Annotated in this window: 39 protein-coding genes and 1 pseudogene (1 of these 40 running past the window's edge); 19 read left to right on the forward strand and 21 right to left on the reverse strand. The window is 65.6% G+C overall.

Annotated features, from left to right (window positions below):
• A protein-coding gene (locus ABJ196_RS06610; RefSeq protein ID WP_347305740.1) for an MMPL family transporter crosses the window boundary here: on the reverse strand, positions 1-662 show its 5' portion. Its footprint begins 1,705 nt before the window's first position; the window shows 662 of its 2,367 coding nt (coding positions 1-662); its start codon is at positions 660-662; the stop codon falls past the left edge of the window.
• Positions 663-824: 162 nt separating this feature from the next.
• On the opposite strand from ABJ196_RS06610, the gene ABJ196_RS06615 reads away from it, so the two are divergent.
• Positions 825-1,478 (forward strand): hypothetical protein, encoded by a 654-nt coding sequence (locus ABJ196_RS06615; protein WP_347305741.1) that lies wholly within the window; start codon positions 825-827, stop codon positions 1,476-1,478.
• Here ABJ196_RS06615 and ABJ196_RS06620 read toward each other — a convergent pair.
• Positions 1,475-2,017 (reverse strand): gamma carbonic anhydrase family protein, encoded by a 543-nt coding sequence (locus tag ABJ196_RS06620; RefSeq protein ID WP_347305742.1) that lies wholly within the window; start codon positions 2,015-2,017, stop codon positions 1,475-1,477. The genes ABJ196_RS06615 and ABJ196_RS06620 overlap by 4 nt on opposite strands.
• A gap of 2 nt (positions 2,018-2,019) precedes the next feature.
• Positions 2,020-2,400 (reverse strand): hypothetical protein, encoded by a 381-nt coding sequence (locus tag ABJ196_RS06625; RefSeq protein WP_347305743.1) that lies wholly within the window; start codon positions 2,398-2,400, stop codon positions 2,020-2,022.
• Positions 2,401-2,436: 36 nt separating this feature from the next.
• Between ABJ196_RS06625 and ABJ196_RS06630 the strand changes: the two genes are divergently transcribed.
• From ABJ196_RS06630 to ABJ196_RS06650, 5 genes are all read left to right on the forward strand, one after another.
• Positions 2,437-3,306 (forward strand): patatin family protein, encoded by an 870-nt coding sequence (locus ABJ196_RS06630; RefSeq protein ID WP_347305744.1) that lies wholly within the window; start codon positions 2,437-2,439, stop codon positions 3,304-3,306.
• Positions 3,307-3,382: 76 nt separating this feature from the next.
• Entirely contained in the window at positions 3,383-4,573 is a 1,191-nt protein-coding gene (locus ABJ196_RS06635) for an acetyl-CoA C-acyltransferase (protein ID WP_347305745.1), read from the forward strand.
• A 14-nt stretch (positions 4,574-4,587) separates the two neighbouring features.
• On the forward strand, positions 4,588-5,664 hold the full coding sequence (locus tag ABJ196_RS06640; RefSeq protein WP_347305746.1) for an enoyl-CoA hydratase/isomerase family protein: 1,077 nt from the start codon (positions 4,588-4,590) through the stop codon (positions 5,662-5,664).
• 21 nt (positions 5,665-5,685) lie between these two features.
• Positions 5,686-6,450 carry an enoyl-CoA hydratase gene (locus ABJ196_RS06645; RefSeq protein WP_347305747.1) on the forward strand — a complete coding sequence of 255 codons (765 nt, stop codon included), beginning with the start codon at positions 5,686-5,688 and terminating at the stop codon, positions 6,448-6,450.
• A gap of 315 nt (positions 6,451-6,765) precedes the next feature.
• A complete protein-coding gene (locus tag ABJ196_RS06650) occupies positions 6,766-7,500 on the forward strand; it encodes a CPBP family intramembrane glutamic endopeptidase (protein WP_347305748.1) in 735 nt (244 codons plus the stop codon).
• Between the two features lie 58 nt (positions 7,501-7,558).
• On the opposite strand, the gene ABJ196_RS06655 is transcribed toward ABJ196_RS06650, so the two are convergent.
• The 3 genes from ABJ196_RS06655 to ABJ196_RS06665 form a co-directional block, all read right to left on the reverse strand.
• Entirely contained in the window at positions 7,559-8,038 is a 480-nt protein-coding gene (locus ABJ196_RS06655; RefSeq protein ID WP_257069248.1) for a MarR family transcriptional regulator, read from the reverse strand.
• A 3-nt stretch (positions 8,039-8,041) separates the two neighbouring features.
• Positions 8,042-9,787 (reverse strand): AMP-binding protein, encoded by a 1,746-nt coding sequence (locus ABJ196_RS06660; RefSeq protein WP_347305749.1) that lies wholly within the window; start codon positions 9,785-9,787, stop codon positions 8,042-8,044.
• A gap of 146 nt (positions 9,788-9,933) precedes the next feature.
• On the reverse strand, positions 9,934-10,512 hold the full coding sequence (locus tag ABJ196_RS06665; protein WP_347305750.1) for a TetR/AcrR family transcriptional regulator: 579 nt from the start codon (positions 10,510-10,512) through the stop codon (positions 9,934-9,936).
• A 159-nt stretch (positions 10,513-10,671) separates the two neighbouring features.
• Between ABJ196_RS06665 and ABJ196_RS06670 the strand changes: the two genes are divergently transcribed.
• On the forward strand, positions 10,672-11,880 hold the full coding sequence (locus ABJ196_RS06670) for an acyl-CoA dehydrogenase family protein (protein WP_347305751.1): 1,209 nt from the start codon (positions 10,672-10,674) through the stop codon (positions 11,878-11,880).
• A 9-nt stretch (positions 11,881-11,889) separates the two neighbouring features.
• On the forward strand, positions 11,890-12,636 hold the full coding sequence (locus ABJ196_RS06675; RefSeq protein ID WP_347305752.1) for an SDR family NAD(P)-dependent oxidoreductase: 747 nt from the start codon (positions 11,890-11,892) through the stop codon (positions 12,634-12,636).
• Positions 12,637-12,978: 342 nt separating this feature from the next.
• Here the strand turns inward: ABJ196_RS06675 and ABJ196_RS06680 are convergent, their stop codons facing one another.
• On the reverse strand, positions 12,979-14,106 hold the full coding sequence (locus tag ABJ196_RS06680; RefSeq protein WP_347305753.1) for an acetoin utilization protein AcuC: 1,128 nt from the start codon (positions 14,104-14,106) through the stop codon (positions 12,979-12,981).
• Positions 14,107-14,115: 9 nt separating this feature from the next.
• Positions 14,116-16,734 carry a GNAT family N-acetyltransferase gene (locus tag ABJ196_RS06685; RefSeq protein ID WP_347305754.1) on the reverse strand — a complete coding sequence of 873 codons (2,619 nt, stop codon included), beginning with the start codon at positions 16,732-16,734 and terminating at the stop codon, positions 14,116-14,118.
• Between the two features lie 179 nt (positions 16,735-16,913).
• On the opposite strand from ABJ196_RS06685, the gene ABJ196_RS06690 reads away from it, so the two are divergent.
• Together ABJ196_RS06690 and mmsB are read left to right on the forward strand one after the other, a co-directional pair.
• Complete coding sequence (locus ABJ196_RS06690; protein WP_347305755.1) at positions 16,914-18,428, forward strand: CoA-acylating methylmalonate-semialdehyde dehydrogenase; 1,515 nt, start codon at positions 16,914-16,916, stop codon at positions 18,426-18,428.
• Between the two features lie 16 nt (positions 18,429-18,444).
• A complete protein-coding gene (mmsB, locus tag ABJ196_RS06695) occupies positions 18,445-19,323 on the forward strand; it encodes a 3-hydroxyisobutyrate dehydrogenase (RefSeq protein ID WP_347305756.1) in 879 nt (292 codons plus the stop codon).
• A 31-nt stretch (positions 19,324-19,354) separates the two neighbouring features.
• Here mmsB and ABJ196_RS06700 read toward each other — a convergent pair whose 3' ends face one another.
• Positions 19,355-19,942: a TetR/AcrR family transcriptional regulator gene (locus ABJ196_RS06700; RefSeq protein WP_257035359.1), complete on the reverse strand. Its 588-nt coding sequence runs from the start codon at positions 19,940-19,942 to the stop codon at positions 19,355-19,357.
• Between the two features lie 60 nt (positions 19,943-20,002).
• Here ABJ196_RS06700 and ABJ196_RS06705 point away from each other — a divergent pair, with 60 nt between their 5' ends.
• Positions 20,003-21,505, forward strand: coding sequence for a GntP family permease (locus tag ABJ196_RS06705; RefSeq protein WP_347305757.1), 1,503 nt, complete (start codon positions 20,003-20,005; stop codon positions 21,503-21,505).
• Positions 21,506-21,523: 18 nt separating this feature from the next.
• On the opposite strand, the gene ABJ196_RS06710 is transcribed toward ABJ196_RS06705, so the two are convergent.
• From ABJ196_RS06710 to pth (ABJ196_RS06720), 3 genes are read right to left on the reverse strand one after another with little or no spacing between them, the layout of a single operon-like run.
• Positions 21,524-23,164, reverse strand: a complete 1,641-nt coding sequence (locus tag ABJ196_RS06710; RefSeq protein ID WP_347305758.1) for a peptide chain release factor 3 — start codon at positions 23,162-23,164, stop codon at positions 21,524-21,526.
• Positions 23,165-23,188: 24 nt separating this feature from the next.
• On the reverse strand, positions 23,189-24,043 hold the full coding sequence (locus tag ABJ196_RS06715; RefSeq protein ID WP_347305759.1) for an SDR family NAD(P)-dependent oxidoreductase: 855 nt from the start codon (positions 24,041-24,043) through the stop codon (positions 23,189-23,191).
• A gap of 40 nt (positions 24,044-24,083) precedes the next feature.
• Complete coding sequence (gene pth / locus ABJ196_RS06720; protein ID WP_347305760.1) at positions 24,084-24,749, reverse strand: aminoacyl-tRNA hydrolase; 666 nt, start codon at positions 24,747-24,749, stop codon at positions 24,084-24,086.
• 30 nt (positions 24,750-24,779) lie between these two features.
• Between pth (ABJ196_RS06720) and ABJ196_RS06725 the strand changes: the two genes are divergently transcribed.
• Positions 24,780-25,769, forward strand: coding sequence for a nitronate monooxygenase (locus ABJ196_RS06725; RefSeq protein ID WP_347305761.1), 990 nt, complete (start codon positions 24,780-24,782; stop codon positions 25,767-25,769).
• Positions 25,770-25,863: 94 nt separating this feature from the next.
• Positions 25,864-27,315: a glyceraldehyde-3-phosphate dehydrogenase gene (locus ABJ196_RS06730; RefSeq protein ID WP_347305762.1), complete on the forward strand. Its 1,452-nt coding sequence runs from the start codon at positions 25,864-25,866 to the stop codon at positions 27,313-27,315.
• 175 nt (positions 27,316-27,490) lie between these two features.
• On the opposite strand, the gene ppk2 is transcribed toward ABJ196_RS06730, so the two are convergent.
• On the reverse strand, positions 27,491-28,384 hold the full coding sequence (gene ppk2 / locus ABJ196_RS06735) for a polyphosphate kinase 2 (protein WP_347305763.1): 894 nt from the start codon (positions 28,382-28,384) through the stop codon (positions 27,491-27,493).
• A 119-nt stretch (positions 28,385-28,503) separates the two neighbouring features.
• Complete coding sequence (locus ABJ196_RS06740; RefSeq protein ID WP_347305764.1) at positions 28,504-29,958, reverse strand: MFS transporter; 1,455 nt, start codon at positions 29,956-29,958, stop codon at positions 28,504-28,506.
• A gap of 167 nt (positions 29,959-30,125) precedes the next feature.
• On the opposite strand from ABJ196_RS06740, the gene ABJ196_RS06745 reads away from it, so the two are divergent.
• Complete coding sequence (locus ABJ196_RS06745; protein ID WP_347305765.1) at positions 30,126-31,277, forward strand: helix-turn-helix domain-containing protein; 1,152 nt, start codon at positions 30,126-30,128, stop codon at positions 31,275-31,277.
• On the opposite strand, the gene ABJ196_RS06750 is transcribed toward ABJ196_RS06745, so the two are convergent.
• The 7 genes from ABJ196_RS06750 to ABJ196_RS06780 form a co-directional block, all read right to left on the reverse strand.
• A complete protein-coding gene (locus ABJ196_RS06750; RefSeq protein ID WP_347305766.1) occupies positions 31,274-32,206 on the reverse strand; it encodes a fumarylacetoacetate hydrolase family protein in 933 nt (310 codons plus the stop codon). The genes ABJ196_RS06745 and ABJ196_RS06750 overlap by 4 nt on opposite strands.
• 21 nt (positions 32,207-32,227) lie before the next feature.
• On the reverse strand, positions 32,228-32,791 hold the full coding sequence (pth, locus tag ABJ196_RS06755; RefSeq protein ID WP_347305767.1) for an aminoacyl-tRNA hydrolase: 564 nt from the start codon (positions 32,789-32,791) through the stop codon (positions 32,228-32,230).
• A gap of 93 nt (positions 32,792-32,884) precedes the next feature.
• Positions 32,885-33,532, reverse strand: a complete 648-nt coding sequence (locus tag ABJ196_RS06760) for a 50S ribosomal protein L25/general stress protein Ctc (RefSeq protein WP_347305768.1) — start codon at positions 33,530-33,532, stop codon at positions 32,885-32,887.
• A 215-nt stretch (positions 33,533-33,747) separates the two neighbouring features.
• Positions 33,748-34,020, reverse strand: a complete 273-nt coding sequence (locus ABJ196_RS06765) for a hypothetical protein (protein ID WP_066487518.1) — start codon at positions 34,018-34,020, stop codon at positions 33,748-33,750.
• 55 nt (positions 34,021-34,075) lie between these two features.
• The gene (locus tag ABJ196_RS06770; RefSeq protein ID WP_257046065.1) at positions 34,076-35,050 is read right to left on the reverse strand and encodes a ribose-phosphate diphosphokinase; all 975 of its coding nucleotides are present in this window, start codon (positions 35,048-35,050) and stop codon (positions 34,076-34,078) included.
• Between the two features lie 47 nt (positions 35,051-35,097).
• Positions 35,098-36,558 (reverse strand): bifunctional UDP-N-acetylglucosamine diphosphorylase/glucosamine-1-phosphate N-acetyltransferase GlmU, encoded by a 1,461-nt coding sequence (gene glmU, locus ABJ196_RS06775; RefSeq protein ID WP_347305769.1) that lies wholly within the window; start codon positions 36,556-36,558, stop codon positions 35,098-35,100.
• A gap of 53 nt (positions 36,559-36,611) precedes the next feature.
• On the reverse strand, positions 36,612-37,844 hold the full coding sequence (locus ABJ196_RS06780) for an MFS transporter (protein ID WP_347305770.1): 1,233 nt from the start codon (positions 37,842-37,844) through the stop codon (positions 36,612-36,614).
• Between the two features lie 49 nt (positions 37,845-37,893).
• Here ABJ196_RS06780 and ABJ196_RS06785 point away from each other — a divergent pair, with 49 nt between their 5' ends.
• The 5 genes and pseudogenes from ABJ196_RS06785 to ABJ196_RS06805 all read left to right on the forward strand — a co-directional run.
• Entirely contained in the window at positions 37,894-39,525 is a 1,632-nt protein-coding gene (locus ABJ196_RS06785; RefSeq protein WP_347305771.1) for a multicopper oxidase domain-containing protein, read from the forward strand.
• Positions 39,526-39,877: 352 nt separating this feature from the next.
• Positions 39,878-41,101, forward strand: a complete 1,224-nt coding sequence (locus ABJ196_RS06790) for an MFS transporter (RefSeq protein WP_347305772.1) — start codon at positions 39,878-39,880, stop codon at positions 41,099-41,101.
• A 519-nt stretch (positions 41,102-41,620) separates the two neighbouring features.
• Positions 41,621-42,229, forward strand: a complete 609-nt coding sequence (locus ABJ196_RS06795) for a TetR/AcrR family transcriptional regulator (protein ID WP_257070610.1) — start codon at positions 41,621-41,623, stop codon at positions 42,227-42,229.
• A gap of 12 nt (positions 42,230-42,241) precedes the next feature.
• The gene (gene mfd / locus ABJ196_RS06800; protein WP_347305776.1) at positions 42,242-45,880 is read left to right on the forward strand and encodes a transcription-repair coupling factor; all 3,639 of its coding nucleotides are present in this window, start codon (positions 42,242-42,244) and stop codon (positions 45,878-45,880) included.
• A 302-nt stretch (positions 45,881-46,182) separates the two neighbouring features.
• Positions 46,183-46,607: pseudogene (locus tag ABJ196_RS06805) on the forward strand (hypothetical protein); the annotation flags it as partial.

A 46,607-nucleotide genomic window follows, 5' to 3' on the forward strand; every position in this document is an offset into this window, starting at 1 on the left:
GCGACGATGAGGCCGAGGATCTCGGAGGTGCCGTTCATCTCGTCCGCGCCGCTGAACGCGTTGCCGCCGTAGGCGACGGTGAGGTCACCCTCGTCAGCGTGTGTGAGGACGTCGGTGACGGCGGTCTTCTCTTCCGCGGGAATATCGGTGATGGCGTCCGCGTCGAAGGTAATCGACAGCGTGCCGGTGCGCTTGTCTTCGCTCAGCGGCGAGACGGCGGCGAGGTTCGCGTCGATCTGCTCCTGCGGCATGCCTTGCGCGGAGAGCTGCTCGGTCATCTGCTTCTGCATGCCGGCGGCCGCCATGACCGGGCTCACGAGCGCGTCGGTGTCGGTGAGCGCGCCGGTGTCCTTGAGATCAGCGATGAGCTCGTCGACTTCGGCGGCGACGTCCGGGTCGGCGAGGGTCTTGCCCTCGGGCGCCTCGATGACGACGTTGGCCGTGGGCGCTTCCATGGACCCGGCGCCCTCGCCGAAGCGCTCGTTCATCTGCTCCATCGTCACGGTGGAGTCCATGTCCGGCATGGAGAAGGAGGGGTTGGGGGACTTCGCGAAGCCGGCCGCCAGGCCGCCCATCGCGATGAGGAGTACCAGCCAGAAGGCTAAGAATGGCCATACTTTACGGTATGACCACGAGCCGACGCGGTAGAGGAATTTCGACATCAGATTCTTTCCATTGGGTAAAAGTTCTTACTCCGCGCAAACATGCAGTGGCACGGAAACGTTGCATACCTTACGCAACTTTGCTGGGGTGCTGCAACCTTTGTGGACCGTGGCACAAACTGGGAATCGGGGCGCGCTCCTGCGTGGGCTAGACTGGCCCGCATGCTCCATGCCGTCCTTTATGCCCTCCTTGACTCCGTGAATGCGCTGCTCATCGGCGTCCTTGTTGCGATTGGCATCATGCTGCCGCGCGGGATGTACCGCAAGATCGCCACGCTCGTCGTGGTCGGAGACTGGCTGGGCGTGCTTGCCGCGACGGCGCTCGTGTTCTTTATCTTCCTTGGCATCAAGGACCAGATCATCGCGGTGCTCGACTCGCCCATCGCGGGCATCGTGCTCATTGTCGTCGGCATACTCCTCGCGCTCGGCGCGTGGCGCTCCAAAGGCGAGTCCAATCCGCTCGTGGAGAAACTCCTGGGCCCGCTGCGCACCCCCTCGCCGCTCACGGCCCTGGTCGGCTTCGCGATGGGCGTTATCCAATCACTCACCTCGGTGCCGTTCTACTACGGCCTCATGCACTTGGCCGCAGGCGATCTTTCGGTGAGCTCGCGGGTGAGCGCAGGCCTGCTCTACGCCTGCCTAGCGCTGAGTCTGCCCACGCTGTGCGGTCTGGGGCTCGCGATGGTGCGCCACTACCCGGACAGTCCAGCCGGGCGCATCTTCGCGACTGCGCGCCGCAACTCGACCCAGGTTGCGCTGTACTCGGGCTACGCGGTTGCAGTCTTCCTTATCATCATGGGCGTGGTCTCGCTCTAGAACCAGACGTCCTCGAGTGCCAGGGACTCGGACTCGGGCGCCTGGCCGCGGGCGGTCTCGACGTAGCGTGCGGCGTGCGGGATAAAGGCGGCGGATTCCTCAGGGCTCAGCTCGCGGCGGACCTTGGCGGGCACGCCCGCGGCGAGCGAGCGCGCCGGGATCTGCTGGCCTTCGAGGACCACGGCGCCTCCTGCGATGAGCGAACCGGTACCAATATGCGAGCGTGAGAGCACGGTGGCCTGCATACCCACGAGCGTTCCGGACTCGACGTGTGCGCCGTGGACCATCGCCATGTGGCCCACGGTCACGTCGTCTTCGAGGACGCAGTCTGCGTCGCGGTCGACGTGGAGCACGCAATTGTCTTGGATATTTGTGCGTGCGCCAATGCGGATGGCGCCGACGTCGGCGCGCAGGACCGTGCCGTAAAAGACGGACGCGTCGGGGCCGATTTCTACGTCGCCGATAATCGTGGCGTTCGGCGCGATAAATGCGCTGCGGTGGATGCGGGGACGGACGCCGTTGAAAGGAAGAATGAGCATGATTACTCCACGGAGATGGCGAGGGTTTCGGACAGTTCGTAGTCGCCCGGCTCGGCGCGCAGGGTCTCGAGGAGTGCGGCGCGCGTGTCTGGGTCGAGCGGGATGGCCCAGCCCTTCTTCGGGTCGCGAACGGGGACTTCGGGGCGTGGGGCGGGGGAGAAGAAGACGCGGGTGGGGGCATCGGCAAGCCAGGCAGGCTCGGCGGCGCGGGCGACCTCGCGTAGCGCTGCGGCGCCGGAAGAGTCGGTGACGACGATGAGCAAGGTCCCGGCGGTGTGGACCTCCAAGTGACCGACCTCGACGACGGGCGCGCCAGCCTCGGGCGTGGCGAGGCGAGGGGCCTTGGGGCCGGTAAGCGAGCGGAGCGCGTCAAGTAATCCCATGTGAACATCGTAAGCAGCCGCGTACAGTAAAACAACGTGATTGATGCAAGAAATACTGCCCTGATTTTTGAAGGCGGCGGCATGCGCAACTCGTACACGGCGGCCTGCGTGGTCAAGCTTATAGAGGAAGACGTGCAGTTCGGCTGGGTGGGCGGCGTGTCCGCAGGGGCCTCGCACGCCGTGAACTATCTCTCGCACGATGCGTGGCGGGCGAAGGAATCCTTCGTGGACTTTGCCCATAACCCCAGCTTCGGCGGGGTGTCCTCGCTGCTGCGCGGCACGGGGTATTTCAACGCGGAGTATATCTATGAGCGCTCCTCGGATAGGGAACTTCCCTTCGACTTCGAAGCATTTCAGGCGAACCCGGCGGAGATGAATCTTGCCACGACGCGCGCAGATACGGGCGAGTCCGTCTACATCACGCGTGCGGACATCCACGAGCAGTCGGACATGAATATGTACGTGCGCGCGTCCTCGACGCTGCCGCTTATCATGCCGTTGCGTTTTATCGACGGCGTGCCCTACGTGGACGGCGCGCTGGGCGAGTCCGGTGGCATCTCCATCGACCAGGCGGAGAAGGCGGGCTACGAGAAGTTCCTTTTCGTGGGCACGCACCCGCGCGGCTACGTTCGACCGCAGGTCACGCGCCGCCGTGCCGTGCGGCGCGTGCTCGGTCGGTACCCCGCGGTCGCGGAGGCGCTCATCCAACGTCCGGACCGGTACAACGCGTCGAAGGACCGGCTGCTGGAGCTGGAAAAGGAAGGCCGCGCGCAGCTGTTCTTCCCGGAGGATATGCAGGTCGCGTCGACAGAAAAGAACGTGGCCAAGCTGCGCGCGAACTTCGACGCGGGGCGCGCGCAGATGTACGCCGAGTGGCCCGCATGGAAGGAATTCCTCACTTCCTAATCTAAAGGGTGGCACAGGTCACGAATGGACTGTACGATTTATTCTAAATTCGTACAGATTCTTTTCGGGAGGCACTGTGACCCTGCAGGATACCGATATCGTCATCGTGGGCGCCGCGCGCACGCCCTTTGGCAAGCTGTTGGGCGGGCTTGCCGCACTGCCCGCCACCGACCTGGGCGCGCATGCCATCCGCGGCGCGCTCGAGCAGGCGCGCGTGGAGCCCGAGGTTGTCGATGCCGTCGTCTTCGGCCAGGTCCTCCAAGCCGGCGCCGGCCAGAACCCTACGAAGCAGGCCGCGCTCGCGGCCGGGATTTCGCCGCGGGCGCATACCACGACGGTGAATAAGATTTGCCTGTCCGGGCTCACGGCCGTCATTGACGCGGCGCGTCTGCTGCGCGCGGGCGAGGCCGAAGTCGTCGTCGCCGGCGGCATGGAATCCATGACGAACGCGCCGCACTTGCTGCCGCGCTCGCGCGCCGGCGTAAAATTCGGCGCGTTTGAGGCGCTCGACCACATGGAACACGACGGCCTGCGCGCCGCGGACCTGGGTATTTCCATGGGCTCGCTGTCCGAGAAATACGCGGACCGCTATCCCGTCACCCGCGAAGAACAGGACCATTGCGCAGCGCTGAGCCACCAGCGCGCGCTCGCCGCGACGCAGGACGGCACGCTCGCCCGCGAAATCGTGCCGCTTACCATCGAGACCCGCAAGGGGGCGGTGACCATCGAGTCCGACGAGGGCATCCGCGAGGGTGTGACGGACGAGTCGTTGGCCAAGCTGCGCCCAGCCTTTGAGAAGGACGGCTCGATTACGGCGGGCAATTCCTCGCCCATTACGGACGGCGCGGCGGCGGTCGTGCTCACCACGGCCGCGCATGCCGCGGCGCAGGGCTGGGAGGTCCTCGCCGCGCTGCGTTCGGTGGGCCAGACCGCTGGCCCCGACTCCTCGCTGCAGCAACAGCCTGCCGATGCCCTCCTCCGCGCCCTTGAGCGCGAGGGCTGGGACGCAGGCTCGCTCGACCACGTGGAAATCAATGAGGCCTTTGCCGCCGTCGTTGTGCACTCCGCGCGCACCCTGGGCCTTGACCCGGACGCGGTCAACCCGCAGGGCGGGGCGATTGCGATGGGTCATCCCATCGGGGCATCGGGAGCGCGCTTGGTCGTGCATGCGGCGCACCAGCTGGCGGCGGGCGCGGGTGCGCGCGCGGGTGTTGCGCTCTGCGGTGGCGGGGGACAGGGCGAGGCCCTGCTGCTCGAGGCGAAATAGAAAGGAACTGTGAGATGTCTGTAGAAATCACTGAGGGCGAGGTTCTCGCTTCCGTGCGCGACGGCGTGGGCACGCTCACGCTCAACCGGCCTAAGGCGCTCAACGCGTTGACCTTGGACATGATTCGTGAGTTCACCCGCGTTCTGCGTGCGTGGGCGGACGATGACGCGGTGCGTCTCGTGCTCGTGCGGGGTGCTGGTCAGCGCGGCCTGTGCGCTGGCGGCGACGTCGCGGCGCTCTACCGCGACGCAGTCGCCGAGGGTGGACCAGGCGACTTCGGCGCCACGTTTTGGCGCGAGGAGTACGAGCTTAACCACTATATTTCGGTCTACCCCAAGCCGTACGTGGCGCTGCAGACGGGCATCGTGCTGGGTGGCGGCATCGGGATCTCGGCGCACGGCAGCCACCGGATCGTCACGGATGACTCGCGCCTGGGCATGCCCGAGGTCGGCATCGGCTACTCGCCGGATGCCGGTGGCTCCTACGTCCTCGCGCGTGCGGCGGATCGGCTGGGCTTCCATCTGGGCTACACCGCGGCCCACGTCGGCGCGGCCGAGGCCATCGACACCGGCTTCGCAGACTACTACGTGCCGCAGGACCAGATTGAGCCGCTCGTGGCGCGGCTGCACGAGACCGCGGACCCGGCCGTCATCGCGGAGTTCACACAGGACGCCGGTCCGGGCTTCGGCGAGGACCGTGCCGAGATGGTCGAGGCCTACGCCGCGCCCACGGCCGAGGCGACGCTCGAGCGACTCGACGCGCTGGCCGCCGCGCACGGCGAGGAGCACTGGGCTGCGAAGGCCGCCAAGCGCATTCGCCGCAACTCGCCGCTGGGCATCCGCGTGACCGAGGAAGGCCTGGAGCGCGCGGCGCAGCACAGCCTCGCGGACGTGCTCACGCAGGAATTCTGGATGTCGCTCAATATGCAGCGCCACCCCGAGTTTGCCGAGGGCATCCGCGCCCAAATCATCGACAAGGACCGCAGCCCGCACTGGAAGTACGCCACGATCGCGGACGTGCCGGGCGACGTGGGCGCCATCTTCGCCCCCATCGACGGCATTGCGCCGCCGGATTTCACCAAGAACGTTTAACGCACGACTGAAGGAGACACCATGGCCATCCTCACCGAGACCCGCGACCGCGTCGCGCTCATTACACTCAACCGTCCCGAGGCGCTCAACGCGCTCAACAAGGCCACGATGGAGGAGGTGACCTCCGCCGTCGCTGAGTTCGACGCGGACGAGAACATCGGGGCTATCGTCATCACGGGCTCCGAGAAGGCCTTCGCCGCCGGCGCCGACATCAAGGAGATGGCGCGGCGCGGCGCGACCGAGATGTACTCGACTAACTGGTTCGCGGATTGGGATATCCTCACCCGCGCGCGCACGCCGATCATCGCGGCCGTCAACGGCTATGCGCTCGGCGGCGGCTGCGAGCTGGCCATGATGTGTGACTTCATCATCGCCGGCGACCGCGCCAAGTTCGGCCAGCCCGAGGTCAACCTCGGCGTTACCCCGGGCATGGGCGGCTCCCAGCGTCTCACGCGCGCCGTGGGCAAAGCCAAGTCCATGGACATGTGCTTGACCGGCCGCATGATGGATGCCGAGGAAGCCGAGCGCTCCGGGCTCGTCTCCCGCGTCGTCCCCGCAGAAGAGCTTCTCGACGAGGCGCTGAAGACCGCCGCGACCATCGCGTCCAAGTCGCTTATCGCGACGACCATGATTAAGGAGCAGGTCAACGCCGCCTACGAGACGACCCTCGCACAGGGCCTCCTCTTCGAGCGCCGCACCTTCCACTCCATCTTCTCCTCCAACGACCAGAAGGAAGGCATGGCCGCCTTCGCCGAGAAGCGCGACGCCAACTTCACGCACTCCTAAAATTCGGTTTGCGCTTGAGCACCCACATGTGGAGGGCTCTACAGCTGTTGCTTCCGCGCGCTGTGGGGCCCTCTTGTGCTCATTTTCGTTTAGTGTCGCTGATAGTGGTGCTCTACGTTCCGCTTCTCGTGGATGCAAAAATAGGGTTTCCTTATGGAAATTGATATTCATATGGGATGATGAACGGGCTTAACAATCACTTCATTCTTTGTCTGCTGTTTGAGCCAACGAGCTTGTGACTGCCTGCGGTGGAGGTCGCTTGTAGCGTGACGAGCCGGCAAGGAGACAACGCCGGAAGGGGACAACCACACCACCATGTTGAACGTCAGCGATCCGAATTTGAAACACGATGCCGGTAGCGACCTCGACCCCAGTCCTCAGCTAGTTCATGTGGTGTGGTCACTTGCAGCGTTGGTGGCGCTGTTGAGCGGGGCAGCAGTCGGAGCGCTGGGATTGGGTTTCATTGCAAAGAAAATAGGAGCTTCTGTTGCGGATTTCGCGGCGGTAGGCGGCGTCCTTCTGGGAACCGTCGCTGGAGCAGCTGTGCTGTACTTCGGGCTTATGCGCTCGTGCGGTTGGGGACTGAGAGAACTCGGTTTTGTCCGCCCTGCGCATTCTTTGTGGCACCTTCTGTGGTGGACGCCGGTCACGATGTTATGCGGCGGTGTGGGAGCAATGCTCATTGGAACGGCAGCGGGATTAGCCCCACAGGACGGGAGCGCAGACCGCGATGGCTTTCATCTGGGCGTTGCCGCTGGGCTGCTCATGATTCTCTGCGGCGCAGTCGTGATACCTGCGATTGAGGAAATCGTCTTTCGACGAATGTTGTTCGACGGTCTCAGAACCAAGCTATCGACGCCCCTGGCTGCGATCCTCGTGACGGTTGCCTTTGCATTGGTCCACGCGCAGCCCGCGGTCATGCTGTATATCGCATTCCTTGGTACGTCTTTGGTCCTGGCGCGATTGTGGTTCCAGAGCCTGTGGGGATCGTTCCTCGTTCATGCAGCGAATAATGCGCTGCTTAGTGCAATGATTCTTGCGTCGCTCTAAGCATTCAACGCGCTTCCACATTCGGCGTGGCTGCTGCTTGGTGCTCGGAGCGCCGAGGTTATTCGACGTCGTCGCCGGCGGCGCGGCGGAAGATCGCGGCGGCATCGACAAGCTTGGCGGCGGCGTCCTGGTCGAGGCTGGCGCAGTAGTCGCTGAGGACGGGGCCGGCGGCGCTGGCGAGCGCGATGCCCTGGTCTGTGATGGTGAGCAACGTCGATCGCTTGTCCTTCTCGTCCGTCACGCGGGCGACGAGGCCTTGGCCTTCGAGACGGCGGACGGTGTGGGTGAGCGAAGCCGGCGGCATGTGGAGACGGGTGCTGATTTTCGACATGGGCAGCGCGCCGGAGCGTGACCACATGAGGAGCGTGAGGAGCTCAAAGTGAGCAAAGCTCACGCCGAACGGCGCGAGCGCGTCCTCCGCGCCCGCGCGCAGGAGGTGCGCGGCGCGGGCGGCGGAGGAAATCGCGGTGAGGCCTAAGGCGGCATCGGAAGCATAGTGCTTCTCCCATTGCCGGCGGCCCTCCGCGATGCTGTCCATGTTCTAGCCCTTCAGGTTTGGGAAGTCCGAATCCGCGAACTCGGTCTGTGCCTTGGTCTCGCCGCCGTCGGCGGAGTGGATTTCGGTCTCGCGCTTGCGCAGATCCACGCGGCGAATTTTACCGGAGATGGTCTTGGGCAGTTCGTAGAACTCCAAGCGACGGATGCGCTTGTAGGGGGCGAGGCCGTCGCGGCAGTGCTTGAGGATGGCCTCAGCGGTCTCGGCCGTGGGCTCGTAGCCCGGGGCGAGTGCAACGTAAGCCTTGGGCACCGCGAGACGGATAGGATCCGGGGAGGGCACGACGGCGACCTCAGCCACGGCGGCGTGCTCGATGACAACGGACTCGAGCTCGAACGGAGAGAGGCGGTAGTCCGAGGCCTTGAAGACGTCGTCGGCGCGGCCGATGTAGAAGATGTAGCCGTCCTCGTCGCGCTCGGCCGTGTCACCGGTGTGGTAGTAGCCGTCGCGGAATACTTCCTCGTTCTTCTCCGGGAAGTTGAAGTAGCCCGGCGTAAGCCCCACGGGGCGCGGGTCGAGCTTGAGACAGATCTCGCCGGTGTCGCCAATCTCGTCCGTGGCAGGGTCGATAAGGACGACCTCGAAGCCCGGCAGCGGACGACCCATGGAACCGGCCTTGACCTTCTGGCCCGGGGTGTTGGCGATCTGGAGGGTGGTTTCCGTCTGGCCAAAACCGTCGCGCACGGAGGTCTTCCATGCCTTCTCGATGGCGTTGATGAGCTCCGGGTTGAGCGGCTCGCCGGCGGCGACGAGCTTCTTCGGAGGGGTCTTCATGCGGTTCAGATCGGCGAGGACGAGCATGCGCCACACGGTCGGTGGGGCGCAGAAGCTGGTCACGCCTTCTTCTTCCATCTTGTCCATGAGGGCTGCGGCGTCAAAGCGCGTGTAGTTGTAGAGGAAAACCGTCGCGCCCGCGATCCACGGCGCAAAGAAATTCGACCATGCGTGCTTGGCCCAGCCGGGTGCCGCGACGTTGAGGTGTACGTCGCCCGGCTCGAGGCCGATCCAGTACATGGTGGTGAGGTGGCCGACAGGATAGGAGGTGTGGGTGTGCTCCACGAGCTTGGCCTTGGACGTTGTGCCGGACGTGAAATAGAGCAGGAGCGTCTCGTCTGCCGGGGTCTCCTGGGTGGGCGTGTAGGTCTCGGAAGCGGAGTAGCTATCGGAATAGCGCAGCGTCGGGTGGCTGGACTGTGCGTCCGGGGCATCGCCGACCTGGATCATGGTGAACTCACCCGTGACGTCCTGGAACTTGGCGGCATCCTCGCCGTTGGCGATGACCCACGAGATATCGGCGCGATCGGTACGGTCCTGGAGGTCAACCGTACCGAGCATTGCGGTGGCGGGGTTGAGGACGAAGCCGGCCTTGATGCAGGCGAGCATGGATTCCCACAGCTCGACCTGGTTGTTGAGCATGAGCATGACGCGGTCGCCGCGCTTGACGCCCTGCTCCGTGAGCCAATTGGCGAGCTGGCTCGAGCGAGCGGAGAGCTCGGCGAAGGTGCGGCGGGTGGACGTACCGTCCTGCTCGCAGATGACGAGGGCCTCGCGGTCCTTCGACTCGGCCTCGGTGCCCAGGTGATCAAACCAATCGAGAGCGAAATTGAAGTGCTCAAAGCGCGGCCATTCGAAGTTCGCGCGCGCGGCTTCGTAATCGGTCTGCATGGAAACAAGCTGGTCGCGGGCGGCGCGGAACTGCTCGGTAACGCTGGGGCTGGAAACAGTAGTCATGATACTCCTCGAGAAGTGTCGGGGGTCCTAGTGGAAAATAATTGTGACCTGTGTCCCAACTCACCATAGTTCGAATTCGAAGTAATGGCTAGGCAATTGTCAAAGTATTTTTTGTTTCCGCAGTACAGCCAATAAAAATAGTCGCGCTAACGCTCGAGAATCCCGTGGAGGACGAGTTGTCCCAACGCGTGATAGGCGGCGGCGGGAGCGAGTGCTTCCGTGTAGGCGCCCTGCTGGATATCGGCCATGGTGCGCTGGATGACCAGCGAGGTAAACGCCACGGATTCAGCGCGGAATTCGCCTGCTGCGACGCCGCGCTCGAGGAGTGTGCGAATGGTCTCCGTCGCGCCGGAGGTGTTGAGTGCGTAGACCTCCTGGGCGACGGGTTCGGTGGCGAGATCGCGCATGAAGGCAGTGCTCGCGGGGGCGAGTGCGCTGGTCATTGCCGTGAAATAGTCCTCCAGTGCGCGGGCGGCGCTTGTCGTGCGGTTCGCCTCGGGGTCTGTGCGGCGGGTGATTTCTTTGAAGAAGCTCACGAGCACGCGGCGGATGATGGCGTCGCGGGTTTTGCCCAGGGCGTAGATAGTGGACTTGGAGCAGTGGTAGCGCTTGGTGGCGTCGTCGATGGTGAAGGACTCGAAACCCTCGGCTAGGAAGTCTGTGAGGAGCGCGGTAAAAAGCTCGCGTTGGCGCGCGGTGAGCGGGCGTGTGGCGTTCTCGGGCATGGGCTAGGTCCTGTCTGTGTTTCGCGGTTTACCTGCGTTAACTCTAGGTTGGGGAACGTGTGGGGGAAAATTTCCACCCAGAGAGCGTGACGTGGACCACGTCGTACTGTACGATTTTAAACGTAATCGTACTATCCCCTCGGACCTAGGGAGCACCCCATGCCACCGATTCTTGATTCTTCCCACCCACTCGGCGCGCACCTCGCCGGCATCAAGTACCCGCACGCGGACATCCTGGGCGTTGCGGATCGACTCTCCGCCGATGAACAATCCAAGCTCTCCACCATCCACGAGTTCCTTCAGACCGAGATTCGCCCCGTGGTGGGCGAGTTCTGGGACCGAGAAGAGCTGCCTTTCGACCTGCTGCCCTCGATGGCCGCGCACGGCCTCGGCGAGATCGAGCTCTCCGGCACCTCACGTCTCTACCGCGGCCTCGTCTACGCCGAGGTCACTCGCGCGGACGTCTCGCTCTCGGCGCTCGTGGGCATTCACAACGAGCTCGTGGTTGGGCTTATCGACAAGCTGGGCTCGGACGCACAGAAGAAGGAATGGCTGCCGGGCCTGCGCCAGTTTGAGAAGGTGGGTTGCTTCGCGCTCACTGAACCGGACCACGGCTCTGATATCGCCGGCGGTTTGGCCACCACCGCGGAGAAGACTGCGGATGGCTGGGTTATCAACGGCGCCAAGCGCTGGATCGGCGCGGGCACGTTCGCGGACTTCTCCATTTGCTTCGCCCGTGACATTGCGGACAACGACATCAAGGCGTTTATCGTCGAGCACAACCGCGAGGGTGTGACGACGCAGAAGATTGCCCGCAAGATGGGCCTGCGCATCATGCAGAACGCGGACATCACCTACGACAATGTCGTCGTCCCGCACGAGAACCTGATCCCGGGCGCGGAGACCTTCGCCAACGTCAACGACTTCCTCTGCTACTCCCGCGCGTGGGTGGGTTGGCAGGGTGCCGGTATCCAGCTCGGCATTTTCGACAAGGCCCGCGAGTACGCCGTCAAGCGCGAGCAGTTCGGCCGCCCCATCGCGAAGTTCCAGCTTGTCCAGGAGCAGCTCGCGCGCATTCTCGGCAATGCAACGGCCTCGCTCGCCATGATGGCGCAGGTCGCCGAGGTCCAGGAAAAGGGCCTACTCGAGATGCCTTTCGCGGCACTTGCCAAGGCGACGACCACGCGCTTGGCCCGCGAGTCTGCCGCGGTCGGCCGCAATATTGGTGGCGGCAACGGCATCCTCACCGAGTATGACTTGTCCAAGCTCATGTCGGACGCGGAGATCCTCTTTACCTACGAGGGCACCTACGACATCAACTCGCTCATCGTCGGCCGCGCCGTCACCGGTGTGTCGGCATTCGTCTAAGGAGAAACTATGCAGCTCGAGAACATTTCTGCCATCGTCACCGGCGGCGCGTCCGGCCTCGGCGCCGCGACGGCTCAGGCGCTTATCCAGCGCGGCGTGCGCGTCACGGCCTTTGATCTTCGTGCCCCGGAGTATGACGGCGTGGAGTTCGCCGAGGTCGACGTCACCGACGCTGCCGCCGTCCGCGAGGCCGTTCAGGCCGCCCAGCATGCCGATGCCCCCTTGCGTCTCGCCATCAACTGCGCCGGCATCTGCCCCTCGGCGCGCATTTTCGGTCGCAAGGGTCCGCACGACCCAGACCTCTTTGCGAAGACCATTAATATCAACGTGATGGGTACGTTCCACGTCATGACTGCGGCGGCCGAGGCCATGGCCGCGACCGAGCCAGTCGACGAGGACGGCCAGCGCGGCGTCATCATTAATACCGCCTCCGTCGCCGCGTTTGAGGGGCAGGTGGGGCAGGCCGCGTACGCTGCGTCCAAGGGTGCGGTCCATGCGCTCTCGATTACGGCTGCGCGCGACCTCGCGTCGCAGGGCATCCGCGTCAACGCGATTGCACCCGGCGTCGTGGCGACACCGATGATGGAGCAGATCACGCCCGAGTTCAAGCAGCAGCTCGAGGCCACCGTGCAGTTCCCCTCGCGACTGGCCAAGCCCGAGGAGTTCGCCCAGCTGGCCATCTCCATGGCGGAGAATAACTATTTAAACGGCGAGACCATCCGTTTGGACGGCGCGCTGCGCATGCCGCCGCGCTAGAGCGTCACGCAGGCAAATCCGGGGCAGGTGCCCCAGGCTTCCCTGCGTTTCGCGCTCTTTCAGACCATGACTTCTCTTCGCCTGCCGTAGTACGCAGAATCCATCGTGGGGCCCGAGGTCGCGGGCCGCGCCGCATGTGCGCCACGAGCGTCAACCGCGCCCCGAAGGACGCGCTGCTGGGATGGATTTTTGAATACGGATTCAACAAAGCGGAGTTTGAGGTCGCAGACCAGAATGCGCGCTCGCGTGCTGCGATGGAAAGCTCGGTGCCCACCTCGACGGCACCCTGGACGATACGGTGCGCTTCAGCATCCTCGCTGCGCAGTGGCGGGGTAGGACGGCCTAGCCGTAGGCGGGAAGCCCCCAGTAGGGGAAGACCGCGCGGGAGGTCTGCACGACGGCGGGCTCGGGGCGCGTGGCGAGGACCTGGCGCGGGTCGAACTCTGTAAAGTCCGGGCGTGCGCTCCCGAAGTCGCCCAGAGTCGCCGAGCCGTGCCAGCCCTTAGGCATAGGCGCGGCCGGGTCGAGGCCCACTCCAGCGACGGCGGCGGTGACGTGCGTCCAGGCGCGGGCGACGGAGTCGAGGTTATATCCGCCGCCGCCGAGAGCGACCCACTTTCCGTCGGCGTATTGGTCGGCCCACGTCGCGACGGAGCGGTAGGCATGCGCCATGGCGTCGATGCTCACCTCGAGGTCGGCGAGCGGATCGGCCGCGTGGGGATCGGCGCCATGCTGAGAGATGAGCAGCTGCGGGCGGAAGCGGCTGAGGAGTGCGGGAATGAGGGAGTGGACGGCGTGGAGCCAGGCGGCATCGGAAGGCGAGCGGGGTAAGGCGATATTGACGGCGGTGCCCTCGGCACCGGGGCCGCCGATGTCGTGCGCGAAGCCGCTGTGGGGGAAGAGGTAGAGGCCGGACTCGTGGACGGAGATAGTGAGTACGCGGGGATCGTCCCAGAAGATGCGCTCGACGCCGTCGCCGTGGTGGGCGTCGAGGTCGAGGTAGGCGACGCGGGTGGCGCCCTGGTCGAGGAGCCACTGGATGGCGACGGCGGCGTCGTTATACATGCAAAAGCCGGACATGGAATCCGCGAACGCGTGGTGAAGGCCGCCGGCGAGGTTGAGCGCGCGCGGGGCGCGGCCTTCCCACACGGCCTGGGTAGCCTGGAGCGAGGCGCCGGCGATCTTCGCGGCGACGGTGGACAGACCGTGGCTGATGGGATTGTCCTCCGTGCCGAGGCCAAAGCGGCGGGCGGGGACTTCGAGGCGCGTGGCGGTGATGTAGTCCGGGGAGTGGACGGCGGTGAGCTCGGCGGTCGTGGCGGCGGCGGGCTCGACGACCTCGAATTCCTCGGTGAGGTGGAAGTAGTCCGCGAGCTCGTGGGCCAGCCGCACGCGGTCCGGGCCCATGGGATGGTCAGGGCCGAGGGAGTAGCGGCGCATTTCCTCGGCGTTGAAGAGCAACGGCTTCACGGCGGTCTCCTAGCGCAGCGCCCGGGCGAGCGGGTCGCGTTGTTCGTCGAGGGGAGCCACGCGCAGGCGCGCGCCGACGACGGCTGTGCTGTCGAGGCCCGCGATGACGGGCGTGAGCTCGCAGTCGACAACTTGGACGAGCTCGTCTTTGAGAGCGGTCAGGCGCATGAGGACGTCTTCGACGCCGTGGAGCTGCGGGGCCTTCGCGCCCTGGTAGCCGGCAAGGAGCGGGGCGGCGCGCAGCTCGCTGAGCATGGTGAGCGCGTCGGTGCGGCGCAGGGGCGGGACGCGCCACGACACGTCGCCGAGGAGATCTGTAGGCAGGCCCGAGATGCCGGCGGAGACCATGGGGCCGAGAACGGGATCCTCGATGGCGCGCAGGGTGAGCGAGGCGCCGGCGGGCACGGTGCGCTGGATGGCGGGAGCGAGGACGCCGGGATCCTCGCCGAGGTGGAGGTCGCGGGTGAGGTGGGTAAGCGTGTCCCAGGCGCGGGTGAGGGACTCGGGGGTGCGGATGTGGCGCAGGACGGTGGGCAGCTCGGAGCGGCCGCGCACGATGGGGGAGGTGCACTTGAGGACGACGTCCCAGCCGTGGGATTCCGCGGCATGGAGGGCCTCGTCGAAGGTGGGCGCCGGCGTCCACGGCACGATGTCGATGCCGAAGGCATCGAGGATGTCCATGCATTCCTCGTCCGTGGCCCAGCGGCCAGTGGGGCAGTCGCGGAGGATGTCGGCGATGATCGCGCGGGCGCCGCGGGCGTCGCCGGGTTCTGCCAGTTGGTCCTCGGGCGTGGGGCGGGCGAGCGTGCGGCGCTTTTCGTTGTGGAGGATGGTGGCGAGCGCCTCGAGCGCGTCCGCGTATGTGGCGAAGACGGGCAGCTGGCCTTGGGTTTCCTCGCCGGTGTGATCCTCGGCCGGAAGGTCGAAGCCCACGAAGGAGGCGATGAGTGGGGTGGCGTGCTCGAGGGCGGGCCCGGCGGCGAGCTCGGTGAGCTGCGCGCGGGCATCCTTCGTGATGAACTCGCCGATTTCCACGACTGCGGTGAGCACCGCATCGACGGCGGGGTCCGCGAGAGCCTGTGCCACGGCGTCGCGAATGCCGGCGACGGGCTCGCCCATGACGGTGGTGCCGCGGACGCGCAGGCCGAAGCGGCCGGCGGCGCCTTCCATCTGGCGAGTGAGCCCCGCCGAATTGGAGATGACCGCGACGCGTGGGCCTTGGGGGACGGGCTGGCGGGCAAGCAGCTGCGCGATGTCGTACATGGCGTCGCGCCGGGTGACGACCATGGCGCCGGTCTGCTCGATGACCTCGTCGAGGGCCGCGATGGGCGCGGCGGGCTGGGTGACGGCGACCTCGTCTGGGGCTGCGGCATAGCGCGCCGAGTGGAGCGCACGCGACGGCAGGAAGACCACGACGTGCTTCTCTAGGGCGAGGCGACGCAGCACGCGGAAGAATTTGCGGGGGTTACCCACCGTGTCGAGGGAGAGCAGACAGACCTGCGTGCGCTCGTCATCGCTCCAGAACTGAATGACGTCGTTGCCCGTGACATCCGCGAAGGAGCCGGCCGCGATGAAGGTGGATAGGCCGACTCCGCGGGCGAGCGCGTGGGAAAGCGTGAGCGTCGCGACGCCCGCGGACTGGGTAAAAAGACCGGTGCGGCCCGCCCGCGGCATCGGCGCGGGTGTCGTGTTGAGCCGCACGTCTGGATCCGTGTTGATGATGCCCAGCGAGGCCGGGCCTAGGGCGCGCAGCCCATGGTCGCGGGCGGCGAGAACGACGGCGCGGGAGGCCTCTCCCGCGAGTCCTGGGTTTTGGCTGCGGGAGACGAGCACGACGCCGGCCGCATGGACCGCGGAGGCCGCGTCCATGAGCGGGCCCGGGTCGGTGCCGGTCGGGGCGACAACGAGGCCGCCGGGGATGGCGGCGTCTGGAGAGGGGGCATCGGAAAGCTGGGCGAGGGAGCTGGTGGGGCCGTGGAAGGTGGCGGGGGCGTCGCCGACGGTAGCCACGTGGGTGGGATTGAGGAGACGGCGGATGGAGCTGGACTCGGCGCGCAGCTCGCGGCGCTCCATGACCTCGCGGGAGGTGGCGTTGGGCTCAATCCGGAAGTCCACGCTGATGTAGCCGTCCGCGAGCTCCGGCTTGGCGGAGTAGCCCGCGCGGATGAAGACCTGCGCCATCTGGCGGTTTTGGGTGAGCATCTCCGCGAAGAAGCGCTCGACGCCGCCTTCGCGGCCGATTTCGGCGAGGTGCTCGAGCAGGATATTGCCCACGCCCTTGCCGTGGTGGGAGTCCTGAACGAGGAAGGACACGTCGCCCACGCGGGCGGGCAGGAGCGACTCGACAATCCCGTAGCCCGCCACGGCCACAATGTCCCCGCGCTCCTCGACGACGAGGGTGACCTTGTCATAGCCGCGCGTGTCGAGCCAGCGGTCCAGGTCCTCGTTGGTGAGCTCGGGGTGGGTGCCGAAGAAGCGCAGATACTTGGAGTGATCGGAGACGCGACCAAAGAACTCCACGAGGCCCGCGCGGTCCGTATCCCGGGCGGCGCGCAGCGTGGCGATGGTGCCGTCGTTCAAGATGACATCCGCGTCCCAGGCTGTATACCTGCTGTTTTCGGGCTTCATGCCGTCCCACTCTAGCCAGTGAATGGCGTTCACCCCAGGGGTTTGGGAGAAATCCCATGACACTGGGGTCACTCTAGGGGTAAACAGTGGTTCATCTCTCGCGAAAGATAGTTTTGTGATGCGAATCTCGTTAGGGTGAAAGGCAACGAAACCCCAATCTGGATGCAAAGGAGTCCGCTATGTACACCATTCACCACTACGTCAACGGTGAGGCCTGGGAGGGCACGACCGGCAACACGCAGCCGGTCCTCAACCCGTCTACCGGCCAGGAGCAGGCCGCAGTGGCGCTGGCGAACACGGCGGACGTCGACCACGTCGTCGCGGAGGCCGAGAAGGCCCAGCCGAAGTGGGCGGCGATGAACCCGCAAAAGCGCGTCCGCGTCATCATGGAATGGATTCGCCTCATCCACGCCAACATGGATGAGTTGGCCCGCACGCTCTCCCTGCAGCACGGCAAGACCTTCGAGGATGCCAAGGGCGACGTCCTGCGCGGCGTCGATGTCCTCGAGTTTGCGCTCGGCGCGCCGCACCAGCTCAAGGGCGAGTACTCCACCGAGGTCGGCACCGGCATCGACACCTACTCCCTGCGTCAGCCGCTCGGCGTCGTCGCGGGTATTACGCCGTTTAACTTCCCAGCCATGATCCCGCTGTGGAAGGCTGGCCCGGCGCTCGCCTCCGGCAACGCGTTTGTCCTCAAGCCCTCCGAGCGCGACCCGGAGGTTCCGGTCCGCCTCGCCGAGCTCTTCATCGAGGCGGGCGGCCCGGCAGGCGTCTTCAACGTCGTCCACGGCGGCAAGGAAGCCGTCGACGCGCTGCTCGACAACCCCACCATCAAGGCCGTCGGCTTCGTGGGCTCCACCCCGATTGCGAACTACATCTACGAGCGTTGCGCGGCCAACGGCAAGCGCGCCCAGTGCTTCGGCGGCGCGAAGAACCACGCCATCGTCCTGCCGGACGCGGACATCGAGGCCACCGCGGATGCCTTGGCCGGTGCCGCCTTCGGCGCGGCCGGCGAGCGCTGCATGGCGCTGTCCGTCGTCGTTCCCGTGGGCAAGGAGACCGCCGATAAGCTCCGCGAGGCGCTCATCCGCAAGATCCCGGACCTCAAGGTCGGACACTGCCTTGACCCGGAGGCGGACTACGGCCCGCTCGTCACCGCGGATGCCCGCGACCGCGTCAATCGCCTCATCGGCGAGGGCGTCGAGGCTGGCGCTGACCTCGTCGTCGACGGCCGCGACATCGACATGTCCGGCAAGGAATTCGAGGGTGAGTCCCTCGCGGGTGGCTTCTACTGCGGGCCCTCCTTCTTCGACAACGTCACCGCAGACATGTCCATCTACACCGAGGAAATCTTTGGCCCGGTCCTCTCCATGGTCCGCGCGGAGACCCTCGAGGAAGCCATCTCCTACCCGAACGACCACATGTACGGCAACGGCGTCGCCATCTTCACCCAGAACGGCGGCGCGGCGCGCGACTTCGTGAAGAACATCAACGTCGGCATGGTGGGCGTCAATGTCCCCATCCCGGTCCCCATCGCTTACCACACCTTCGGCGGCTGGAAGGCCTCCGGTTTCGGCGACCTCAACCAGCACGGCCCGGACGCCTTCCGCTTCTACACCAAGACCAAGACCGTCACCTCGCGCTGGCCGGATGACCAGAACGCTGGCCCGCAGTTCACCATGCCGGTCATGTAAGAAAGGACTGATTTCAATGAGCACCATCGCATTCATCGGCCTAGGCAACATGGGCGGCGGCATGGCCGCCAACCTGGTCAAGGCAGGTCACACGGTCCGCGGCTTCGACGTCGTGGAGGAGGCCTGCGAGCGCGCCGCGGACAACGGCGTGGAGATCATCGCTTCGGCTGAGGAGGCCGCCCAGGGCGCTGACATCGTCATCACCAGCCTGCCCAACGGCGGCCTGGTCAAGCAGGTCCTCGAGCCGATCATCGCGGCCGAGGATACCGCCCCGCTCTTCGTCGATGTCTCCACCATCGCCGTTTCCGAAGCCCGCGAGCTTGCCGATGCCGTCTCCGCCGTCGGCTCCCGCTTCCTCGACGCCCCAGTCTCCGGCGGCATGGCCGGTGCCGCCAACGGCACCTTGGCCTTTATGGTCGGCGGCGAGAAGGAGGACTTCGACAAGGTCAAGCCGGTACTTGAGGCCATGGGCAAGTCCGTGACGCACTGCGGCCAGACCGGCAACGGTCAGGCTGTCAAGGCCTGCAACAACATGATTCTGGCCATCCAGCAGATTGCCCTGTCCGAAGCCCTTGTCCTGGGCGAGCGCCTCGGCCTCGACCACCAGGCCTTCTACGACGTGGTCTCCAACGCGACGGGTAACTCCTGGTCGCTCACCGTCAACGCGCCGGTGCCGGACATCGTGCCGGGCTCGCCGGGCGACAACGACTTCAAGCCGGGCTTCGCCGCAGCGCTCATGCTCAAGGATCTGAAGCTCGCCATGGCCGCGGCGGAGGAGACGAAGACCGATACCGTCCTGGGCAAGATTGCCACCCAGCAGTACACAAAGCTCGTGGACGAAGGCCACGGCGGCCTCGACTTCGGCGCGATTATCAACGACGTGCGCGCGACGTAGTTCATGCTCGCCGGGGCGCGCAGCGTTCCGGCTAGTGCCCGTCCAGCATCTCCTGGAGGACGGGCGCGTAGTACTCGATGAGCGTGTCCGTGTGGAAGGCCTCGAATTCCGTATCCCCGAAGCGGCGCATGAAGCTCACACCCATGAGCAGCGCCACCGCCGACTGCGCCCGCAGCTCCGGCGAGGGACTCGGGTGCGGGGCCTCGTCCCGGATGCGCTGGGCGAGTACTTGCAGCAGGTCTGACTTGATGCGCTTGCCAATCGCGTTGAGGCTCTCCGGCGCACCCGCGGCCACGGAGATGGTCCGCGCCATCGAGTAGGGCGCATTGTGCGGGGCCGTGAGCGTTTCGATGACCGCGGTCCGCCCGAGCTCCCCAAACGGTCCGGCAAACAGCGCGGCCGAAGAAGCCGTGAAATCCACGGTGGCCTCGAAGAGGCTGTCCTTGTTGCCAAAGTGCTTGACCACGAGCGCCACGGACACGCCCGCGGCTTCCGCGATGTCTTTGAGCGAGACCTGCGCGAACGTGTGCTCGCTAAAGAGCACGCGCGAGCATTCCAAAATCCGCTCCCGCGCGCTCGGCTTTACCTCGTTTGGCTCCTGTGCCGGGCCTGTATCCATGTCGCTTATCGTAGCGCCCATCCCGCGGGCGCACGATGCTTTTCTAGGAAGGTTCTTTCGATGGTCATCTCGCTCATAGGCGTGGTCCTCTCGCTCATATTCCTTGTCGTCTTCGCTTATCGCGGCCACTCCGTGGTCGTCGTCGGCCCCGCCGCCGCGCTCATTGCGGTGCTCTTTGCCCGCGAACCGGTCATGGGCACGTACACCCAGATCTTCATGCCGGCGCTCGCTGGGTTCATTGGGAAGTATTTCCCGCTCTTCCTCTTCGGCGCGATCTTTGGCTACCTCATGACCTCGACAGGCCTGGCGCGTTACCTCGCCCGCGGTATCACCGCGCTCTTCGGGCCGAAACGCGCGATGCTCTCCACCGTTATCGCCACCGCGCTGCTTACCTACGGCGGCGTCTCCGCGTGGGTCGTGGCCTTTACCATCGTGCCGATTGCGACCGCGCTCTTTAAAGAAACCGGCATCCCCAAGCGGCTTATGCCCGGCGCCATCGCGCTGGGCACCATCACCTTCGCGCTTGCCGCCTTGCCGGGCTCCCCACAGATCCACAACGCCATTCCGACGAGCTACTTCGGCACGAATACGTACGCCGCGCCGGTGTTCGGCATTCTCTCGGCCCTCTTCATGCTGGTGGCTGGCATGGCTTGGCTCGAGTTCCGCATCAAGCAACTCCAGCGCGGCGGCGAGCGCTTCGACCCGATCGACGCAAAGGGCAACGTCATCCCGACGCCCGAGGGCATCGGCGATACTGGCGACGAAGCCTCCGTCGACATCGGCGGCGAGTCCTTCGACACCAACTCCGGTGGTCACCTGACCACCCACGCGCCGCTGGGCATCAAGGAACTGTCCGTCAAGGTCCAAGGCATGCTGGGGCTGCTGCCCATTCTCGTGGTCATCGTGGTGAACTTCGCGATTGTCTACTTCTTCTCCAAGTCTTGGAGCGCCGACTACCTTGCCGAAGAAAAATACGGCGAGACCTCTCTCACAGCGCTGCTCGGCATCTGGTCGCCGACCATCGCCCTGGCGCTCGCCGTCGTGGTCATCATCGCGATGTTCCCCTCGCGCGTGGGCACCTCGCTCAAAGAACTCTCCGAGGGCGCGAAGAACGCGATCCTCCCGTGTTTTACCACCGCGTCGGAGGTCGGCTATGGCGCGGTTATCGCGGCGCTGGCCGTCTTCGCCGTCATCAAGAACAACATGCTCGGCATCGCGGATAACGCGCTGGTGGTCTCCACCGTGTCCACCGGGGTCATCTCCGGCATCACCGGCTCGTCCTCCGGCGGTCTGTCCATCACGATGGAAACCCTCGGCGAACAGCTCGCGCAACTGGCCACGGAGCAGGGGATCAGCCTCGAGCTTATGCACCGCGTGACGGCCATGGCCTCCGTGAGCTTCGACTCGTTGCCGCACAACGGCGCGGTGCTCACCATGCTCATGGTCTGCGGCATGACTCACCGCCTGTCCTACAAGGACGTGGCCGTCGTGACCATCATCATCCCGCTCGCGACGTTGGCCATCATGCTGGGACTCAACGCCGTGATTCCGGGCTTGTCCTAAAATCTTCTGCGCCGCAGGTTAGTCCGCGACGAGCGGCTCCATCGTGAGGTCTGGGTGTTCCTTCTCCACGAAAGCGAGCTTCCACTTGTCGCCGAACAGCGCGATGAGCTCGCCGTCGGTGCGGGTGAAGATCTCCACTCCGCGCTGGCGGCCGAGTTCCTCGGCGGATTCCGCGTCGGTGCGGCGGGCGACGGAGTAGGGGATGGGCTCGGTGACGGTCTCGACGTTGTACTCGACTTCCATGCGGGCTTGCATGACCTCGAACTGCATGGGGCCGACGGCGGCCATGACAGGCGCGGCGTCGCCGCGGATGTCGTTGCGCAGGATCTGCACGACGCCCTCGGCGGCGAGCTGGTCGAGGCCCTTGCGGAACGCCTTGTAGTCGCCGAGCGACTTGGCGCGCAGGATGCGGAACGCCTCGGGCGCGAACTGGGGCATGGGCTTGAACTGGACCTTGCGGCCGTCGTAGATAGTGTCGCCCGGAGCGAGTGAGCCGGCGTTGACGAGGCCCACGATGTCGCCCGGGTAGGCGGTGTCGATGGTGTCGCGCGTGCGGCCGAAGACGGTGAGCGCATACTTCGTGGAGAAGCTGCGGCCGGATTGGGCGTGGGTGACCTGCATGCCGCGGTCGAACTCGCCGGAGACGACGCGCATGAACGCCAGGTTGTCGCGGTGCTTGCGGTCCATGCCGGCCTGCACCTTGAAGACGACGCCGGAGAAGTCATCGGTGACCTCGCGGACCTCGTCGATGGCGGTGGTGGATGCCGCGATGGCTTTTGGGTCGGATTCGCGGGAGCGCGGGGCTGGGGCGATGGCACAGAGGGTATCGAGAATCTGGTGGACGCCGAAGTTGAGCATGGCAGAGGCGAAGATGAGCGGCGAGGTGACGCACTGCTCGAACAACTCTTGGTCGTGGAGCGCGCCGTCCATGGCGAGCAGCTCGGCTTCCTCCACGGCGGTGTCCCAATCGGAGCCTTCGCGCGCGGCGGCATCGGCAGGCTGGAAGTGCTCCTCCGGGGCGATGGTGGAGCCGCCGGCGGTGCGGATGAAGTGGATGTACTCGTCCGCCTCGCCGTCCGGGTTGATGTGGGCCAGGCCCTTGAAATCACCCGCGATGCCCACCGGCCAGTAGAGCGGAGTGGGCTGGAGCTGGATCTCGTTGACGATCTCGTCCACAAGCTCGAGCGGCTCGCGGCCGACGCGGTCCCACTTGTTGATCACCGTGATGATGGGCAGGCCGCGGGCCTTACAGACGCGGAAGAGCTTGAGGGTCTGGGGCTCGAGGCCCTTGGCGGCATCAATAAGCATGACTGCGGCGTCCACGGCGGTGAGCACGCGGTAGGTATCTTCAGAGAAGTCCGCGTGGCCAGGGGTATCGACGAGATTGATCATGAAGGGTTCCCCTTCATGGTCTTCAGGCGCGTATTCGAACTGGAGGGCCGAGGACGCGACGGAAATACCGCGGTCCTTCTCCATCTCCATCCAGTCAGAGACCGTGGCCTTGCGGTTGCCCTTGCCGTGGACCGCGCCGGCCTCGTTGATGACGTGCGCGTGGAGGGCAAGCGCCTCCGTGAGCGTCGACTTACCGGCGTCCGGGTGGGCGATGACGGCGAAGGTACGGCGACGGGAGGCCTCATGGGCCACGGTGGAAGAACTCATGGCCTCTACCTTAGCGGGAAGGGTTTACCATTCCACATTCAGCTGGCGGCCCAGATCATCAAAGAGACGGCGCGCCACGGAGAGCTTTTTGGCGATGGGACGCTGCAGGCCCGGACGCCGTTTATCGTTGTAATACTCGCCCGGCTCGAAGTGGACACCCGGCGTGCCGAGGAGGAAGAACGCCAAGTTATCGCCGCCGGAAGATGGCTTTCCAAAGAAGCGGTGGGCGAGCTTCGACGCGTAGATCTTTTGCACCGCGCCCGTGCCGGTCTGCGCGAAGTTCGTGGCGAGCACGCCAGGGTGAAAGGCCACGGAGTTGAGGCCTTTACTCGCGAGATATCTCGCGAGTAGGATATCGCCCAGCTTCGCGTTGCCGTAGGCGCGCTCGCGGCTGAAGTTCTGGAAGGTATTGGGGTCCGCGGCATCGAAGTTGCTCATGAGCATGTTTGCTACCGATGCCGTCTGTACCACCGTCGCCGCTTCCTTTCCCAGCTCTGGGTCCGCGGTGAGTTGCTCGCGCAGGAGCGAAGTGAGCAGGAAGGGGGCGACGACGTTGACCTGCCACGTGCGCTCGAAGCCATCTGCGGTGCGGAAGGGGCCGTCAAAGACGCCGCCCGCGTTATCGGCGAGCGCGTCGATGTGGCCCAAGTCCTCGAGCTCCGCGGCGAGGCGGCGGACCTGGCCCAAGGACTCAAAGTCCGCGAGGTGGTAGCGCGCGCCGATCTCGTTCGCGACGGCCCGGGTCTTCTCCGGGTTGCGACCGACGATGACGAGGGTGTGCTTGTCGTTCATGCGCTGCAGCTTGCGGGCCGCGGCGGCGCCGATGCCGTCCGAGGCGCCGGTGATGACAATCGTCTTGGATGCAGTCTGGTCGCTCATGGTTGTCGAGATTACGCGTGCGAACTGCTGCGCGCCGGGCTTAGCGCGAATGGATGTCGTTCTGTGCGGCGTTCAGGCCGCGATCGACGATGAGCCGGGCGCCGCGGGCGGCCGTGGCGATGGCGGTATCGAAGTCGTGGCCGTCGTCGACAGGCCCCAGCACCCAGTCGGGGATGGGCTGCGGCGCGGACTTGGGCGGGCGGCCGATGCCGATGCGCACGCGCAGGTAGTCGCGGGTGCCCAGGTGCTCCGTGAGCGACTTGAGGCCGTTGTGGCCATTCTCGTTGCCGCCAAGCTTGAGACGTAGCTTGTGCGCGGGCAGGTCGAGCTCGTCGTGGCAGACGATGACGTGGTCTGGCGCGACGCCGAGCGCTGTGGCGAGCGGGCCGATGCCCTCGCCCGAGAGGTTCATAAACGTTGTTGCGCGCGCCACGACGACGGGCGTGCCATTGATGTCGATCTGCGCGGCCTCGGCTTTGATGCCGCGCACGGGGGCGAGCATGTCCCCGGCGTCGGCGAGAAGGTCGTCGATGGCCATGTAGCCTACGTTGTGGCGCGTCGCCGCGTAGCGTGCACCCGGGTTGCCGAGTCCCACGATGAGCCATTCGGCCTGCAGGGATGCCGGGTCGAGCGCGGCGGAAGCGGGCGCTTCCCGGGTTGCCGCGCCGCCGAAGAGCGCGCGAATCTTCGAAATAAAACCAACCATGCGTTCCAGTCTCGCACGTAGGATGTCCCCATGAGTAGTCGCGTGATCGATTCCTTCCCGTCACCCGTCATCGTCGCCCCGATGGCCGGCGGCCCCACCACGCCCGCCCTGGTGCGTGCTGCCGATGCCGCCGGCTCCTTCAGCGCCCTTGCACTCGGCACGTCGCCCATGCACGTCGTCGCACAGCAGCTCGACGCTATGGAAGGTGCGCGCTTTGGGCTCAACCTCTTCCACCCGCAGCCGCCGCTCACCAAGGACCAGTGGGCGGCCGCGCAGGCCATCTCGGAGGAAGAGGGCGTTGCGCTCGACCACGTGGATTACACGTTTGGCTGGCACGAAAAGCTCGCCCTCGCGCTGGTGCACGACAACCGTCCCGCCCTCATCTGGTCGATGTTCGGAACCTTCGGCGACGAGGAAATAAAACGCCTCCACGAGGCAGGCATCGAGGCGTGGACGACGGTGACGACGGCGGCCGATGCCCTCGTGGCCGCGCGCCGGGGCGTCGACGTGCTCTGCGTCCAGGGCGCCGACGCAGGCGGGCACCGCGGCACATGGACCATCGAGGAAGAACCGGACTGGCGGCCGCTGCGTGAGCTCGTTGCGGACGTCCACGCGGCGCTCGAGGCCGAGGGCTTTGCCATTCCGCTCATCGCAGCAGGCGGCGTGCGCGACGGCGCGGACGTTGAGGAGGCCCTGAGCTGGCCCGGCGTGGTCAAGGTGAGCTGCGGCTCGGCGTTTCTGCTCGCGGAGGAGGCGGGGACATCGGAAAGCAATCGCGAGCTCATAGCGCGCGGCGGGGAGACGGTCTCGACGCGCGCGCTATCCGGACGCTACGCCCGTGGGCTCGCGACGGACTACACCCGCACGCACCCAGACATGGCGCCCATGTATCCGCATTTGAGCCCGCTGCTCAAGGCGCGACGTGCAGAGAAAGACCCTGCGGTGGCCTATTGTCTCGTAGGCGTGGAGCCCGAGCGACTCGGCGGGGGTAGTGTGGCGGAGATACTTCAGCGTCTTTAGTAAATTGCGTGCCCGATTCGGATATTATGTGTTGTTGCATTAACCCCTTTTGCGCACTCTATGTGACAACCCCATGAGTAAAGGATTGATTGAAGTGACCGGAAACGCCCAGGTTGGCCACGACGACTGGAACGAGCGCATCGAGCGCGCTCAGAAGATGATCCCGCTGCTGCACACGCTGCGCCGCTCCAACGTCGTGACGTCGATCTTCGGCTCGCTGCTCGAGGGTGTCACTGACATCGACATCGTCAAGGCACACCGCTACGCCCGCCGCGTCGCCGGCGAGGAACTCTCCACCGCGCAGACCCTCCCCATTCTCGAGGTCCTCGTCGACCTGAACCTGCCCTCCGTGTCTATCGATCTGGGCCAGCTCGCGCTCGACTTCGCCGATTCCGGCGAGACCGACCTGCGTGCTTTCGTCGAGGCCGCCCTCGCCGACGTCATTGGCAAGGACACCCAGAAGGAGCCGGTCGATGTCGTGCTCTACGGCTTCGGCCGCATCGGCCGCCTGCTCGCCCGCATCCTCATCGCTCGCGAGGCCGCTTACAACGGCGTGCGTCTGCGCGGCATCGTGGTCCGTAAGAAGGGCGACGGCGACATCATCAAGCGCGCCTCCCTCCTGCGCCGCGACTCCGTCCACGGTGCGTTCAACGGCACGATCTCCGTCGACGAGGAGAACGAGGTCATCTGGGCCAACGGCACGAAGATCCAGATGATCTACGCCAACGACCCAGCATCCATCGACTACACCGAGTACGGCATCGACAACGCCATCCTCGTCGATAACACGGGTGTGTGGCGCAACCGCGAGGGGCTCGAGCAGCACCTCCAGTCCAAGGGCATCGCCCGCGTCCTGCTCACCGCTCCGGGCAAGGGCGACCTGAAGAACATCGTCTACGGCATCAACCACGGCGACATCGAGGACACGGACAAGATCCTGTCTGCCGCGTCCTGCACCACGAACGGCATCACTCCGGTGCTCAAGGTCATCAACGATCGCTACGGCGTCGTCCACGGCCACGTCGAGACCGCGCACTCGTTTACCAACGACCAGAACCTCATCGACAACTTCCACAAGGGCCCGCGCCGCGGCCGTGCCGCTGGTCTCAACATGGTGCTTACGGAGACCGGCGCTGCCAAGGCTGTCTCCAAGGCCGTGCCGGAGTTCGAGGGCAAGCTCACCGGTAACGCCATCCGCGTTCCTACCCCGGATGTGTCCATGGCTGTGCTCAACCTCGAGCTCGCCAAGGAGGTCGAGGCGGACGAGGTCAACGACTTCCTGCGCAACGTCTCTCTCCACTCGGACCTGCGCCAGCAGATTTCCTACATCGCTTCCCCGGAGGTCGTCTCCTCGGACTTCGTCGGCTCCACTCACGCGGGCATCGTCGACGGCCTGGCGACCATCGCCTCCGGCAAGCACCTCGTGCTCTACGTGTGGTACGACAACGAGTTCGGTTACTCGAACCAGGTCATCCGCATCGTCGAGGAACTCGCTGGTGCACGCCCCACGGTTCTCCCGACGCGCAAGTCCGCAGCTGAGCTCTAAGCGCTAGACGCACAAGGCCGCCCCGTCGAATTCGCTTCGCGGGGCGGCTCGTTTATCTCCGCGACGTCGAAAGTTGTTTATGCAGTGAAATAGCCGTTTCTCCCGAATAAGACTCCGATTTGTCGAAAAATCGGAGCTAATTCGGGAGAAACGGCTATTTCGGTGGCGTGGGAGGCTAGTCCTTCTTCTTCTTGCCTGACTTCTTAGCGGCCTTCTTAGCCTTCTTCGCGGCGGCGACCTTGTCGCGCTCCAACTCGGCGGCGACGTCGGGGACGTAGGAGAAATCATCGCGCGGCGGACGCTCGTACTCTTCGCCGCTCTCGTCTGGGCGGTCCGGGATTTCGGGAACGTCTTGCGGGACGTGCTGGTACGGGATGGTCTTGAGGATGTGGTTGATGACGTTGATGCGCGAGCGCTTCTTGTCCTCGGACTCCACGGTGTACCACGGCGCGGTGGGCGTGTCCGTGTGGACGAACATCTCGTCCTTCGCGCGGGAGTAGTCCTCCCAACGGGTAATGGACTGGAGATCCATAGGGGAGAGCTTCCAGCGGCGCAGCGGATCGTTGCGGCGCGACTTGAAACGGGCGATCTGCTCCTCGTCGGAGACGGAGAACCAGTACTTGAGCAAGATAATGCCGTCCTCGACGAGCATGCGCTCGAGGACCGGCGCCTGGTGGAGGAAGCGCACGTGCTCCTGCGGGGTGCAGAAGCCCATGACGCGCTCGACGCCGCCGCGGTTGTACCAAGAGCGGTCGAAGATGACGATCTCGCCGGCGGTGGGCAGCTTTTCGATGTAGCGCTGGAAGTACCATTGGCCGGACTCGCGCTCGGTGGGCTTGGGCAGCGCCTCGATGCGGCAGGTGCGGGGGTTCAGGTACTGGGTAATGCGCTTAATAGCGGAACCCTTGCCGGCGGCGTCGCGGCCTTCCATGATGATGACCACGCGGGCGCCGGTCTCGACAACCCACTGCTGCATCTCGACCAGCTCGGCCTGGAGACGCTTGAGTTCGGCCTCGTAGGCTTCCTTGTCGAGTTTGGCGGGCTTGGTGCGCTTAGAATCCTTGCTCATACTTAATAGCTTATTAGCGGAGCTTTAGACATGCGAAAACGCCGCTAGCCCCAGAATGGTGGGGACGAACCCAGTGATCTGACCATTCGGGGCACGCGACGCACAGACGCAGTGTTCCGTTATAGGGTAGCGTGCGCCGACGAGGAGGTCTGCGCTGCGTTTTCCACGGCGGCCTCTTCGGCGGCTTCTGCGGCGACGGCGTCGGCTACGGCGCGGGAGGAGGCGATGGCGCCGAGGAGGGCGGCATCAGCAGCCTCGACGCGGGAGTAGTGGCGGCGGGAGATGATGCAGCTGGAGAGGAACGACAGCACTGCGGTGCCGATGAAGAAGTACATCGGCGAGGTGATATCCCCGGTGAGGTTGATGAGGTAGGACGCGATGAACGGGGCGGAGCCGCCGAAGATGGCGACGGGGAAGTTATAGGCCATGGAGATACCCGTGGCGCGGACCTGTGTGGGAATCATGTCCGTCATTACCGCGTACGGGGTCGAGGAGTAGAGGCCGAAGAGCACGCAGCAGGCCATGAACGGCAGGAAAAGCGACTGCGCCGTGGCGCCCGGGGCCGAGGAGAAGAACCACCAGACTGCCGGCGCGGTGAGCGCGGAGGTGAGGATGAGGAACGGGCGGCGTCCCCACACGTCCGTGATGAGCCCGCCCAGTGGCATCAGGCATGCGCCCGTGGCACCGCCGACGGTGATGAACCAGAAGCGCTCCGTGGCGGTAAAGCCCAGCGTGTTGGTGAGGTACGTCGAGGAGAACGTGAGGACCATGTAGAACATGGAGGCCAGCAGGGAGATGGAGCCAGCCACGAGCAGCAGGTTGCCCTTCCACTTCCACAGGGCGCGCAAAGGGCGCTTTTCCTGGTGGCCGGACTCGGCGATGGCCTCGAACTGGGCGGAATCCTCGAGACGCGAGCGGATGTAGGCCGCGATGAGGCCGAGTGGGCCCGCGACGAGGAACGGAATGCGCCAGCCGTAGGCCTGCATCGCCTCGTCGCCGAGGATGGCCGCGAGGCCGTTTGCGACGATGGATCCGATGAGCAGGCCGGAGACCGCAATCGTCATGAGCAGCGAGGTGGCCAGGCCACGGCGCTTGGCGCCGCCGTACTCCGCAACATAGGAGGTCACGGTGCCGATCTCGCCGCCGGCGGACAGGCCCTGGACGCAGCGGGCGAGGATGAGCAGGGCCGGTGCCGCGAAACCGATGGCGGCGTAGGTGGGCATAAGCCCAATACAGAAGGTGGAGCCGGACATGAGCATCATGACCAGCGCCATGGTGTTCTTGCGGCCGATGCGGTCGCCGAGCGGGCCAAAGACGAATCCGCCGAGCGGACGCATGAAGAACGACAATGCGAAGGTCGCGAAAGAAGACAGCAGTGCGATGGCAGGCGTGGCGGCGGAGAAGAAGGCTTGGCCGACGTAGATGGCGACAAAGCCGTAGACGCCGTAGTCGTACCACTCGATGAGGTGGCCAGCGATGGCACCTAAAAACGCTTTGCGCTTCTGGCGCGGGGTGCGAGTGGGTGCCATGACGTCAGCGGCCTTGTCGAGGCTCGCGGAAGGGGAGGTGGGCATGAGTGTCTCCAAGAAGATCAGGCGTGCGGGGCACGCAGAGGGAAACGGGGCGTGTCGCGGCGGGGCGTCGCGATGCCTACTACTATCACCCGTGATATACGTCATATTCAATGTGGTTCTGTCTAATAGTTCACGTGCGCGTTTGAAGTTTCCTACAATCGAGACGCATGAGTCCGGATAACTCCATTCCCTACGCGACGCTGGCGACCGTCGTGGCGCAGCTGCGCCGCGAGCACGAGGACCTCACGGTGCACGCCGTGGGCGATATCCACGAGGAGCTGCCGGACTACGCGGACGTTCCGCGCTGCGAGCTCGTGGCCTCCGTGGGCGGGATTATCGATGTGGTCCTCGACGTCGTTGCGAGCGGTTCTGCAGCGCAGCTTCCGGCCGTGCCCAGCGTCGCGCTGCGCCGCCTAGGTCAGGGCGTGCAGGTCGATTCGTTGTTGCGCGCTTACCGTCTGGCGCTCACCTCGACGCAGCAGCGGTTTAGCGACATCGCGCGGACGCGTGGGCTTCCGGTCGAGGACTGTCTTACCGCCATGGACGCGATGTGGGAGGTGGGCGAGTGGTTCATGCAGCAGGCTGTGCGCGAATATCGTGCGGCGAGCGTGGGTGAGTCCGTGCGCCGCCGCGTGGCTAAGGCGGAGTTGCTGCGCCTTATCGCCGCGCCGCAGCATTCGGGCTTGGAGATTGCAGCCCGCGCGCGGCGGCTCGGCCTGCCGGATATCGCGTACCGCGTAGCCCTCGGCATGGCCGCGGACCCGGACGAGTGGGTCGCCTACGTGGAGAAGTGGGGCTCGACGCCCGCCGCGATGGCGGTCGCGGCCGAGGTCGGCGATGTTATCGCCGCGCTTATTCCCGCCACGGCCCAGCTTGCCGATGCCCCCGTTCTCGTCGCCGCAGGCCCCTCCACCTCGCTGGCCGAAGCCGGGGAGTCCTGGGCTGGGGCGAGGCGCGTGCTCTCTGCGCTGCCGCCGGGCCGGACGGGGTGGTGGGACGCCGCCGCGTTGTCGTGGCGGCTCGCCGTGCCGGAGGCCCCTGCGGTCACGGCCATCGTGCGGGCGCGCTACGAGACTGTCTTCGCCGAAGCCTCCGAGACCGGCGCGATGCTGCTCGAGTCAGTGTGGGCGTATATGGACGCGGGCCTGAGCTTCAAGCAGGCCGCCGCGGGGCTGTATGTGCACGAGAACACGCTGCGCCACCGTGTCGCGAAGTTCGAAGAGGCCACGGGTCGCAGCCTAACCGAGCCGGATACGCGCATGGAGCTACTCTGGCTGCGCTATGCGCGGGAGCTCGGCGGGGGTTCGTCCGGTGATTAGTGCGCGTCGCAGGAGCAGTCGCCGCCGCAGGCGCAGCCGTCCGAGTTGCCGCTGTGGCTGTGGCCAAGGAGGCCTTCGCCCACGATGGAGGGCATCACCGAGTGGTCGTAGATGGTCTGGTTCGCGATATGGCCCAGGCCTTCGATCTCGATGCGCACGGTCTGGCCGTCCTGGATGAAGGCCTGCGGCTCGCGGGCGAAGCCGACGCCCTCGGGCGTGCCGGTAGCGATGACGTCGCCGGGGTGGAGAGGATAGAGCTGCGAGCAGAACTCGATGAGCCCAGCGACGGAGAAAATGAGATCGTCCGTGTTGTCGTCCTGGCGGACCTCGCCGTCGACGGTCGTGGTCAGGCGCGCGCCGCCGCCCGGCGCCCACTCGTCGGAGGTCGTGAGCCACGGCCCGAAGCCGGCGGTGCGGTAGAAGGACTTGCCGGCGTGGAATTGCGTGGTCGCGCGCTGGAAATCGCGCAGCGTGTAGTCGTTGATGATGGAGTAGCCCGCTACGTAGTCGAGCGCCTCGGCGGCGGTGACGTGGTGGGCGCGGCGGCCGATGACGACGGCGAGCTCGCCCTCGTAGTCGAGCTTGGACTGCCCGAACGGCGGGATGTGCACGTCGTCGTAGGGGCCGGTGAGCGCGTCTGGGAACTTGATAAACAGCGTGGGGACGTCGGGGAACTCGCGACCCATCTCCCGGATATGCTTGGCATAGTTGAGGCCGACGCAGATGATCTTGCCCGGGTGCGGAATAACGGGTGCCAGGTCCTCGGGCGCGAAGGCGACGGGCTCGCCGGACAGCGCGGCCGCCTTGCGCCAGTCCTCGGTGCGCAGGAGCGCGCCCACGTCCTCGTGGTCGAGCTCAATACCGACGTTGTCGCCCTCGACGCGGATGGTCGTCGTGCCGTAAGGGGTGCGCAGCGTAGCAAGTCTCATGGTGGGACAGTGTACTCGTGCCTACGCGGCGCGGAGGAGGGCATCGGCAGCATCAGCGCACACGATGGGGATGTCCTGGGCCTCGCGCTTGGACCACGGCTTGAGCACGAAGCTGGCGGGATCCATGCGGCCCGGTGGGCGGCCGATGCCGATGGACAGGCGCTGGTAATCCTTGGTGCCCAGGGACTTAGTGATGGAGCGCAGGCCGTTGTGGCCGTGGTCCCCGCCGCCCGTACGCAGTCTCACTTGGCCGAAGTCGAGCTCGAGTTCGTCGTGGATGACCACGATGTCCGCGGGGGCCACGCCGAAGTACTGCGCGAGGGCCTTGACTGGCCCGCCGGAGAGGTTCATGAACGAGCGCGGGCGGGCGAGGATCGTCTTGCGCGAGGTGAGCCGCCCGGCGCCGAGCTCCGCGACGAACGTGTTCGTCTTCTTATGGACGCTCAAGCTCGTAGCCATGGGCGTCACGCGGTCGCACAGCTCGTCAATGACGTCGTAGCCGATGTTGTGGCGCGTGCCCGCGTACCGGGCGCCCGGGTTGCCCAGTCCAACAATGAGAAGAGGAGAATCAGTCACGCGTTCCATTCTCGCACGCCCGCGTGGGCGCGGGCGAAGCCACCTGAAAAACGGCGAAACGCCGCGCACCCCATGCGGGGAACGCGGCGAATGAGGCGAGAATTACTCGGACTCGGTGGCTGCGGCATCCTCAGCGGATTCAGCGCCAGCCTCGGCGCCGCCCTCTTCAGCTGCCTCAGCAGCGGCCTCGAGCTCTTCGTCCACCTGCGGGACGGAGACGGAAGCGATGACGGTCTCGGCGTCGGCGACCAGGGTGGTGTTCTCCGGCAGGGTGATGTCGGCGGCGGTGATGACGGAGCCGTCCTCCAGGCCCTCGATGGAGACGACGATTTCTTCCGGAATGTTAAGAACGTCAGCCTCAACCAGGATGACGTCTGCATCCTGGTAGTACTCGGTGCCCGGTGCCGGCTCGCCCTCGACGACGACCGGGACCTCGACCTCAACCTTCTCGCCGCGCTTGATGGCGAGGAGGTCGATGTGGTCGATGTCGAGGGTCAGCACGTTCTGGTCGACGTGCTTGACCATGCTCAGGTGCTGCTCGCCGTCGAGCTCGAGCTCGAGAACAGCGTTGACGCCGTGGTTACGAACCAGAGCGGTGATCTCCAGGCGGTCAACAGAGAAGTGGACCGGGTCGGTGCTGTGGCCGTAGACAACGCCCGGGACCTGGCCGGCGACGCGCAGGCGGCGAGCCGGGCCCTTGCCGAATTCGTTGCGGGCTGTAGCCTTGATGACCGGAGTCTCGTTAGACATAAAATTCTCCTTGCAGTTAATCAGTGTGTGGCGAGGCTCAATGATACGGCGCAAGAACGACGAAAGCCTGCCGATGGACGTCTGGGGAGGAGTCATCGCAGGCTTATATGCTTAGAAGTTCACAATCGCGTCGATAACGGCTTACGGTCATGTGACCGCTCGCCCTCGCCGAGACGGATATATCCTAGCAACGCATCGGCCCGGACACCAAATACTCAGCGCTCGTCCGTCTCGTCCTCTGCCTCCTCCGCAGTGGCCTCCGCAGTGGCCGCGGCAGGGTGCTCAAGTTCAATGAACTCGCGGACCTCGCTGTCGTTCACGACGCCCCAGCCTTCATCGTCGACGAGCACGGACTCTTCCTGGCCGTCTTCCGGCTCCGGCTCCTTAGGCGGGCGCGGTTCCTCGCCCTGGGCGACATGGACGGCGCCATACGCCTCGGCGTCGCGCCCGCGAGCGGTGTGTGAGTACTGCGGTGATAAAGATTGCACAACAAAAATCCCCGCTGGGCCGTGAGGACCGACGGGGAAGGGGCGAGATGCGCGCTTAGTGCGTCTCGAACAGCGTGGTGACGGAGCCGTTCTCGAAGATCTCGTTGATGGTGCGTGCCAGTAGCGGGGCGATGGACAGCACCGTGAGGTTGGACCAGCCCTCGGTGGACTGCGGGAGGGTATCGGTCGTGATGACCTCTTCTGCGCCGCACTCGGACAGACGCTCGCGCGCCGGGTCGGAGAAGACGCCGTGCGTACACGCGATGACGACGGATTTGGCGCCCGCTTCCTTGAGGACGCGGACGGCGCCGGCGATGGTGCCGCCGGTATCGATCATGTCGTCGAGGAGGATGCAGTCCTTGCCCTCGACCTCGCCGACGACGCGGTTGGACACGGTCTGGTTGGCGACCTCGGTGGAGCGGGTCTTGTGGACGAAGGCGAGCGGAGCGTCGCCCAGGTCGTGGGCCCACTTCTCGGCAACCTTGACGCGGCCGGCATCCGGGGAGACGACCACGAGGTTATCCGTGGGGTACTTCGACTTGATGTAGTGGACGAGGATGGGCTGCGCATGCATGTGGTCGACCGGGCCGTCGAAGAAGCCCTGGATCTGGTCCGTGTGTAGATCGACGGAGACGATGCGGTCTGCGCCGGCGGCCTGGAGCAGGTCAGCGACGAGGCGGGCGGAAATCGGCTCGCGGCCGCGGTGCTTCTTATCCTGGCGGGCGTAGGGGTAGAACGGCAGGATCGCGGTGATGCGCTTGGCGGAGCCGCGCTTCAGAGCGTCGATCATAATGAGCTGTTCCATGAGCCACTTGTTGAGCGGCTGCGTGTGGGACTGCATGACGAAGCAGTCTGCGCCGCGGACGGATTCCTCAAAGCGGATGAAAATCTCGCCGTTGGCGAAGTCGCGGGCGGTGGTGGGAACCAAGTCGGTCTTGAGCTCGCGAGCGACTGCCTCTGCCAGTTCCGGGTGTGCGCGCCCGGAGAAGAGCTTCATGTTTTTGCTGCTACCAGTTACCTTGCCGGTCATGGCTGGGTGTTGCCTTCCTTGTCAGTTGTGGCGGGGAGTTTCTGCGATTACTTCTCGTCGTCCGTCGGCTCTGCGTCGCGTGCCGCCGCGGCGGCGTCTGCTGCCGCGGTGCCCGGGCGCTTGCGCTCTACCCAACCTTCGATGTTGCGCTGCTTGCCGCCAGAGACGACGAGGGCTCCCGCAGGAACGTCGTCCTTGATTACTGTACCCGCTCCGGAGTAGGCGCCGTCACCGACCGTCACCGGAGCGATGAACATGGTGTCCGAGCCGGTGCGCACGTGGCTGCCGATGGTGGTGTGGTGCTTGTTCACGCCGTCGTAGTTGACGAAGACAGAGGACGCGCCGATATTGGAGTATTCGCCCACGGTGGCATCCCCAATATAGGTCAGGTGCGGGACCTTGGTGCCGCGGCCGATCTGGGCATTCTTGGCCTCGACGAAGCCGCCGAGCTTGCCTTCTTCACCCACGACGGTGCCCGGACGAATGTAGGTGTACGGGCCGATGTTGGCGCCGCGGCCGATGACAGAGTCGAAGCCGTGGACGCGGATGACGTGGGCGTTCGCGCCGACCTGCATATTGGTAAGCGTCGTGTCCGGGCCGACCTCGGCCCCGTCCGCGATGGAAGTCGCACCCCACAGCTGGGTGTTGGGGTGGATGATGACGTCGGAGCCGATGGTGACGTTGACGCCAATCCACGTGGTAGCCGGGTCGACTATGGTGGCGCCACCGCGCATCGCGGCCTCGACGACACGCTCGTTCAACGCGCGGCCCGCGGAGGCGAGCTGGACGCGGTCGTTGACGCCGGCGAGCTCGGCCGGGTCCGGTGCGACGACGGCGCCCACGCGGTGGCCGGCGGCGCGCGCGATGGAGAGCACGTCCGTGATGTAAAGCTCGCCCTGTGCATTGTCAGAGTTGAGCTGACTCAACGCGTCGCGCAAGATGGCGCCGTCGAAAGCGAAGACGCCGGAGTTGACCTCGGTAATAGCGAGCTGCTCCGGGGCGGCGTCCTTCTGCTCCACGATGGCTTGGACCGCGCGATCCGCGCCGCGAACGATGCGGCCGTAACCCGTCGGGTCGTCCAACGACATGGACAGCACCGTCACGGCGTTGGATTCGGCGACGTGCGCCTCGAAGAGGGACTGGATGGTCTCCGGGCGCAGCAGCGGGACGTCGCCGTTAGTGACGATGACGGTGCCGTTAAAGTCCGGCAGTGGGGCCAGGCCCGCGGCAACGGCGTCGCCCGTGCCGTTCTGCTCTTCCTGGACGGCGACGAGGACCTCGCGGTCCAGCTCCGCAGCGATGGCCTCGACGGCCGGGGCGACCTGCTCGCGCTGGTGGCCCACGACGGCGACGAGGTGTGCCGGTTTCAGGCCAGCGGCCGCGTGGAGTGAGTGGCCCAGGAGGCTGCGCCCGCCGATCTCGTGGAGGGTCTTCTGCTTCGCGGATTTCATGCGGGTGCCCGCGCCGGCGGCGAGGACGAGGATGGCGAGATCGGTGGTGTCGGCCAAGGGACTAGCTCCTCAAAAATAATGTCGAGTCAAAAAGTATCTAGGCACACATTCTAAACGTTCCCACGCGAGACGTTGTCGAGACCACGGGCGCGCCAGGCGCCCAGCAGTCCGATGGCGGCCAAAAAGAGCAGCGCCGGGGCCGGTCCCGCGAGCGCGATGACGGCCGAAATTCCACCTATGATGAGCAGGACGACGCCCATCATCGTGTTCGCCGCGCCCACGTACTGCGTGCGCTTATCGCCGCCAGCCATGTCTACGACGTACGTCTTACGCGCCACGCGGATGGCCGTGTGTGCGAGGTTGACTAAGAAGAATCCCAGCGGCATGATCCAGGCGTTGAGGCCCGCCGGAGCCCACCACGCGCAGGCCACCAGTGCGAGCACTACTGCCGATGCCCCCGCCGCCCCCGCGGCCATCACCCGCCGCGAAGACCGGTCCGACCATACGCCGGACAGGCGCCCGCCTAGCAGGTTGGACAGGCCTGAGGCGAGCACGAAGCCAGCGAGCCCGGAGAGCATCGCTTGGCCCGCGTCGCGCGAAAGCACAACGATAAACGACGTGGACAGTGCGGAGACGAGCAGCAGCGCACGGACATTGACGAAGCGCCGGAACTTCTCTTCGCCGCGGTAGAGCTCCCACGTATCCTTCCACCAGGACTTATTGAGGCCCTGGGCCTCCACTTCCTCGTCCGGGATCGGTTCTTCGACGCCGCGGAAAATGCCGCCTGCGATGAGCCACGTCGCCGCGCCCACCGCGAGCAACAGCGCAAGACCCCACCGCGGCACGTCGCCGAGCACCGCGAGCACGACGCCCGTGATGAGCGTCGCCGCGCCGCCGAGCCGGGCCGCGCGGCCGGTGACCTCGCCTCGCGCGCCCTTCGGAATCGTGCGGCCCTGCACGTCCTTGCCCGTGATAGAACACAGTGCGCGGAAGATCGCGAGCCCTGCGAGCGCAAGGACGACGAGGACGCCGAGGAGGGCGGCATCGGCAAGCCACGCGGCGAGCGCGATGACCGCGGCGCAGGCGGCCTGGCCGAGCGAGCCTAAGACCCACAGGCGCGTGCGGCCGGCATGCGTGGTGACCCAGGGCGTGAGCGCGGCCTGCGGGAGCATGGAACCGGACTCGCGCAGCGGCACAAGCAGACCCGTAAAAAAGCCCGGCACGCCCGCCGCATGGAAGAGCCACGGCAGCACCGTCTTGCCGGAGACGAGCTGGTCGCCGACGTTTTGCAGACCATTGGCCCACACGAAGCGGCGTGCGTTGGATTCCTCACTCGTTTTCATATTTTTCAAGGGTAGGCCACACCCCGCTCGAGCGTTTAAAGTAGGACACATGAGTCTCACGCGTCGCCTCTTTGTCCAAGGTTCCGTCTTCCTCGCCGCCGGTGGTGTACTCGCCGCGTGCTCGGACTCGGACGACACCGCAGACAAGAGCCAGACCCCGCCCCGAGGCTATGATTCCGAGCCCCGCCCGCTGCCTATCCCGCCGCTGCTCGAAGGCGAGAAGGACGGCGACACCCGCGTCTTCAAGCTCACAGCGCAGGACGGCCACTCCGAGATTCTGCCCGGCGCGCCGGAGACCCGTACGTGGGGTTTCAACGGCCCGTACCTGGGGCCCACGCTGCGCGCACGCAAGGGGGAGAAGGTCCGCGCGGAGATCACCAATGACCTCATCGAGATGACCACGGTGCACTGGCACGGCATGAAGTTGCCTGCGTATTCGGACGGCGGCCCGCATTCGCCCATCCAGGTCGGAGAGACGTGGAAGCCGACGTGGACCATCGAGCAGCCCGCCGCGACGACGTGGTACCACCCGCACCCGCATATGGCGACGGCAACGCATGCTTACCGTGGCTTGGCCGGTATGTTTATCCTCGACGATGATGTCTCGGACGGCCTCGAGCTGCCGCATGAGTACGGCGTGGACGATATCCCCGTCGTCTTGGTCGATGCGAAGTTCACGGACGGCAACCAGCTCGACCATTCCGTCGACTCGACGCTCGGCCTGCTGGGCACGACGCCGGTGGTCAACGGCATTACGAACGCGAAGTTCGAGGCGACGACGCGCCGGGTGCGCCTGCGCATCCTCAACGCCGCGTCCATGCGTTTCTACACGCTTACCATGCACAACGGCACGCCGCTGCGCGTCATCGCGACGGACGCCGGGCTGCTGCCCGAGCCGCTCACCGTCGACGAGGCCTTCATCGGCCCCGGCCAACGCCTCGAGGTGCTCGTCGACTTGAAGCCGGGGGAGGAGCACATCCTACAGTCCGTCGCGCGCGCCGATAACTTTGGCGTGCCGGACGACGAGTACTCCTCAGACTTCGGCTTCGGCGATAATTTCGACCTTCTCCGCATTATCGGCCCGGCTGCCGATGCCCCCGATGCCCCCGCGTTGCCCGCCGAGCTCGACCCCGCAGCGCTCGAGGTCCCCAGCGAGGAAGGACTTACGGAGCGCGAGTTTGTGCTCAATACCTTCATGATCAACGGCGAGTCCATGGACATGGCGCGCGTCGATGTCGTCATCGACCACGACGAGCCGGAAATCTGGACCGTGACGAATGAAAATGATGACTGGCCGCACAACTTCCACATTCACGACGCGCGCTTCAAGGTGCTCGACGTGGACGTGGCGCAGGCCTCGACGACGGTGACGGTGCGTCCCAAGCCAGAGGCCGGATGGCGCGACACCGTGAATCTGCCGCCAAAGACGACGGTGCGCCTGCTCGTCGAGTTCGGCCACTACCCGGATCCCACGATTCCGTACATGTACCACTGTCACATGCTCCTCCACGAGGACCAAGGCATGATGGGCCAGTTCGTCATCGTGGACAAAGGCGAGAAGCCGGACGTGCGTGTCCAGGCCGCCGCGCTCTACTTCGAGCAGAAGGCGCACTCCAACCACGGCGGCCAGGTCATCGACGCCTCGCGCAGCCCGTATGCGACCCCGACGCAAGGGGCCTAACTCCCGGCGTCGGCCGCCTGTTGAACGACAGGATTGTGATTACACCGTGCCCCGTAACCCCGGCGGCCACGCAGCATGCCTTTATACCTTATTAAGGCACCGCCGCTTCAGGCATGAACTTCTTATTGTATAGAGGAGAAGAGAAGTGCCAAGCAGTTCACCCCCTAGACCGGGACGGCGCCCCAGGGGACGCCACGAAATAACCCACGTCTTCCTGCCCTCACACGGCGTTCGTACGGCGCGCGACGGATCCCCGCACGGACCTCGCGCGCCGTTCGCATGCACCGGGCATGCAAAGCCCCGCGGCGGGGAGTAAGGTAACGCGCGTTCTTTTGTCCCCGCACGATGTGAGGTGTTTCCCACGTCCCCGTCCACTGGTCCCACCGCCGCGTCGGGCGCGCCGAGCCCACGGCTCATCACGCCCACCTTTGTCTTCGCCTGGCTCGTGAACTTCGCACAGTTCATGGTCTTTTACCTGCTCGTGACCATCATGGCGCTCTACGCCGCCACGCAGTTCGCGGCGAGTGAGACCGCTGCCGGCTTCGCCTCGAGTTCCTTTGTCGTCGGCGCGACCGTCGCTCGACTCTTCTCGGGCTACGTCGTCGACACCGTCGGCCGGAAGACCTCGCTGCTTGTCTCGCTCGCGGTCGTTGCCGTGGCCTGTGTCGCCTACTTCCCGGCGCATTCGCTCGCGTTCCTCATCGTCGTGCGTCTTATTCACGGCCTCGGCTACGCGGTGGCCTCGACCGCTGTTATGGCCGTCGCACAGTCCGTCATCCCGGACCACCGCCGCGCCGAGGGAACCGGCTACTTCGCGCTCGGCACGACGCTCGCCACCGCCGTCGGACCCGCGGCCGGCCTCGCGCTGGCGAACTCGCTGGGCTACAACGCGGTCTTTATCTCCGTGCTCAGCCTAACCGTGGTGGCGCTCGCCCTAGCACTGTTCCTCCGTGCCCCGGCCCAGGAACGCCACGCCGCGCGCTTCTCGCTGGCGACCATCGTCCACCCCAAGGTCGCGCCCGTGGGCTTCTTCATGCTGCTCGTCGGCGTCGCGTACGCCGCGATCATCACCTTCATCAATGCGTACTCCGATGCCGCCGGTCTCGCGACCGGCGCCAGCTTCTTCTTCCTTGCCTACGCCGGCGTGAGCCTTGTCATGCGCTTTGTCCTCGGCCGCATCCAGGACCGCCACGGCGACAACGCGGTGGTCTACCCGGCGCTCGTCGTTTTCGTCGCGGGCCTGGCGCTGCTCGCCGCAGCACACACCAACTGGCAGGTCGTCCTCGCCGGCGCCCTCGTGGGCCTGGGCTACGGCTCGCTCATGCCAGCCGCGCAAGCGATCTCCGTGCGTCTTGTCCCGCTCGCCGAGATGGGCGCGGGTATTTCCACGCTCTTTCTTCTGCTCGACGTGGGCATCGGCTTCGGCCCGCTGGCGCTCGGCTCGCTCATCGCTGCGACGGGGTATACGACGATGTACTGGCTCATGGCTGGCCTCGTCGTCGTGGCCGCCGGAGTCTACATCCTCGTCCATGGCCGCACGGCCGCGGCCCAGTCCCGACACCTCGATTTCGAATAATTCGGGTCGGTTTGCAGTAGCGGTGCCCCCGTCGGGTATCCTCTAAGAACGGTTGTTAACGCAGCCGGATTTCCCCATGGTGTAATCGGCAACACTACGGTTTTTGGTACCGTCATTCTAGGTTCGAGTCCTGGTGGGGAAGCACAATCGCAACCCGGTCCTCTCTGTTCCACGCGAGCAGGGAGGACCGGGTTGCGCGCTAGGTCCACCGTCTTGGCCGCCGCCGGTCGTGGCGTCTTCGGCGCCCTGCGACACGGAATACACCGTCCCGCGGCGCAGCACCCAGACCTCGGACTCGGAGGCGACCGTACCGTCCGCGCACTGTGTGATGAGCTCGGCGGACGGCTCTTAGCCACAGGCGGCCGCGGCTACATGGCGCGGCAGCGTCTCATCAAGAGGCTCATGGCTGGTTGTAGGGAAGGGACGGCATCAACCCAGCACGCGGGGCGGACATGAGACGGGAGGGGAAGGGGGCATCGGAAAGCTGCGCGCGAGCTGGGAGACGATAGGGTAGAAGGCATGGTTCGACAAAGGATGACGGGGCGTGAGCGCCGTGAACAGCTCATTGCAGTGGGGCGCGCAGCGTTTGCGGAGTTGGGTTTCGATGGCACGAGCGTGGAGGAAATCGCCGCCCGCGCGACCGTGTCTAAGCCCGTTGTCTACGAATATTTTGGTGGCAAAGAGGGGCTCTACGCTGTCATTATTGACCGCGAGATGCTGGCGCTGGAAAAGCTCGTCACGGATGCGCTGGGCGAGGGCTCGTGGCGCGAGCGCATTGAGCAGGCCGCGCTCGTGCTGCTCACCTACGTCGAAGAGGAGACCGACGGCTTCCTCATCCTCGCGCGCGACTCCAAGCCGGGTACGGACCGCAGCTACGCCACGCTGCTGTCCACCGCGGTGGGGCAGGTGAGCCACATCCTCGCGACGGCCTTCCATCACCGCGGGCTGGACGAGACGCTGGCGAATCTCTACGCGCAGGCGCTCGTTGGTGCTGTGTCTATGACGGCGCTATGGTGGCTGGACGAACGCGAGCCGTCCAAAGAGGTCGTCGCCGCGCATATCGTGAATCTCTGCTGGAATGGGCTCGCGGGCCTGGAGGCCCAGCCTAAGTTGAAAGGACACGCCTAGATGGCAACCCCCATGCTCGCCGGCCTGCTCAAGGTCGCGGCTACGGATCCCAAGCTCAAGGGCATGCTCACGCACGTGGGCGAGGCCTCGCTGCACCTCACCGGCATTGACCAGGTGCGTCCCTGGGCACTGGGCGCGCTGGCGCACCGCGCGCCGGTCCTCGTCGTCACGGCCACGGGCCGTGAGGCGGAAGATCTTACGGCGGAGCTCACCGCTCTTCTGGGGTCTAAGGTGGCGTATTTCCCGGCCTGGGAGACGCTGCCGCACGAGCGCCTCTCGCCGGGCGCGGACATCGTGGGTCGGCGCGCGCAGGTGCTTGACCACCTCGACTCGCTCGACGTCGTCGTGACGGCCGCGCGCGGCTACGCACAGCCTTTGCTGCAGACCGTGGAGGGCCGCGCGCCTCTGCGGCTCGCGGAGTCTGTGGAGGTCGCGTTCGAGTCCGTCGTGGACGGCCTCGAGTTCCGTGCCTACCGTCACGTGGACATGGTGGCCAAGCGCGGCGAGTATGCCACGCGCGGCGGCATCCTGGACATCTTCCCCACGACGCTCGATTACCCGGTGCGCGTGGAGTTCTGGGGCGACGAAATCACGGATATCCGGCAGTTCTCCGTCGCGGACCAGCGCACGATTGCGGAGATCGAGGTCGGCTCCGTGGACGTCTACCCGGCCCGCGAACTGCCTATCACTGACGCTGTGGCCGCCCGCGCCGCGTCGCTCATGGGCACGCATCCGGGCAACGCCGCGTTGGTGGAGCTTTTGTCCAAGGTCTCGGAGAAGATCCCCGCCGAAGGCATGGAGGCTCTTCTGCCCGTGCTTTCCGATGCCCCCATGGTCACCCTTCCGGAATTCTTCCCCGCCGGCACGCACGTCGTGCTCGTGGGGCCGGAGAAGATCCGCACGCGCATCGCGGACCTCGTGGACACGGACGCGGAGTTCCTCGCCGCCGGCTGGGAGGCCGCCGCCATGGGCGCGGATGGGCCGCTCGCGGCGGAGGGCCTAGACACTTCTGCCTCTAGTTACCGCTCTTTTGAGTCCTTGGACATCACGTGTGCCACAGCGTCGCTGCCGCTGTGGACGTTCTCGCCGCCGGGCATGCTCTTCGCGCCAGAAGACGAGACGCTGCCGCTCGACTTCGAGCCAGGCCCCACCCCGCGCGGCGATATCAAGCAGATCGACGCGATGATGGCGGAGCTACTCGCCCACGTGAACGCGGGCGGGCGCGCGGCGTTCATCGCGCCGGCCAAAGGCGCTATCAAGCGCATGGTGGACCGCTTCGCGGAGAAGGGCATTCCCGCCAAGGTCGCCACGCCCGGCTGGGAGCCCACGCCTGGCGAGGTGACGCTTTACCAGGCGCTGTCGCATGCCGGTCTGGTTTTCCCCAAGATCCGCAAGGCCCGCGACGCCGCGGCGCTGCCCCTGGTCGTCATCACCGAGACGGACCTCACCGGTAACCGCGTGGGCGACATCGCGGGTGCCAAGCGCCGTCCTGCCAAGCGCCGCAACCGTGTTGACCCTTTGGCCTTGAAGGCCGGGGATTTTGTGGTGCATGAAACGCACGGCATCGCCAAGTTCGTCAAGATGGCCGAGAGAACCATCCAAGCTGGCGATGAAACGTCCCGCCGTGAGTACATCGTGCTCGAGTACGCACCGAGCAAGCGCGGCCAGCCGGGTGATCAGCTCTGGGTGCCCATGGACTCGCTCGACATGCTGTCCAAGTACACGGGCGGCGAGGCCCCCAAGCTGTCCAAGATGGGCGGCTCGGACTGGAAGAACACGAAGAAGAAGGCGCGCGCCGCCGTGCGCGAAATCGCCGGCGAGCTCGTCGAGCTCTATGCCAAGCGCCAAGCCGCGCCGGGCCACCAGTTTGCGGCCGACTCGCCGTGGCAGGCGGAGATGGAAGATAACTTCCCGTACGTCGAGACCGAGGACCAGATGCTCGCTATCGACGCCGTTAAGCACGATATGGAATCCCCGGTGCCCATGGACCGCGTCGTCGTCGGCGACGTGGGCTACGGCAAGACTGAGGTCGCCGTGCGCGCTGCGTTCAAGGCCGTCCAGGACGGCATGCAGGTCGCGGTCCTCGTGCCGACGACCCTTTTGGCGCAACAGCATGCCGATACCTTCCGCGAGCGCATGGCCGGATTCCCCATCAACATTCAGGTCCTCTCGCGCTTTACCACCGCGAAGGAGTCCAAGGAGATCCTGCGCGGGTTGACGGACGGCTCCGTCGACATCGTCATCGGCACCCACCGTCTGCTTCAGACAGGCGTGCAGTGGAAGAACCTCGGCCTCATCGTCGTCGACGAGGAGCAGCGCTTCGGCGTCGAGCATAAGGAGCACATCAAGGCTCTCAAATCCTCCGTGGACGTGCTCACCATGTCCGCGACCCCGATTCCGCGCACGCTCGAGATGTCCATGGCCGGCATCCGCGAGATGTCTACCATCCTCACCCCGCCGGAGGACCGTCACCCGGTGCTTACCTACGTTGGCGCCTACGAGGACAAGCAGGTCGCCGCGGCCATCCGCCGCGAGCTCCTGCGCGACGGACAGACCTTCTTCATCCACAACAAGGTCTCCGACATCGAGGCCAAAGCCCGCGAGCTGCGCGAGCTCGTCCCCGAGGCGCGCATCGTCGTCGCCCACGGCCAGATGAACGAGGAGCTCCTTGAGAAGACCGTCCAAGGATTCTGGGACCGCGAGTACGACGTGCTCGTCTGCACGACCATCGTGGAGACCGGCCTCGACATCGCGAATGCGAACACCCTCATCGTCGAGAACGCCCATCACATGGGCCTGTCCCAGCTCCATCAGCTGCGCGGGCGCGTGGGCCGCTCCCGCGAGCGCGGCTACGCTTATTTCCTGTATCCCAAGGGCGCGACGCTCACCGAGACCTCCTACGACCGCCTTGCGACCATCGCCCAGAACAACGACTTAGGCGCCGGCATGGCCGTCGCCATGAAGGACCTCGAGATGCGCGGCGCCGGCAACGTCCTCGGCGCGCAGCAGTCCGGCCACATTGCGGGCGTCGGCTTCGATCTCTACGTCCGCCTTGTCGGCGAGGCCGTCGAGACCTTCAAGGCCATGGCCCGCGGCGAGGTCCCCAAGGCCACCGACGAAGGCCCCAAGGAGATCCGCATCGACTTGCCTGTCGATGCCCATATCCCCGAGGCCTACATCAACGCCGAGCGCCTACGCCTCGAGGTGTACCGCAAGCTCGCGGCCTCGAAGAACAACGCGGATCTCCAGCTCATCGTGGAGGAAATGGAAGACCGTTACGGCCCCGTGCCCGAGGAGGTCTCGCGTCTCCTCGCCGTCGCACGCTTGCGCCATCAGGCCCGCCGCGCCGGTGTCTCGGACATCACGGTCCAAGGCACGCGCATCAAGGTCCACCCGGTTGAGCTCGCGGATTCCAAGCAGGTGCGTCTCAAGCGTCTCTTCCCAGGCTCGAATTACCGGGCGGCCGCGAAGGCCATCCAGCTGTCGTTTCCCAAGGCCGGCCGCAACGTGCGCGACCCGCTCCTGCGCGATGTCGAGCTCGTCCAGTGGGTCGCGGACTTCCTGTCGCAGATGTTCGACATCGATCAGGCGGACGTCACCGGCGGCACGACCCCGCGGAAGATGGGCAACGTTATTTCCGTGAGCGAGTAGCGCTTTCTAGAAGTTGCGCAAGAACGACAGCGAGCTCAGCACAACGAGCATCGCCGGGCCCGCAAGCAGCGGGCCAAGTCCGTCCTCGCTGGCCGCAGCGAAGAGGGAATCCATAACGCCATTCTTTCGGTCCGCCGATTAATAGTGGACTTTCAAGCTCACCGATGCCACCGGCACGCTCGCGCCGAAACGCGCGGACCTGCATGTTTATCCCCTCATTACCCCTGTTCGAATACCCCTGTTCGACAAATGTATTTGTCGAACAGTTGCCGGGGTCCTGCCGTGACTTTATCCTCCGTGGCATGACCGTCTCGATCTTCGATGCTCTTGCTCTCGGCGTCGATTCTCTCAAGGAAGCCGCTGGCCTTACCGTGGCTGAGCTCCGCGACCGTGGCTTGACGCTTGCTGATGCGAAGTTCATCTACCCTTTGGCCGCTGTTTATTGGCGCGCTAAGCCTAAAGGCATTGCTGAGGCCCGCAAGGCCGCCCGCGCTGCCGGCCATTCCCTGCGCGTGCTCGCCCGGATTGAGGTGCTTGCCGCGCGTTGCGAGGATCCCAACGCTGCCCGCGTGACTTTGTGTGGCACGGCGGAGACCAAGCTCGATGAGGTCGGCGCGAGGCTTGCCACGCCGAAGACCCGCGTGGAGTCCGCCCGCCATACCTATGGCAAAGACGGCTGGCACCGTTTGGTGATTAACACCCAGGACCCGTGGCTGATGGATATGCT

Origin of the sequence: Corynebacterium sp. SA-MJD20WY100 (assembly GCF_039822565.1) — a bacterium.
GTDB lineage: Bacteria > Actinomycetota > Actinomycetes > Mycobacteriales > Mycobacteriaceae > Corynebacterium > Corynebacterium phoceense_A.

Bases quoted from the DNA above. Each gene is read 5' to 3' on its own strand.
- ABJ196_RS06685 (WP_347305754.1), bottom strand. From the start codon at position 16,734: ATGAAGCCCGAAAACAGCAGGTATACAGCCTGGGACGCGGATGTCATC.
- ABJ196_RS06780 (WP_347305770.1), bottom strand. From the start codon at position 37,844: ATGAAAACGAGTGAGGAATCCAACGCACGCCGCTTCGTGTGGGCCAAT.
- ABJ196_RS06795 (WP_257070610.1), top strand. From the start codon at position 41,621: ATGGTTCGACAAAGGATGACGGGGCGTGAGCGCCGTGAACAGCTCATT.
- ABJ196_RS06740 (WP_347305764.1), bottom strand. From the start codon at position 29,958: ATGCCCACCTCCCCTTCCGCGAGCCTCGACAAGGCCGCTGACGTCATG.
- ABJ196_RS06760 (WP_347305768.1), bottom strand. From the start codon at position 33,532: ATGTCTAACGAGACTCCGGTCATCAAGGCTACAGCCCGCAACGAATTC.
- ABJ196_RS06625 (WP_347305743.1), bottom strand. From the start codon at position 2,400: ATGGGATTACTTGACGCGCTCCGCTCGCTTACCGGCCCCAAGGCCCCT.
- ABJ196_RS06645 (WP_347305747.1), top strand. From the start codon at position 5,686: ATGGCCATCCTCACCGAGACCCGCGACCGCGTCGCGCTCATTACACTC.
- pth (WP_347305760.1), bottom strand. From the start codon at position 24,749: ATGGTTGGTTTTATTTCGAAGATTCGCGCGCTCTTCGGCGGCGCGGCA.
- ABJ196_RS06620 (WP_347305742.1), bottom strand. From the start codon at position 2,017: ATGCTCATTCTTCCTTTCAACGGCGTCCGTCCCCGCATCCACCGCAGC.
- mmsB (WP_347305756.1), top strand. From the start codon at position 18,445: ATGAGCACCATCGCATTCATCGGCCTAGGCAACATGGGCGGCGGCATG.
- ABJ196_RS06615 (WP_347305741.1), top strand. From the start codon at position 825: ATGCTCCATGCCGTCCTTTATGCCCTCCTTGACTCCGTGAATGCGCTG.
- ABJ196_RS06785 (WP_347305771.1), top strand. From the start codon at position 37,894: ATGAGTCTCACGCGTCGCCTCTTTGTCCAAGGTTCCGTCTTCCTCGCC.
- ABJ196_RS06750 (WP_347305766.1), bottom strand. From the start codon at position 32,206: ATGAGACTTGCTACGCTGCGCACCCCTTACGGCACGACGACCATCCGC.
- ABJ196_RS06650 (WP_347305748.1), top strand. From the start codon at position 6,766: ATGTTGAACGTCAGCGATCCGAATTTGAAACACGATGCCGGTAGCGAC.
- pth (WP_347305767.1), bottom strand. From the start codon at position 32,791: ATGGAACGCGTGACTGATTCTCCTCTTCTCATTGTTGGACTGGGCAAC.
- ABJ196_RS06700 (WP_257035359.1), bottom strand. From the start codon at position 19,942: ATGGATACAGGCCCGGCACAGGAGCCAAACGAGGTAAAGCCGAGCGCG.
- ABJ196_RS06770 (WP_257046065.1), bottom strand. From the start codon at position 35,050: ATGACCGGCAAGGTAACTGGTAGCAGCAAAAACATGAAGCTCTTCTCC.
- ABJ196_RS06725 (WP_347305761.1), top strand. From the start codon at position 24,780: ATGAGTAGTCGCGTGATCGATTCCTTCCCGTCACCCGTCATCGTCGCC.
- ABJ196_RS06660 (WP_347305749.1), bottom strand. From the start codon at position 9,787: ATGACTACTGTTTCCAGCCCCAGCGTTACCGAGCAGTTCCGCGCCGCC.
- ABJ196_RS06640 (WP_347305746.1), top strand. From the start codon at position 4,588: ATGTCTGTAGAAATCACTGAGGGCGAGGTTCTCGCTTCCGTGCGCGAC.
- ABJ196_RS06690 (WP_347305755.1), top strand. From the start codon at position 16,914: ATGTACACCATTCACCACTACGTCAACGGTGAGGCCTGGGAGGGCACG.
- ABJ196_RS06745 (WP_347305765.1), top strand. From the start codon at position 30,126: ATGAGTCCGGATAACTCCATTCCCTACGCGACGCTGGCGACCGTCGTG.
- ABJ196_RS06705 (WP_347305757.1), top strand. From the start codon at position 20,003: ATGGTCATCTCGCTCATAGGCGTGGTCCTCTCGCTCATATTCCTTGTC.
- ABJ196_RS06655 (WP_257069248.1), bottom strand. From the start codon at position 8,038: ATGGACAGCATCGCGGAGGGCCGCCGGCAATGGGAGAAGCACTATGCT.
- mfd (WP_347305776.1), top strand. From the start codon at position 42,242: ATGCTCGCCGGCCTGCTCAAGGTCGCGGCTACGGATCCCAAGCTCAAG.
- ppk2 (WP_347305763.1), bottom strand. From the start codon at position 28,384: ATGAGCAAGGATTCTAAGCGCACCAAGCCCGCCAAACTCGACAAGGAA.
- ABJ196_RS06710 (WP_347305758.1), bottom strand. From the start codon at position 23,164: ATGAGTTCTTCCACCGTGGCCCATGAGGCCTCCCGTCGCCGTACCTTC.
- ABJ196_RS06675 (WP_347305752.1), top strand. From the start codon at position 11,890: ATGCAGCTCGAGAACATTTCTGCCATCGTCACCGGCGGCGCGTCCGGC.
- ABJ196_RS06715 (WP_347305759.1), bottom strand. From the start codon at position 24,043: ATGAGCGACCAGACTGCATCCAAGACGATTGTCATCACCGGCGCCTCG.
- ABJ196_RS06665 (WP_347305750.1), bottom strand. From the start codon at position 10,512: ATGCCCGAGAACGCCACACGCCCGCTCACCGCGCGCCAACGCGAGCTT.
- ABJ196_RS06670 (WP_347305751.1), top strand. From the start codon at position 10,672: ATGCCACCGATTCTTGATTCTTCCCACCCACTCGGCGCGCACCTCGCC.